General features: G+C 53.4%; 65 protein-coding genes and 1 tRNA gene (1 of these 66 cut by a window edge). 26 read left to right on the forward strand and 40 right to left on the reverse strand.

The features are described 5' to 3' along the window. Positions 1–249: 249 nt before the first annotated feature. Positions 250–1602 (forward strand): chromosomal replication initiator protein DnaA, encoded by a 1353-nt coding sequence (gene dnaA / locus HX448_RS00005; RefSeq protein WP_226846776.1) that lies wholly within the window; start codon positions 250–252, stop codon positions 1600–1602. Position 1603: 1 nt separating this feature from the next. On the opposite strand, the gene HX448_RS00010 is transcribed toward dnaA, so the two are convergent. From HX448_RS00010 to HX448_RS00030, 5 genes are read right to left on the reverse strand one after another with little or no spacing between them, the layout of a single operon-like run. Continuing rightward, positions 1604–2323 (reverse strand): energy-coupling factor ABC transporter ATP-binding protein, encoded by a 720-nt coding sequence (locus tag HX448_RS00010; protein WP_102330882.1) that lies wholly within the window; start codon positions 2321–2323, stop codon positions 1604–1606. Then, positions 2320–3099 (reverse strand): cobalt ECF transporter T component CbiQ, encoded by a 780-nt coding sequence (gene cbiQ, locus HX448_RS00015; RefSeq protein WP_102330881.1) that lies wholly within the window; start codon positions 3097–3099, stop codon positions 2320–2322. Before cbiQ ends, HX448_RS00010 begins: the two co-directional genes overlap by 4 nt. A gap of 52 nt (positions 3100–3151) precedes the next feature. Continuing rightward, complete coding sequence (locus HX448_RS00020) at positions 3152–3436, reverse strand: PDGLE domain-containing protein (protein WP_102330880.1); 285 nt, start codon at positions 3434–3436, stop codon at positions 3152–3154. Further along, positions 3433–4071: an energy-coupling factor ABC transporter permease gene (locus tag HX448_RS00025; protein ID WP_102330879.1), complete on the reverse strand. Its 639-nt coding sequence runs from the start codon at positions 4069–4071 to the stop codon at positions 3433–3435. The genes HX448_RS00020 and HX448_RS00025 overlap by 4 nt, the downstream gene beginning before the upstream one ends. A 12-nt stretch (positions 4072–4083) precedes the next feature. Then, positions 4084–4509: a Fur family transcriptional regulator gene (locus HX448_RS00030; protein WP_102330878.1), complete on the reverse strand. Its 426-nt coding sequence runs from the start codon at positions 4507–4509 to the stop codon at positions 4084–4086. A gap of 183 nt (positions 4510–4692) precedes the next feature. Here HX448_RS00030 and HX448_RS00035 point away from each other — a divergent pair, with 183 nt between their 5' ends. Beyond that, positions 4693–5877, forward strand: coding sequence for a cytochrome-c peroxidase (locus tag HX448_RS00035; protein WP_102330877.1), 1185 nt, complete (start codon positions 4693–4695; stop codon positions 5875–5877). 94 nt (positions 5878–5971) lie between these two features. On the opposite strand, the gene HX448_RS00040 is transcribed toward HX448_RS00035, so the two are convergent. From HX448_RS00040 to HX448_RS10560, 7 genes are all read right to left on the reverse strand, one after another. Continuing rightward, entirely contained in the window at positions 5972–6520 is a 549-nt protein-coding gene (locus tag HX448_RS00040) for a GNAT family N-acetyltransferase (RefSeq protein WP_102330876.1), read from the reverse strand. Between the two features lie 69 nt (positions 6521–6589). Next, positions 6590–7090, reverse strand: a complete 501-nt coding sequence (locus HX448_RS00045; RefSeq protein WP_102330875.1) for a hypothetical protein — start codon at positions 7088–7090, stop codon at positions 6590–6592. 12 nt (positions 7091–7102) lie between these two features. Beyond that, positions 7103–7564 carry a D-aminoacyl-tRNA deacylase gene (gene dtd / locus HX448_RS00050; RefSeq protein ID WP_102330874.1) on the reverse strand — a complete coding sequence of 154 codons (462 nt, stop codon included), beginning with the start codon at positions 7562–7564 and terminating at the stop codon, positions 7103–7105. Positions 7565–7609: 45 nt separating this feature from the next. Then, positions 7610–7945 (reverse strand): DUF5658 family protein, encoded by a 336-nt coding sequence (locus tag HX448_RS00055; RefSeq protein ID WP_162485927.1) that lies wholly within the window; start codon positions 7943–7945, stop codon positions 7610–7612. Between the two features lie 7 nt (positions 7946–7952). Further along, positions 7953–8444: a flavodoxin family protein gene (locus HX448_RS00060; RefSeq protein WP_102330872.1), complete on the reverse strand. Its 492-nt coding sequence runs from the start codon at positions 8442–8444 to the stop codon at positions 7953–7955. A gap of 149 nt (positions 8445–8593) precedes the next feature. After that, a complete protein-coding gene (locus tag HX448_RS00065; protein ID WP_102330871.1) occupies positions 8594–8938 on the reverse strand; it encodes a cupredoxin domain-containing protein in 345 nt (114 codons plus the stop codon). A gap of 129 nt (positions 8939–9067) precedes the next feature. Then, on the reverse strand, positions 9068–10738 hold the full coding sequence (locus HX448_RS10560) for a cytochrome-c peroxidase (RefSeq protein ID WP_264294067.1): 1671 nt from the start codon (positions 10736–10738) through the stop codon (positions 9068–9070). 263 nt (positions 10739–11001) lie between these two features. Here HX448_RS10560 and HX448_RS00075 point away from each other — a divergent pair, with 263 nt between their 5' ends. Continuing rightward, positions 11002–11757 carry a zinc metalloprotease gene (locus HX448_RS00075; protein ID WP_102330870.1) on the forward strand — a complete coding sequence of 252 codons (756 nt, stop codon included), beginning with the start codon at positions 11002–11004 and terminating at the stop codon, positions 11755–11757. A 140-nt stretch (positions 11758–11897) separates the two neighbouring features. Here HX448_RS00075 and HX448_RS00080 read toward each other — a convergent pair whose 3' ends face one another. The 8 genes from HX448_RS00080 to HX448_RS00115 all read right to left on the reverse strand — a co-directional run bounded on the left by HX448_RS00080 (position 11898) and on the right by HX448_RS00115 (position 16210). Next, a complete protein-coding gene (locus HX448_RS00080; protein ID WP_102330869.1) occupies positions 11898–12206 on the reverse strand; it encodes a c-type cytochrome in 309 nt (102 codons plus the stop codon). 130 nt (positions 12207–12336) lie between these two features. Beyond that, the gene (locus HX448_RS00085) at positions 12337–12681 is read right to left on the reverse strand and encodes a cupredoxin domain-containing protein (protein ID WP_226846778.1); all 345 of its coding nucleotides are present in this window, start codon (positions 12679–12681) and stop codon (positions 12337–12339) included. Positions 12682–12834: 153 nt separating this feature from the next. Further along, a complete protein-coding gene (locus HX448_RS00090) occupies positions 12835–12978 on the reverse strand; it encodes a hypothetical protein (RefSeq protein WP_190259878.1) in 144 nt (47 codons plus the stop codon). A 334-nt stretch (positions 12979–13312) separates the two neighbouring features. Continuing rightward, the gene (locus tag HX448_RS00095) at positions 13313–13537 is read right to left on the reverse strand and encodes a hypothetical protein (RefSeq protein ID WP_102330868.1); all 225 of its coding nucleotides are present in this window, start codon (positions 13535–13537) and stop codon (positions 13313–13315) included. Between the two features lie 49 nt (positions 13538–13586). Further along, a complete protein-coding gene (locus tag HX448_RS00100; RefSeq protein ID WP_102330867.1) occupies positions 13587–14210 on the reverse strand; it encodes a dCTP deaminase in 624 nt (207 codons plus the stop codon). A 15-nt stretch (positions 14211–14225) separates the two neighbouring features. Beyond that, positions 14226–14561: a hypothetical protein gene (locus HX448_RS00105; RefSeq protein ID WP_102330866.1), complete on the reverse strand. Its 336-nt coding sequence runs from the start codon at positions 14559–14561 to the stop codon at positions 14226–14228. After that, positions 14551–15057, reverse strand: a complete 507-nt coding sequence (locus HX448_RS00110; RefSeq protein WP_162485926.1) for a uracil-DNA glycosylase family protein — start codon at positions 15055–15057, stop codon at positions 14551–14553. Before HX448_RS00110 ends, HX448_RS00105 begins: the two co-directional genes overlap by 11 nt. Positions 15058–15142: 85 nt before the next feature. Continuing rightward, positions 15143–16210, reverse strand: a complete 1068-nt coding sequence (locus tag HX448_RS00115; protein WP_102330864.1) for a radical SAM/SPASM domain-containing protein — start codon at positions 16208–16210, stop codon at positions 15143–15145. 149 nt (positions 16211–16359) lie between these two features. On the opposite strand from HX448_RS00115, the gene HX448_RS00120 reads away from it, so the two are divergent. Further along, entirely contained in the window at positions 16360–16782 is a 423-nt protein-coding gene (locus HX448_RS00120) for a helix-turn-helix domain-containing protein (RefSeq protein WP_102330863.1), read from the forward strand. A 6-nt stretch (positions 16783–16788) separates the two neighbouring features. Here HX448_RS00120 and HX448_RS00125 read toward each other — a convergent pair whose 3' ends face one another. Continuing rightward, positions 16789–17694, reverse strand: coding sequence for a restriction endonuclease (locus HX448_RS00125; RefSeq protein ID WP_102330862.1), 906 nt, complete (start codon positions 17692–17694; stop codon positions 16789–16791). A 215-nt stretch (positions 17695–17909) separates the two neighbouring features. Here HX448_RS00125 and HX448_RS00130 point away from each other — a divergent pair, with 215 nt between their 5' ends. After that, on the forward strand, positions 17910–18890 hold the full coding sequence (locus HX448_RS00130; RefSeq protein WP_102330861.1) for an alpha/beta hydrolase family protein: 981 nt from the start codon (positions 17910–17912) through the stop codon (positions 18888–18890). A gap of 342 nt (positions 18891–19232) precedes the next feature. After that, positions 19233–19445 (forward strand): GIY-YIG nuclease family protein, encoded by a 213-nt coding sequence (locus tag HX448_RS00135; RefSeq protein WP_394573346.1) that lies wholly within the window; start codon positions 19233–19235, stop codon positions 19443–19445. Between the two features lie 320 nt (positions 19446–19765). Here the strand turns inward: HX448_RS00135 and HX448_RS00140 are convergent, their stop codons facing one another. Beyond that, positions 19766–20116 (reverse strand): VOC family protein, encoded by a 351-nt coding sequence (locus HX448_RS00140; protein WP_102330860.1) that lies wholly within the window; start codon positions 20114–20116, stop codon positions 19766–19768. 1072 nt (positions 20117–21188) lie between these two features. Here HX448_RS00140 and HX448_RS00145 point away from each other — a divergent pair. Beyond that, positions 21189–22100, forward strand: a complete 912-nt coding sequence (locus tag HX448_RS00145) for a branched-chain amino acid transaminase (protein ID WP_102330858.1) — start codon at positions 21189–21191, stop codon at positions 22098–22100. A gap of 49 nt (positions 22101–22149) precedes the next feature. Then, positions 22150–22767, forward strand: coding sequence for a glycerol-3-phosphate acyltransferase (locus HX448_RS00150; RefSeq protein WP_102330857.1), 618 nt, complete (start codon positions 22150–22152; stop codon positions 22765–22767). Here HX448_RS00150 and HX448_RS00155 read toward each other — a convergent pair whose 3' ends face one another. The 6 genes from HX448_RS00155 to HX448_RS00180 all read right to left on the reverse strand — a co-directional run bounded on the left by HX448_RS00155 (position 22768) and on the right by HX448_RS00180 (position 31762). Then, positions 22768–23328 (reverse strand): aldolase, encoded by a 561-nt coding sequence (locus HX448_RS00155; protein WP_102330856.1) that lies wholly within the window; start codon positions 23326–23328, stop codon positions 22768–22770. A 65-nt stretch (positions 23329–23393) separates the two neighbouring features. Next, complete coding sequence (gene lexA / locus HX448_RS00160) at positions 23394–24041, reverse strand: transcriptional repressor LexA (protein WP_102331100.1); 648 nt, start codon at positions 24039–24041, stop codon at positions 23394–23396. A 114-nt stretch (positions 24042–24155) separates the two neighbouring features. Then, a complete protein-coding gene (gyrA, locus tag HX448_RS00165; protein ID WP_102330855.1) occupies positions 24156–26597 on the reverse strand; it encodes a DNA gyrase subunit A in 2442 nt (813 codons plus the stop codon). Then, positions 26597–27400: a tetratricopeptide repeat protein gene (locus HX448_RS00170; RefSeq protein ID WP_102330854.1), complete on the reverse strand. Its 804-nt coding sequence runs from the start codon at positions 27398–27400 to the stop codon at positions 26597–26599. Before HX448_RS00170 ends, gyrA begins: the two co-directional genes overlap by 1 nt. Before the next feature lie 1186 nt (positions 27401–28586). Then, on the reverse strand, positions 28587–29843 hold the full coding sequence (gene hisS, locus HX448_RS00175; RefSeq protein WP_102330852.1) for a histidine--tRNA ligase: 1257 nt from the start codon (positions 29841–29843) through the stop codon (positions 28587–28589). A 401-nt stretch (positions 29844–30244) separates the two neighbouring features. Then, entirely contained in the window at positions 30245–31762 is a 1518-nt protein-coding gene (locus HX448_RS00180) for a reductive dehalogenase (protein ID WP_226846780.1), read from the reverse strand. A 236-nt stretch (positions 31763–31998) separates the two neighbouring features. Here HX448_RS00180 and HX448_RS00185 point away from each other — a divergent pair, with 236 nt between their 5' ends. From HX448_RS00185 to HX448_RS00200, 4 genes are all read left to right on the forward strand, one after another. Next, positions 31999–32967, forward strand: coding sequence for an ATP-binding cassette domain-containing protein (locus tag HX448_RS00185; RefSeq protein WP_394573347.1), 969 nt, complete (start codon positions 31999–32001; stop codon positions 32965–32967). After that, positions 32964–33791 carry an ABC transporter permease gene (locus HX448_RS00190; RefSeq protein WP_102330850.1) on the forward strand — a complete coding sequence of 276 codons (828 nt, stop codon included), beginning with the start codon at positions 32964–32966 and terminating at the stop codon, positions 33789–33791. The genes HX448_RS00185 and HX448_RS00190 overlap by 4 nt, the downstream gene beginning before the upstream one ends. A 185-nt stretch (positions 33792–33976) precedes the next feature. Continuing rightward, positions 33977–34414: a universal stress protein gene (locus HX448_RS00195; RefSeq protein ID WP_102330849.1), complete on the forward strand. Its 438-nt coding sequence runs from the start codon at positions 33977–33979 to the stop codon at positions 34412–34414. 310 nt (positions 34415–34724) lie between these two features. Continuing rightward, positions 34725–35423, forward strand: coding sequence for a sulfite exporter TauE/SafE family protein (locus tag HX448_RS00200; RefSeq protein WP_162485925.1), 699 nt, complete (start codon positions 34725–34727; stop codon positions 35421–35423). Positions 35424–35483: 60 nt separating this feature from the next. On the opposite strand, the gene HX448_RS00205 is transcribed toward HX448_RS00200, so the two are convergent. Continuing rightward, positions 35484–36998: a reductive dehalogenase gene (locus HX448_RS00205; RefSeq protein WP_102331098.1), complete on the reverse strand. Its 1515-nt coding sequence runs from the start codon at positions 36996–36998 to the stop codon at positions 35484–35486. A 257-nt stretch (positions 36999–37255) separates the two neighbouring features. On the opposite strand from HX448_RS00205, the gene HX448_RS00210 reads away from it, so the two are divergent. The 3 genes from HX448_RS00210 to mazG are packed head-to-tail and all read left to right on the forward strand — an operon-like array spanning position 37256 to position 39631. Next, positions 37256–37564 carry a hypothetical protein gene (locus HX448_RS00210; RefSeq protein WP_102330847.1) on the forward strand — a complete coding sequence of 103 codons (309 nt, stop codon included), beginning with the start codon at positions 37256–37258 and terminating at the stop codon, positions 37562–37564. A 10-nt stretch (positions 37565–37574) separates the two neighbouring features. After that, entirely contained in the window at positions 37575–38786 is a 1212-nt protein-coding gene (locus tag HX448_RS00215) for an MFS transporter (protein WP_102330846.1), read from the forward strand. Between the two features lie 53 nt (positions 38787–38839). Beyond that, the gene (mazG, locus tag HX448_RS00220) at positions 38840–39631 is read left to right on the forward strand and encodes a nucleoside triphosphate pyrophosphohydrolase (RefSeq protein ID WP_102330845.1); all 792 of its coding nucleotides are present in this window, start codon (positions 38840–38842) and stop codon (positions 39629–39631) included. 76 nt (positions 39632–39707) lie between these two features. On the opposite strand, the gene HX448_RS00225 is transcribed toward mazG, so the two are convergent. Then, a tRNA-Pro gene (locus HX448_RS00225) sits at positions 39708–39785 on the reverse strand. 54 nt (positions 39786–39839) lie between these two features. Between HX448_RS00225 and HX448_RS00230 the strand changes: the two genes are divergently transcribed. The 4 genes from HX448_RS00230 to HX448_RS00245 all read left to right on the forward strand — a co-directional run bounded on the left by HX448_RS00230 (position 39840) and on the right by HX448_RS00245 (position 43567). Beyond that, complete coding sequence (locus tag HX448_RS00230) at positions 39840–41027, forward strand: cofactor-independent phosphoglycerate mutase (protein WP_190259879.1); 1188 nt, start codon at positions 39840–39842, stop codon at positions 41025–41027. Between the two features lie 92 nt (positions 41028–41119). Next, positions 41120–41329: a hypothetical protein gene (locus HX448_RS00235; protein ID WP_162485821.1), complete on the forward strand. Its 210-nt coding sequence runs from the start codon at positions 41120–41122 to the stop codon at positions 41327–41329. A 53-nt stretch (positions 41330–41382) separates the two neighbouring features. Next, a complete protein-coding gene (locus HX448_RS00240; RefSeq protein ID WP_190259880.1) occupies positions 41383–42177 on the forward strand; it encodes a hypothetical protein in 795 nt (264 codons plus the stop codon). Between the two features lie 172 nt (positions 42178–42349). Next, positions 42350–43567, forward strand: a complete 1218-nt coding sequence (locus HX448_RS00245) for an aspartate kinase (RefSeq protein WP_104201585.1) — start codon at positions 42350–42352, stop codon at positions 43565–43567. Between the two features lie 69 nt (positions 43568–43636). On the opposite strand, the gene HX448_RS00250 is transcribed toward HX448_RS00245, so the two are convergent. Both HX448_RS00250 and HX448_RS00255 read right to left on the reverse strand, forming a co-directional pair. Further along, the gene (locus HX448_RS00250) at positions 43637–43855 is read right to left on the reverse strand and encodes a NifU family protein (RefSeq protein ID WP_104201584.1); all 219 of its coding nucleotides are present in this window, start codon (positions 43853–43855) and stop codon (positions 43637–43639) included. Positions 43856–43988: 133 nt separating this feature from the next. After that, positions 43989–44198, reverse strand: a complete 210-nt coding sequence (locus HX448_RS00255; protein WP_190259881.1) for a hypothetical protein — start codon at positions 44196–44198, stop codon at positions 43989–43991. A 200-nt stretch (positions 44199–44398) separates the two neighbouring features. On the opposite strand from HX448_RS00255, the gene HX448_RS00260 reads away from it, so the two are divergent. Together HX448_RS00260 and HX448_RS00265 are read left to right on the forward strand one after the other, a co-directional pair. Continuing rightward, a complete protein-coding gene (locus HX448_RS00260) occupies positions 44399–44986 on the forward strand; it encodes a class I SAM-dependent methyltransferase (RefSeq protein ID WP_162485901.1) in 588 nt (195 codons plus the stop codon). Positions 44987–44997: 11 nt separating this feature from the next. After that, the gene (locus HX448_RS00265) at positions 44998–45204 is read left to right on the forward strand and encodes a 4Fe-4S dicluster domain-containing protein (protein WP_102331121.1); all 207 of its coding nucleotides are present in this window, start codon (positions 44998–45000) and stop codon (positions 45202–45204) included. Between the two features lie 93 nt (positions 45205–45297). On the opposite strand, the gene HX448_RS00270 is transcribed toward HX448_RS00265, so the two are convergent. Beyond that, on the reverse strand, positions 45298–46608 hold the full coding sequence (locus HX448_RS00270; protein ID WP_102331122.1) for a homocitrate synthase/isopropylmalate synthase family protein: 1311 nt from the start codon (positions 46606–46608) through the stop codon (positions 45298–45300). A gap of 40 nt (positions 46609–46648) precedes the next feature. Between HX448_RS00270 and HX448_RS00275 the strand changes: the two genes are divergently transcribed. After that, positions 46649–47368, forward strand: a complete 720-nt coding sequence (locus HX448_RS00275; protein WP_226846782.1) for an endonuclease III domain-containing protein — start codon at positions 46649–46651, stop codon at positions 47366–47368. Here the strand turns inward: HX448_RS00275 and HX448_RS00280 are convergent. Next, a complete protein-coding gene (locus HX448_RS00280; RefSeq protein ID WP_162485902.1) occupies positions 47337–47705 on the reverse strand; it encodes a PAS domain-containing protein in 369 nt (122 codons plus the stop codon). The genes HX448_RS00275 and HX448_RS00280 overlap by 32 nt on opposite strands. A gap of 150 nt (positions 47706–47855) precedes the next feature. On the opposite strand from HX448_RS00280, the gene HX448_RS00285 reads away from it, so the two are divergent. The 3 genes from HX448_RS00285 to HX448_RS00295 all read left to right on the forward strand — a co-directional run bounded on the left by HX448_RS00285 (position 47856) and on the right by HX448_RS00295 (position 50934). Then, positions 47856–48500, forward strand: a complete 645-nt coding sequence (locus HX448_RS00285) for a head GIN domain-containing protein (RefSeq protein WP_102331125.1) — start codon at positions 47856–47858, stop codon at positions 48498–48500. 177 nt (positions 48501–48677) lie between these two features. Next, positions 48678–49451 carry a head GIN domain-containing protein gene (locus tag HX448_RS00290; protein WP_162485903.1) on the forward strand — a complete coding sequence of 258 codons (774 nt, stop codon included), beginning with the start codon at positions 48678–48680 and terminating at the stop codon, positions 49449–49451. A 43-nt stretch (positions 49452–49494) separates the two neighbouring features. Then, positions 49495–50934, forward strand: a complete 1440-nt coding sequence (locus HX448_RS00295; RefSeq protein WP_102331127.1) for a bifunctional folylpolyglutamate synthase/dihydrofolate synthase — start codon at positions 49495–49497, stop codon at positions 50932–50934. On the opposite strand, the gene HX448_RS00300 is transcribed toward HX448_RS00295, so the two are convergent. From HX448_RS00300 to HX448_RS00320, 5 genes are all read right to left on the reverse strand, one after another. After that, entirely contained in the window at positions 50931–51188 is a 258-nt protein-coding gene (locus HX448_RS00300) for a hypothetical protein (RefSeq protein ID WP_102331128.1), read from the reverse strand. The genes HX448_RS00295 and HX448_RS00300 overlap by 4 nt on opposite strands. Before the next feature lie 241 nt (positions 51189–51429). Then, a complete protein-coding gene (locus HX448_RS00305; protein WP_102331129.1) occupies positions 51430–51678 on the reverse strand; it encodes a hypothetical protein in 249 nt (82 codons plus the stop codon). Beyond that, positions 51675–51881 carry a 2-oxoisovalerate dehydrogenase gene (locus HX448_RS00310; RefSeq protein WP_102331130.1) on the reverse strand — a complete coding sequence of 69 codons (207 nt, stop codon included), beginning with the start codon at positions 51879–51881 and terminating at the stop codon, positions 51675–51677. The genes HX448_RS00305 and HX448_RS00310 overlap by 4 nt, the downstream gene beginning before the upstream one ends. A gap of 64 nt (positions 51882–51945) precedes the next feature. Further along, positions 51946–54312, reverse strand: a complete 2367-nt coding sequence (locus HX448_RS00315) for a DNA internalization-related competence protein ComEC/Rec2 (RefSeq protein ID WP_102331131.1) — start codon at positions 54310–54312, stop codon at positions 51946–51948. 4 nt (positions 54313–54316) lie between these two features. Then, positions 54317–54790 (reverse strand): ComEA family DNA-binding protein, encoded by a 474-nt coding sequence (locus HX448_RS00320; protein WP_162485904.1) that lies wholly within the window; start codon positions 54788–54790, stop codon positions 54317–54319. Positions 54791–54919: 129 nt separating this feature from the next. On the opposite strand from HX448_RS00320, the gene HX448_RS00325 reads away from it, so the two are divergent. Beyond that, entirely contained in the window at positions 54920–55747 is an 828-nt protein-coding gene (locus HX448_RS00325; RefSeq protein ID WP_102331133.1) for a PrsW family intramembrane metalloprotease, read from the forward strand. 5 nt (positions 55748–55752) lie between these two features. Here HX448_RS00325 and HX448_RS00330 read toward each other — a convergent pair whose 3' ends face one another. Continuing rightward, on the reverse strand, positions 55753–55807 hold the 3' end of the coding sequence (locus HX448_RS00330) for a PH domain-containing protein (protein ID WP_102331134.1). 422 nt of this gene lie beyond the right edge of the window; the window shows 55 of its 477 coding nt (coding positions 423–477); its start codon lies off the right edge, out of view — the gene reads right to left on this strand; it ends in the stop codon at positions 55753–55755.

Below are 55807 nucleotides of genomic sequence, written 5' to 3' on the forward strand. Positions count from 1 at the left end.
ACCAAATATTTATTTTTTCACAATAGGAGGTTGTTACGATTGGAGTGGCTAAAAACACGAGATACAGCGAGTAACAGATACTTGCTTTCAATTCTAACGTGTCCCAGAACCCTTGGTATTGGCGTTTGCTGTGCCGCTGTACCGGCTGGTAACATAGATATAACTTTCAAACCGGCTATCCGCCGGGACAAAATCGATTCCTGGGGGCTTTAGTCCTAGGGTCGTTTTGTCTCTGAACGGAGATATATTTTGGTCACAGACTCTGCGGCGATCCTTAACAACGCCGCCAAAATATGGGAGACAGCTCTAGGGGCTCTGGAATGCCAGTTATCCCGGCCGAATTTCCGGACCTGGTACGCCAGGACTACCGGCGTGGCTTACGAAGGCGGGTGTTTCACCGTCGGCGTGCCCAACAGTTTCGTCGCCGAATACCTGGAGCAGAACCAACGCTCCTTGATCGAAAACACGCTGATGCGGCTGCTTCCGGGCAACGGCCTGCGCATCGCCTTCCAGGTAGCCGGAGGCGGCAAGGCTTTGGCGGCGGCTCCCAGGGCTGAAAACGCCTCGACCAGAGCCGAGGGGGGCTGCCGGTTCAATCCCCGCTATGATTTCGATACTTTTATCGTGGGTAACGCCAACCGGTTGGCCCACGCCGCCGCCCTATCTGCTGCCCAAAAACCGGGTGAAGGTTATAACCCTCTGTTTATCCACGGTGGATCAGGACTCGGGAAGACTCACTTGCTGCAAGCCATCGGCCAGGCTGCCGAGCGCGCCGGCAAAACCGTCCGGTACGTCTCCGGCGAGCAGTTCACCTCGGAATTTGTCGCCGCCTTGAAGGACCGTCGGGCTGACGAGTTCCGCGAAAAGTACCGCTCCGTTGATGTCCTCCTGGTCGACGATGTTCAGTTCATTGCCGGCAAAGCTCAGACCGAGGAGACTTTCTTCCATACCTTTAACGAATTGCACAATTCGGGGCGTCAGATCGTTCTTTCCGCCGACTCCCCGCCACGCGCGATTCTCCAGATGGAAGACCGCCTGCGCTCCCGTTTCGAGTGGGGATTGACCGCCGAGATCGCGCCGCCCGACGAGAAAATGCGCCTTTCCATCCTCAGAGCCAGGGCGGAAGAAGCCGGCGCCGAACTTGCGCCTGATGTCCTTGACTACATGGCTTCCGAGGTCATCCGTAATATCCGCGAACTTGAGGGGAATCTCAACCGCGTCCTGGCTTATTCAAAATTGCTCCGTTCCGCGATTACGCCTGACATGGCCCGCCGTGCCCTCAAGAACCTGGCGCTGGCCGAAGAAATTAAATCCAATGAGCCGCGGCTGCTTTTGGCGACAGTTGCCGAGTGCTTCGAATTGACCGTCGAAGACCTGTTAGGCCGCAAGCGTGACAAGGAAACCGCCGCCGCACGGCAGGTGGCGATGTTCGTGATGAAGAACCAGAAGATGTGGTCGTTGGGTGAGATCGGCAAGCTGGTTGGCGACCGCACCGCCGCCACTGTGTCTCACGCCTGCGACAAGATCGAACAAGAAGCCGAATACAATCCGCTGTTGAAGCGAAAGCTTAAAGATATCGAACAACGCCTGAACGGGAAGTGACTTAACCCGGCGCCGCTAATCCACCCGCCACCAACAGTTCCCTGTTTTTCATAATCCCACAGGTCTCGCCGTCGGCGAGGATTTTGCCCTTGCTCATGATGACCAGGCGAGGACACAAGGCTTCTATCAGTTCCAGGTCGTGAGACACGACTATCTTGGTCACATCGAGGGATTTCAGGAGTTGGATCAAGCCCCACTTGGCGGCGGGGTCCAGGTTGGAAGACGGCTCATCTAAGGCCAGGACCTCGGGTTGCATCGAGAGCACCGACGCCAACGCGATGCGTTTCTTCTCCCCGAGGCTGAGATGATGGGAACTCCGCTTCTCATAACCGGACAATCCGACGGCCGCGAGTGATTCGCCAACGCGCTTCTTGATCTCACCCTCCGGCAAGCCCATGTTGATCGGTCCGAAGGCTACGTCGTCGAAAACCTCGGGGCAGAATAATTGGTCGTCGGGATTTTGGAACACCACTCCGACCCTGGCGCGGATGGTTTTCAGATTAGCGGCGACAACCGGGATGCCGCAGACCTTCACCGCGCCATTTGTGCCGTGGATGATGCCGTTCAAATGCATCAATAGCGTCGACTTACCTGCGCCGTTAGCCCCGGCAATAGCGACACTCTCACCTTTCGCAATAGAAAGATTGATGCTTTCGAGGGCTCTGCGGCCGTCGGGGTAGGTATAGGTTAAGTCGTCTAGGCGGATGACAGGATCGTTCATCGCAGCAGGCTCAGAGCAAGGGGTAAGAGCAACAAGAGTGAAAGGGCGACGCCGGTGATCATATCGATGCGGTCCATCGCCAGTTTGTCGAGAGTGCGCGATTGCCCGTCGAAACCCCGCGCCGCCATCGCTGCGTAAACGCGCTCGCCCCGCTCGTAAGATCGGACAAATAGGCTGCCGATCATGGAGCCTACGGTTTTAGCCTGGAACCCAGTCGATGGATTACCCACCGACCGGGAGTCGCGGGCGTTCTTCATCCGCAGCACCTCATCGATCAGTAAAAACAGATACCGGTACATGAAAGATAGGATCATCACGATGACCTTGGGCGCGCCCAATCTCCCGATGCCTTTTAACAGCGCTGGCAGCGAGGTTGTGGAAGTCAATAGAATCAGAGCCAGCACTGAGAGCCAGCTCCGAGCCAGCAGTGTCCCGATGAAAATTAGCCCGCCGTCGGTTATTCCAAGGTGCCAACCGATAATGTTCAGGCTGGACAATTCTGTTCCAGGCCGGGTGAAAATGTTTACCGCGCCGAGCAACAGCACGAATGGTAGGATGATCAATGACCGCTTGATGACGTATCCTAACGGCACTTTCGAAATGGTAAAAACGGCTACAAGAATGCCGAAATAAGCCGCAAACGCTAACCAGCTTCCCGCGGGTGCTACCACGACGGCGATGATAAATAGAAGAGACAACAGAAATTTTACCCGCGGATCGCGCTGGTGGACCGGGCTCATGAGATGGCTGTATTTGTCTAAAAAGCTGTGTCTCATATCATTCCATTTTCCTCGCCCTTGATGGGAGAGGAATTAAGGGAGAGGGTGATCAGGTTCGCTTCCTGGCGATTAAACGCCCGATACCAAAGACCGCTCCGAACACCACTAGCACCCCCAGCCATCCCGCCACTATCGTGGCCACTGTCTCGTTATGAATGCCAGGGAAGAGGTAGCCCGCGGCGATCTGGAACGGCGATTGGATCGCATCCCCAATGAATCCTTGTTGATCCGCCACTTTCTCGAGCCCGTCGGGTGAACCAGATGCCAGCGGTGAGACGGTAGCAAGAAGGAGGGCGACACCCAGGCCTATCAGCCACCATTTTTTAAAACTCATATCCGCTCCATTTGGAGAACGTCGGCGCGGGACGCCATGACCGCCGAGATTACCAGGGCAGTTATCAGTCCTTCGCCGATACCGATCAGTGCGTGGATGCCCAGCATTGCGGGTCCGACCACCTCGAAAGGAGAGGCGCCCGAAGAAGCCAGTTCAAAAGCCGCCGCTAGCGCTGCCAGCATGACCGAGAACCATCCCGCGACACCGGCTCCGGCCAATTTACTTCGTCTGATGTTGGGCAGGATTTTTGTTAACACATGATAGATAAAATATGATCCGAAAACGGCGATGACGCCCATATTTAGTATGTTGGCGCCTAAGGCCGCCAGGCCGCCGTCCTGAAAAATAAGCGCCTGGGCGATGAGCACCGCCGACATGATAAGGATCCCCGCCCACGGTCCGATGAGGATGGCGCACAAAGCTGCGCCGATGAGGTGTCCTGATGTTCCCCCCGCCACCGGGAAATTGAGCATCTGGGCGGCAAAGATGAACGCCGCCAGCATGCCCATCAGCGGCACTTGCTTCTCGCCGATCTTTTTGGAAGCTACTTTAACAGCCACGCCGATCGTACCGGCCGATATGGCGCCGGTAGCGGCGAGGGTAGGGACGTTCAAAAAACCGTCTGGGATGTGCATAGACGTTTAATCCTAGTGCTTGGTGCTTTCTGCTTGGCTGCAAATGGGGCAAAGGCCGGTTATGACGTGATGGTGCATGTCGGCGATGAAACCGTATTGGTCGCGCAGAGTTTTACTTAGAACCTCTAGCGACTCTTCCGGTAATTCAGCGACCTTGCCGCAAACGCGGCATTTGAGATGATGGTGGTGGCCTTCCTCGGAGTGGTGGTAAACGTGAGCTCCATGGATTTCGGCCTTGACCACCAGCCCCAGGCTCTCCAGCAGTTCGAGGGTGCGGTAAACCGTCGATCGGTCAACTCCAGCCACCTTGTCCTTGACCTGCTCGTAGAGAGCGTCGGCGGTCAGGTGAGCCCCCTCATGGTGAAGGATATCGAGGATCACCCTCCGTTGGGGAGTGAGGCGGTAGCCCTTAGCTTTGAGGATGTTATTGCAACTCATTGTTATTGCGACTCTTTGCAATAAATTATATAAGGGGTTAGTAGTGGTTGTCAAAATGTGCTGCAACCAAAAATACGTAAGGAACTGGGTGTTTTTACGTGGAATTACTAATTGCTACTGTTTGGTTTATGGAGCAATCATACATAAGGTTAGGAAGAATGTAGTTATTTAGAAGGAGAAGTCATGAAAAAGAAACGGTTGTTGCTTTTAATCCTGGCTGGCGTATTTACCTTGACGCTGGCGCCATTGCATTCTATTGCCGCTCAATCCGGCGAGGGATTGACACCTATCCAACAACTAGGCAAATACATCTTTTTTGATACCACACTCTCGAAACCCGTTGGACAGTCTTGTGCAACCTGTCATGATCCAGGTTCGGCTTTCGCCGACCCGGAAGGAGGCGCCGTATCCCAGGGAGCGTTACAAAGTAGGGTAGGAGAGCGGAACTCACCTAGTGTCTCTTATGCGGCTTTCAGCCCGCAGATGTATTTTGATCCAAAGACTTCACCAGCCATTCCCGATGGGCAATACAAAGGTGGACTATTCTGGGATGGCCGTGCCGATACTCTGGAGGAACAGGCATTGCAGCCTTTCGTGAACCCACTCGAAATGCATAATTCAGACCTGAAGCAGGTATTCTTGGCAGTGCGCCAGTCGGATTATGCCAATTTGTTCCGTCAAGTCTTCGGCCAGAATTCGTTCGAAGATCTGGATTACGCTTCGGCATGCATCGGACAGGCTATCGCCGCTTACGAACGATCGGCTGAAGTAAACCCGTTCACTTCGAAATTTGATTATTGGAAAAAGGGCCAGGCCACTTTAACTGATACCGAATTGCGCGGTTATATGCTCTTCACCAATACGACAATGATGGGAGCCAAGTGTGCCAACTGCCATTCGGTATCTGCTAATGAAACGGTTGCTCCTTCATTGTTCACCAATTTCGGACATCAGAACCTGGGTGTTCCCGGTAATCCGGAACTGCCATTCTATTTTCTCCAAAAACCTCTCAACCCCGCAGGAACGAATTACATTGATCGCGGTTTAGGAGATTTCCTACGTAGTATCGGAGTCCCCGAAGAATTGGCCGCAAAAGAAGACGGCAGGTTTAAGATTCCGTCTCTCCGCAACTGTGCAATCACAGCTCCATACGAACATAATGGTGTCTTCACCACCCTCAGGGAGGTAGTGATGTTCAATAACACCCGGGACGTTCCTGGAGCCGGTTGGCCTGCTCCTGAAGTGGCAGAAAACGTTCATCGCCATCCTTCGATGGATAGGACCTTTGGAAAACTGGGGCTTACCGACCAGCAAGTAGATGATATTGTGGCTTTCCTGGGTACGTTGACCGACGGCTATCAGCCGTAACAATCAATATACAAAACAAGGAACATAGGGAGGGCTTTTGCCCTCCCTCTTTCTTGGCTTTGACAATTACCCAAAGGCTGTTAAATAACAGATTCTAAGCGATATCAGCCGGAATTATTGAAAACAGGAATGAATCGTGTACCTTGTCTGGCAGTAAAAGGCGGTGGCGCATGATCGCCTCGCGGACGGCTCCGGCTTTTTCGGCGGTCCTCCGGCTGGCTGTATTTTCTACCGCTGCCAGGATCTCGATGCGGTTAAACTTCAATTCGTCTATCCCGAATTTGATGAGTAGTTTTGCCGCCCGGCTCGCAGCCCCATGCCTCTGCCGACTGCTCCGGACCCAGTACCCCAGATTGGCGACCTTATCGATCGTGTTGATGTGGTTGAGCCCGCAGCCGCCGATGAATGCCCCATCTCTCGCGTCGGTGATGGCGAACTCGTAGGCTGTGCCCTCGGGCCGGGACTTCAGGGCGTTTTTGATCCAGCCTTCACTTTCGGCTATCGAATAAGCGGGGTGTGCCCACGGCATCCATAACCTCAGCGAATCCATCGTTTCCTGGACTGCGAGCATGACCTCCAGGGCGTCGGACATCCGTAGCGGGCGGAGGGTGATTAGACCATCTGTGAGTTCAGTATCTTCCATAACATTATCCTATTTGAAATATTGCAATGGCTACCTATCACTTGAACCTAATGTGAAATAATTCAATGATCATTCTAATATTTTAGTCTTCGTTATTTCACTTCTCGTTAAAGTTCGATCTTCTAATCGTTTTTCAAGGGACAAATATTGCCAATATTGAAGTATGATGCCAATAAGCAATCCTTCAGCCAGATATATCGCATAAAATTGTCTTGTCCTCTCAGGAACGATGAAATTTAATATCCCCGCCCCTATCAGTATCAGAATTACTAACGCAGCTTGGGGCCATTTACGTTTTCGCAATCTAGGAGAACCTACAGCGAGGCAAAAAGCTAGGGAAAATCCAATCCAAAAAGTTATCGAATAAATCGTAACCAGAAATAATTCTGGGCCGCGGTACATTTCATATTTAATAGTCAAATAAAAACTAAAAATAAGTGCAACGACGACGCCACTAGCTGACCATTTCAATGTCGAGCGCCCTCGAGTCCCATACAAACGACGTCTCATCCCAAAATATAAAACGGATTCAATAATGGGATCCGATATTTTTCGGAATATTTGTGCCATGGATGACAAAGTTTATCCTCTCGGCCGGAGCCTGTCGCTTGAGTCCAGCATGATAGTCACCGGGCCGTCGTTGACCAGCTCGACAAACATATGCGCCTGGAACCTACCGGTTTCCACCTTGACACCAGTCTTCCTCGCCTCCGCCACGAACTCGTCGAACATAAACTCGGCGGCCTCGGGCGGCGCCGCATCGGTGAAAGACGGCCGGCGTCCCTTACGCGTGTCGGCGATAAGTGTGAACTGGCTTATTAAAAGTAGTTCGCCCTTGACGTCGAGCAGCGACAGGTTGAACTTGGATTCGGCGTCGGCGAAGATCCTGAGGTTGACGATCTTGTTCACCAGGTAACCGATGTCGGCTTTCTCGTCCCCGACCGCCACCCCCACCAGCACCACCAGCCCGCCGCCAATGCTGCCGATGACGTCGCCATCAACAGTGACCTGAGCATGGGAGACTCTTTGGATGAGCGCTTTCATGGCCGTATTCTAGGCTATCACGGCAGCGTCTGCCACCCGATACGTTCAGACCGCCCTTGAAGCCACCAGGATATTCCAAAACACGATGATGATGTAGAAAGCCACGATTACAGCGGTGATCACCAGTGTTGGTCTTGGCGCACGGCGTGATAGATCCCAGAGGAGAATGGCCGCGAGTGCACTTGCCCCGGCCTTGATCAAGACGAATTCTCTCCTGGTTATCCAATAGGACAAGAGCAAATTGCCTTCGGTGCCGACTCCGCTTTGGACAATGAACTGGGAGATGACGGCATCTGCCACATTGAGCAATACCAGCGCCACGAGCAGAATTCTCGTTTGGCGCCGGGCTTGTTGGTCCGCAGGCGAAGCAACAGGTGTCACCCGCCATTCACCACCGGCTGAGTTCGGCGCCCCATTGCCGCGCCCGTTCGATCTCCCCGTCCTTCAGCGGTCCCTGCGTGCCCTCTACGATGAACTTTTGAGCTTCGCTGGCCTTCCGGTAGCCGAGCTTCTTCATGCTATCTTCGATGACCGGCGTCGCCTTGCCCCACGGCCCCTTCACCCGGGTTTCGAACGCGGCGAACGGCTTTTGTCCCGGTGCAAGGGCATCAAGCCAGGTCCGCATCGGGGTCTGGGACAGGTCGGGTGGAACCGAGGCGCTGCCCGGTTTCACCTGTATGCCCGCTATCATCTTTTCATTGGGCACTGAAAATCCCATTACTGGCGATCCGACCACTAGAAAATCGGCGTCTTTAATGACCTCGGGCGTTGCCTCTGAAGTCGACATCACCCGGGTCCCGGATCCCAGCCCATCCCCGATGGCGTGGGCGATAGCCTCCGTATTGCCCCACAAGGATTCATAGACCACGATCGCTTTCATCGGGCTTCTCCTTCTTTTATCAGCATCCAAAGAACATTCTATGAGCCGAGCTTAGGGATGGCAAGAGATTTTTTAGTCTTGCGACTGGAAGTTCACAAAAAAGGGGAGGAGTGCACGCTCCTCCCCTTCGACCGATCGATCGAACCGATTTATTGGACGATGATCGTACCGGTCATGCCGGGGTGAATAATGCAGTAATACGGATAGGTTCCGGCTGTGGTGAAAGTGTGGGTATAGCTGCCGCCCGGGCTGAACAGTCCGCTGTCGAACAATCCGGTGGTGCTGGTGACCGAATGTTGGACGTTGTCCGTGTTCCGCCACGTAACCGTCGTACCGACGCTGACCGTCAGTGTTGCCGGGGCGTATTTGAGGTTGTGCATATCGACGGTGTTTGGCGGTGTAGAGGACCCGCCGCAGCCCAACGGGAGCAACGTCGCCGCGATCGCGAGAGTGACGGCAAAAATCCCGAAAATCGCTTTAAAATCTTTTTTCATCGGATGCTCCATTACAATTTGATATTTTGATTATAACTTTGATTTTAATGAGCTCAAAAGTCTGCTTCCCCCAAAACGGAAGCAGCCGGCGGTCCACCGCCGGCTGCTTATCCTCAATTCAACGATTGTCTAATTCACGAATCCATCGGACAGCGTTTTCATAAAGGCCAGGATGTTGGCCTGGTCGGCCATGACCGTCATCATGCCGCCACCACCCATACCACCGCCGCCCATCCCGCCTCCACCGCCCATCATGGGCATTGTGAAGTTGAGTGTCTCCAGGTTCAGACTGACCTCGGGCGCCGGGAACAGGTTCGGGTCGGGCATCATGCCGCCGCCCATGCCTCCTCCTCCCATACCTCCGCCGCCACCCATGCCGCCGCCCATCATCGCCTCCATATGGGCACGCCAGGTATAGAATAGGACGACTTCTTCAAGGTTCTTGAAGTAGCCGTTGTGCATGTACGCTTTGAGGAAATCGGCGCTAGGCCTCAGGTCGACGTTACGCAGCGTCGGCACCTTGAACTTACCCAGGTTGGCTTCCCAGGTCGGGTCATTGATGCTCTTCAGGAAGGCGCCCAGACCGTAGTCGAGCCACGCTGCCCCTTCCGGATTGTACCTGCTGTCAGCCGTGTAAAAGGGGTTGGCCGGGTTCTTGGGTACGCCGATGTTATGGTAGCTGTAGTCGGTGAATACCGGCTTGGCGTCCATGGAAGAACCCATCGAATGGCAGCGAACGCAGTCGCCGCGAGAAGGATCGTTGAAAGCCGCCAAACCCTGCAGTTCTTCGTCTGAAAATCCGAGGTTGCGGAAGTTCTGCCAGAAGTAGGGCGAAGCCGCCGGTGTTATCCTGACACCGGAGGAACCGAAGCCGGGCCTATAGTTCGTTCCCCCATTAGTAACCGTGATCGAGACGACAACACCGTCAACTACGGTAGCATAAGCTGTGGCGCCTGAGCCCATCATGCCATTCCCGAAACTGATGGCAGGTGCCGCCACGTAGCCGGAGCCGCCATTAGTAACGGTGACGGCGGTGATTACCCCACCGACCACTGTGGATGTAGCCGTCGCCCCGCTGCCCATCCCGGCACTGGAGAAGCCGATCTTGGTGACGTCGAGGCCTGCCGTTTTAGCGTTGGCCCAGAATACATCGAACTTGGAACTGAAAGGGCTGACTTCTGGGCTTTCTTCGAACGCCGCGATGGCCTCAGCCACCCGGGCGTAAGTCAGGTCGAGGTGGCTGTTGATAAAGCTTTCCTTGATTGAGTTTTTGCCGAACACTTCCTCAAACAGACCTGCGTACTCGGAATGCGCCACCCCCAGGCACACCACCCGAGCGGACGGCATTGCCTGCTCCAGGGGGTTCAGGAATGGCCCCTGGGCCTGCTCGGCCAGCGGATCATCGAGAGTCCAGCCCGTAGCCCGGCCGTCGTAGAACATGCCGCCGATCCAATTGCCGTTCGCATCTTGATGCAGTAATGGGCTGTCTCCGGCATAAGCCGCTGACGGCGGTTTTCTGTTGCCCGCCCGCCCCTCGATCGCGCCGGGGTAAATCGCCTGGGTGTCATTGATCGCGGAATCCGGACCGGTATAGCCGGTGGACGGATCGTGGCAGGTAGCGCACGACATGTTGTTGCCGCTGGAAAGATTGGTGTCAAAGAACAGGTACTTGCCCAGCAAGACCTTCTGCTGGGTCGGGGTGAGCCCGCTCCAGTCCTCGACCGCCGAGGCTTCGACTGGCGCCAGCGCCAGCATCAGACCGACGACCGCCGCCGCCATGATCAGCTTCCTTCGCTTCATACTTCCTCCCTTGAAACCACTGTAACTCTGGTGGTCTTTCACTGATATCATTTTATGGAAGGTTGTATGTCGATAACAATCCGTAAAGGTACTAGTTTTTTTACCCCATTCGCTACGTACTTAGACCTAATACTATATCCGAATATGTCCGAGCCTTCGGGCTTTTTTCAGTCTGTTATTATGGTCCCGAGTCAAGCATCGAACCCTCTTGACTTACCGATCAAACGGAAATATGATGAATTACCAATGGCGTGAGGTGGATCATGAAAAAGAGAATTACGCTGGCCCTTATTTCTCTCGTCCTCGCCCTAATCCTCGTTGCCCCCGTAGTTGTCTCCGCAGCGGATCAGGGTAAAGGTCCCCCGGATTTGGAACGCATCGTATTTATCCATTCCAAGTTCCAGGATGTTAAACCCGGCGGTAATACTTCCAAGAACCCTGCGCTTTATTCTTACAGCCGCTACCACTGGTCATCGCCGACGATTCCCTACTATTACAATCCCTCCGGCAGCCCCGTCACCAATGCGGAACAGGGTGTCACAACGTCTTTTGCCACCTGGAACGACACTGCCTCAAGCGTCTACTTCGATTATAAAGGGATAACAACTGCGTATGTACCGGGGGTTGATGTCGCCTTGCCGGATTATAAAAACGTGGTAGGGTGGGCGAAATTGAACGATCCGGACACAATCGGTCTCACAATAATATGGTCGAATTCCAAGACCAAACTTGTTGTTGACGTCGATACCGTTTTTAATCTTGATTCATGGTTGACCTGGTCCCAGACATCCGTGTCCGGCGATCCAGATACCGCCCCACTCCTCACCAACACCTCCGCTTACGATTGCGACGTCCAAGGTATCATGACCCATGAAGCGGGCCATTGGCTGGTGCTGAATGACCTGTATACCAATGCTGCCGCCGCGCAGACGATGTACGGCTACGCCTCGGACAGGGAAGTGAAAAAGCGCAGCCTTGAAAGCGGCGATATCGCCGGTGTGTTGAAAATCTATCCGTAAGGTAAACCGAAAACCGGTTGAAAAAGTGAGGGAGCCTGGAAAGGCTCCCTCACTTTTTAACTTTCGATATGCCAATTAAATAGTTAGCATTTCTGCAAACTGTAAACTGTCTACCGTCCACTGACCAACAAGTGCCCCGCTTAGTTGGTCTTCAACCACTCCGCCAGGATCGAATGCTGTTCTGTGGTTAGATTCTTGGCCGTTTTATGATCGACCAAAAACGCCACCAGGCTGGTCTGGGTGAAATCTTTGAGTTCCGGCGCCGTGATGTTCGGACCGTGGCCGCCCGTCCGGTCGGATTCATGGCAGGACGCGCAGTCGTTGGAGAAGATCTGGGTCGCGTCGGCTAAATCGATCGGAGATACCGTCTTAGGCACACACGCCGTAACCAGACCGCCGAAAATCAGGATGACCACCGGGACGATAATATAAAGCGCTTTCTTTCGCATTGAATCCTCTGTCGGTTTATAGATGAATGAGAGACTATTATAACTTGCCGAAGGCGCCAGAACCAAACATCGTTTTAAAACTAAAGGGCACGCCCCGCGTGCCCCTCCCCAAGTGTCCGAATGGGTGACTTTATTTCACGAATATCGTGCCGGTCATTCCCCCCTGGATTTTGCAGTGGTAGTAGTAAGTCCCCGTTGAGAGGAACGTGTAGGTATAACTGTCGCCGGGGCTGAACAACCCGCTGTCGAAAAGTCCGGTATCGCTGGTGACCGAATGCACATTACTTTCGGTATTCTTCCAGGTTACGGCTGTCCCGACTTTTACCGTCAGCGCCGCCGGCAAATATTGAAGGCGGTACATTTCCACCGTCTGGGCCGAAACCTGGGAGCTGCAGGCCTCCGGGATCAGCATGGCGGCAAGCACCATAATGGTCGCTGCCAGCAGAGAAAATGTCGCCTTGAGGTTCTTCCCCACAACCGGCTCCTTAATCGCCGGATAATTATAGCACTGCCGTATATCCCCTGTTTCCAAACATTAGCCCATCCGCAACGACCCAGGTATCCATTGTCATTGCGGGGCTTACCCTTCCGCTTTGCTCTGGCCCTCGACCGAGGGCTTTGCAGACTCTCAGCAGCCCGGCTCGCCAGGGTGGCCGCAGCAATCCTGGTGCTTGGTGATCTTGATCTTGGTATTTCTCATCGCCAGGTAAACCTTTCGGCGGAACGGCATGTCGACAGCCCAGTTATTGAAGAATGCTTTCAGACTTGGCATACAAGCCCTCTCTTTTTGTAGCCATTGTACCCCACCGCCAATCCCTCCCCAAATCTGTCTTTGCGAGACCTGCTTATTAATTCATCCCTCGCCCCCAGAGTGGGAGAGGTTCGAGGGTGTCGGCAAATGGCATTACCCTATTCTGAGCCTGTCGAGGGGGTAACAATCGTCCCCGAATAGTACACCGATCCCAAATATAAGGGGCTCGCCACGCGAGCCCCTTACGAACCGTTATTCCTTTTTCCGTGTCCTATTCGCCTGAACCACCCACGTTGTCATCCTCACACCCGGACATATGCTTTTCAAAGAAGGAAAGGAAAATATTTGCCGTACTTCAACGTTGTACGGGCTTATTTCCGTATGCAAGTGTCATCGCAAAGCTCCAACCCGGTGCCTCAGAATCTCCGGCTAAAGCGTGAGCGAATGATATTTTATATATAACTACATCTTGGTTTTGAGATCTCAACCAATCATTAACCTTTTTGTCGAGTTTCTCTTCCTCTGGGGCTTGGAAGGATACAACGCGAAAATCACTAGCTCGTAACGGTTCTGAAAACATGTTTCTCTCCTTATAGCTTAATTCACAAATTCCGGAGCCTTATTAATAATTATTGAATGAATAGCGCAATAATCGCGCTTATCAATGCGATTAATATGGCCCAAAAGACCTTCCCCCACGTCTCGAGTTGCGCAACCCGTTTATCAACATCGGAGAGTGATGCGCTTGTTCCTCTTAACGATGTCACAATTTCGACAGGAAGTGCTTTGTAACCTGGTTTATTATAGGGCTTTTCTGCGTCCTTCGATAGTTCATAGAAGAAAATCATGAATGTCTTTTCTCGGTATTTAAGAACCACGTCTGTTGGGCCAGCGTTGTAAACAGAAAAAACGATTTTTCCTTCATAACCTGGATCGACATGAAAACCCGAAACATTGATCAAGCCTCGCGCTTTCTTCCGAAATTTGACCGAGATCAATCCCAAATAGTTTTTAGGGAGTTTGATAGTTTCATAAGTGTGAAGCAGCGCAAATTGACCTCTTGGAATACTTACAAAAGGTTTCTCTTGCGTTAGCTTCTGGGGGTATTCTTCTCGGCTAATGTATACTTCATCTCCAAGGCTGAGATCATAAGAGGCCCTTTCCGCCGCATTATCATCAAATTCACTCAAATGGTTTGGAAATAACTCAGATCGTTTTTCGATAATATCGCGATCAGTCAAAAACCCTGGCATTTGGTCACCTACCCTTTAGTCAACTATTTGGGACAATAGCACTAATACGACCACTGCCACTGCCCCAACTCCCAAAGACAAAGCTAGCCGCAGCATGAACTGGACAACGCGATAGTCGCGACGCTCTCCTAATAAAGGGCTATTCGCTAAAGCGATAATTAAATAAATTGCGCCACCAAGCAATATGACAAAATACAGACTTCCAAGATATAGAGTATAGTCAATATCCAATCCGGTTAATTGGGGGGCTAATAGCCCTAACAAAACGAGTCCTAGTACAATAACTACCTCCCACCACCTGGGGCGAATAATATTATTCTGTTCTGATTCGCTAGGTTCGTTATTTGCCATTGTCTATCTCCGTTGTAGCATTCCGGGTTATCTTGCCAAGGACTTGATAATCAACGCATTGCTGGCATTTTGATCTTTGAGAAAACACTCGTGGGCTTGGATGAAATAATGGCAACAGAATGCAATTACGCCAATTTATGGGTTCCGCTACGCTTGAACTCAATGTTACAGTATGGGGTTCGATGACCGCCAATGCCTTTAAAGCTATCCTACCAAGAGGAACAATAAATGCAGGGGACAAAATATCAATTGTTTCTCTCAGAAAATCAGAACAATTGAATATCTCAGCTTTGGTCGGTGTGTCATTAACCCCAATCTGATTAATGGGATTACAGAGGATTGCGTTTGTGATAAAGACTTTAGTACGGTCAATTTCCGCAGATTCTAAAAAAGAAGCGAAATTCCTGCCAGTTTGATCTCCAAAAAGAGGAATCCCATACTTTTCTGCGCCCAAGCGCCCTGGGGCCTCGGCGATAAACATAACCTGGGCGTCCAATGGTCCATTAGATGGTCCAAGAACACGACGGCGCCCATTCATCCGGGGGCATTTGCTACAAATCTGCGCCCGCTTTACAAGGCTATCAAATCGCGACTGCTTTGTCATCGCTCCTAACCGCCGTTTTTTGGGAAATAAGGCAGTCAGGATCTTTGCCACCGCATATAGTGCCCGCCTTAATGGCTTTCTGGGCTAGACAGCCAGATTTACACTTCGAATATTGGTGACAGGTAATACATGTAAAATTGATCTCATCATGTGCTTGCCTAACAGTTTGAAGCAAGATTGACTTGTTCCAAATCTCCTCAAGAGAATGGTCTCTAACATTTCTAAACGGATCCACGAATTCAAATCGCTTAAAGGCATCACAGGGGGCAACAGTCCCATCAGGATTTATTGTAAGCACGTTCAAACCCGCTTCACATGATGAAGGATTTTCTGGGCATATAATGTTAAATGGGGCTCCTGCGCGTACCATCAAATTAGGAAACTCCGCAGCAATCCTATTTTTTTTATCACACAAGGTTCTGAAGTTTTTCGCTGAAAGCTGGAGCATGTCCCGGTTAAACGCTCCGCGGCCTTGGGGTACGAATCGCAGCCAGCTCATTTTTCTCACACCCATGGAATCCACTAACTGGCCTATATCAAATAACTCGCCGATGTTTCCGGCGTGTGGCACCACATGAACCTCGGAGTTAACCCCGTGGCGTTTGGCAGTATTAAGGGCAGAAATAGTTAGGTTAAAGCTGCCATTGACCCGAGTAATCCATTCATGGCTGTCGGCGTTTGCCCCATGGAGACTAAAAATCGTTCGAATTCGCTTTCCTGCAAGAAAAGCAGCCATATCTTCAGATAGGGCTTGAAGCACTCCCCTTTTCTCCATGATTCCTGTCGTATACAGAGAGACGTCGAGATCTTTATCCGTTGCTTTTGTCAAAACTAACTTTATATCGGCATAAGTCAGCGGTTCACCACCGGATATGCAAATCTTCCGCCCACCCATTTCCGCAAACTCAGTGACAAGACTTTCAACGCGGTGTGCGTCTAGGAAAAGCATTGAAGAGGATTCGCCACTTGACGAACAGTGAAGGCAAGCCAACGGGCAATGACGGTTGACTTCTATCTTGAGTTCGCGGAGTTTGTAATTATTCATGTGACTCCCTGTTTCAAGACAAGGATGTTTAGTCTATTACGAAATCGGGGATTCGTCAATTGCTAGTTTAACACCGTGTAAAATATAGGTCAACAAAAATTATTCTAAGGACTATTGACTTCAACTTATCATGATGTTAATAATAACCTGTGTCAAAAAGAAGATATGGACGTCGCGGTTCAGCGGAGTTTGGCGCATTACTCAAACAGTGGCGAAAAGCCGTCCGGCTGACCCAAGCTCAGGCGGCCGAACGCCTGGGGATTAAGAGTGCGAGCCCTGGGGCTTACCTAAGCCTTATTGAGAAGGGGGAGCGCCCAATTCCTGACGCTGTATTAGCTAATGTTCCAAACGTCTATTCAAAGCGAGCTGAAGAGGTGATCAAAGCTGCATACCATCCCCAGATTCCTATGCCCCTGCTGGCATTAACTCTTGATCCTTCTTCTCTTCCGAAAAGTATTGAAGATTATCTCACTGAACTTGGCGACGAGGAAAAAAGGGACCTGATAAAATACGCAGCCTTTTTGGTGTTGCGCCATAAAACCGAACAAAACGATATTAAGGTCTCAACTTAGCAGGCTTTATTCGCTAAAATAATCCGAATCGAGCCTTTTCAGATTGTAACTAACCACGGGGCTTACCCCAATATTATGTTCAATCATCAGTTCGGTTAGTTTTGCCCCGTCAATAAGCACTATTTTGCTTTCAATCTGCTGAGCATATCTCTCGGCTTCATCTGAAAAGCCCGATGTTGTGATAAAAATCCCTTTTTTTGCCCGCTGACCTTGAAGAGCCCCGGCGAATTTCTGCACCTCCGGTCTACTAACAGTGCCTTCCCATCGCTTGGCTTGAATATATATAACATCAAGACCGAGTTTGTCCTCTTTGATTGTGCCGTCAATCCCCTCATCACCGCTTTTACCAACAACTTGACCCGCGTCCTTGATACTACCGCCGTAACCCATTTGAACCAACAACTCGATTACAGTGTTTTCAAAGAACCCGGGATCACTGTCCTTAATTTTTTGAAGGAGTTCATCAGCAAGCGCACTATTAAGCTCGTTATAAGCATTTTCCAATGCTTCTTGAGGGGTGACAGCAGTAGTTTTATCAGGTGGCTTGGGAGTCTTTGGTTTCTCGTGACCAAGTTTCTTGAAATCTTGAAACTCCTTAAACTGTTCCAAATATTTTGCGTTAATACTATTCGGTTTAGCTTTTAGGACTTCTTTACCCCTATTGGTTATCTTAAAGCTTCCCCTTTTGGTTGACTCGATCAATCCAGCTTTTTTCATATAAGTACGTGCCCAACCAACTCGATTATGGAAAACCGCCTGCCTGCCGCTTGGCAGTACCTTTCTTAGATCCTCAGGCATAAGATGAAATTGGTTTCCCAGCGAGGCTATGCTGTCTTGCAGGGTATGTTCTTTCCCATCAGAAATAAGTGTGAGCAGGGGTAGCATAATCGTCTGATAATCTGGAATTGGCATTCTTTCCCCCAAGCTAAATTCCGTTTTTCAGCTTTGTCTTAATTTACGCTGTGCCAATTGAAAAGGCAACAATATTTTTTGTTGATGGTTGATCCACCCACCACACTGCAAAACTCACAAAGACATGACGACTGAAAACTAACCCTTTCCCCCTTTGACCTCCCCTCCCAGCCTTGTATACTAAATATCGGTAACCCCCCACTAAGGAGCCCACGATGAAATCAGAAGATATCTTCTGGAAGATCGGCGAGACTACTATCGGCGCTACGTTGACCTTGCCGGATGAACCGGGGAAATCGGTCGGCATTGTTTTCGTCGCCGGGTCGGGGCCCACAGACCGTAACTGGGAATCTCCCCTCCTACCCGGCAACAATGGTTCCGCTAGGCTGTTGGCCGAGAGGCTGACCGCCGAGGGCTACGTCACCCTGAGGTATGACAAGCGCGTCACCGGCTCCTACGCCAAAGACAACATGGCGCACTTGGCCGGCAAGATCAGCATGGAGAGCCACTTCGAGGAGCTCAAGAGCGCCGTTTCACAGCTCATCGATCGGCCTGAACTGGCCCCCGAGAGCATCTACGTCCTCACCAACTCCGAGGGCGCCCTCCACGCCCTGTACTACCAGACCCACGCCAACGTGCTGCCCTTCTCCGGCATGATTCTGACCGGCGCGCCGGGCCGGCCGCTGTCCCACGTCGCCAACCACCAGGTCTTCACCCAGGCGAAGGCTCTGCCCAATGCCGACGATGTCATTGCCCGCTACAAGAAGCTCATCGCCAGTTTCGAGGCCGGCAAGCCTTTCGTTGCCGATCCCAACCTGCCCGAGGGCTTCAACAACATGGTGGCGGCTTTAAGCGCCCCGTTCAACCAGCCGTTTACCAGGGAGTTCTGGGCTTTCAAACCGGCACCCTATTTCAGGAACCTCGACGTGCCCGTCCTGGTGGTCATCGGCAAGAAGGATCTCCAGTGCGATTGGAAGCTCGACGGCGAAGCTCTCGAAAAAGAGGCCGAGGTCAACGAAAACGTCGAGTTCTTCTATCCCGACAACGCCAACCATGTCCTGAAATTCGAGCCCACCCCCCGCGAGCAACTGACCATGGCCGACGCCGTCAAGAACTACAACCTGCCCGAAGCCAAACTCGACCCTGAAACCGTCTCCACCATCATCAGCTGGCTGAACCTGCAAGTAGCCCGTTAACAAACCTGAGACGACTGCCGCCTTTTGACTGTCTTTGCGAGGATTGCCTTGAATGGCAATCCGTGGCAATCGTCCCCGAATAGTACACCGATGCAATCGTGCGAGGCTTTAGCCTCGCATTACCCCTCAATCCCACCCCCAGCTGTCTTTGCGAGGACTGCCTTGAATGGCAGTCCGTGGCAATCGTCCCCGAATGGTATACCGATGTAGTCGTGCGAGGCAGCGCCTCGCAGTCCAGACTATTACTCGTGCTAAAATACCCCGTGCCCGAAAAACTGTACTGCGGCCTATATCCTGGCATCGAGGGACAACACAACCGTCTATATTGGCGTCACCAGCGATCTGAAACAACGGGTTTTCCAGCATAAATCTCACCTGGTCGCCGGTTTTACCAAACGCTATAACGTCGATAAACTCGTCTACTATGAAACTTGCGGCGATGTAATCTCAGCCATTTCCCGCGAGAAACAACTGAAATCATGGCACCGTGAGAGGAAAAACAAACTTATCGAGAGATCCAACCCTGAATGGTGCGACCTCTACGATAATATCTAATTAAACTGTCTTTGCGAGAATTGCCTTGAATGGCAATCCGTGGCAATCGTCCCCGAATAGTACACCTATGAAATGGTGCGAGGCATACCTCGCAGTACTTGTGCCCTTCGCCCGTGGTCGAATCTAATAAAAGATTCTCTTCGCCCGGAAAAACTTGTACCCCCGCAGCCGGAACACCAGCGACCTCATCCTCTCCCTCTGCGACAATGAACTCGATGGGCATTTATTCGTATCCATAGCGGCCGCTCCTTTTTGGAGTGTTTTTCGGATTTCGATATTCGAATTTCGGATTTATTAGCTGAAAGCCTCGGGCTTTCAGCCTATTTCCAGGGTGAATTCACCTGGAAATAATTCCCGTCCGGGTCCGCGAAAGTGCTGATCCACGCCCCGTCCAACTCATAGAGTTCCTTGACGACCTTCGCGCCCAGCGCCTTTATCCTCTCGTATTCTTTCTTGTAATACCTCGTCTCGAAGTTCAGCAGGATCCTCTGCGGTTCCTTGGCGATACCCTTGACCTCGGAGTGCTCCCCGATGTGCAGCCAGCAGTCTCCGACCTTCCACCCCCACCAACCCTCTTCCGTCCAATCCGGCTTGCCGAGGACTTTGGTGTAGAATTCCGCCAGCACCGCCGGTTTCTCCGACCCGATCATGATCGACGTCATGGTCAACATTGTTGTTCCCTCCCGTATATTTTCGATTCCTTGCCGACCCTAGTTTAGAACCTGCCCGATAGCTTATATATCCGTAATTTCCCCTATTTTTCGATGCCAATACTCCTACTTTTCCCATGCGTCGTTGTGAGGAGCATGGCGACGCGGCATCTGACTGGGATCGTCCCAGGCCTTATCTCCTCTCCCCCACGGGGAGAGGGTAGGGAGAGGGGTACCTTTGCATTAATGGCAATCCATGGCAATCTGCGGTTGGTCATTCTCTTCCACCCCTATACCAAACCCTCCCCAAACTGTCTTTGCGAGACCTGCCTGACGGCAGGTCGTGGCAATCGTCCGCGAATAGTACACCGATCTTATCGTGCGAGCTGTTCCTCGCAGTTATATACACCGCAACCCCCTTGGCCTTTCGTAAAAATATTGCCCCAAAAACGACACGAAACGCTTGACACCCTCGAGAACACCGGTGCTATAATATCACCCGATGATTATTAGAACACCTGTACAATCTCTATTTGTCGCCCCGAATCCTTTTACGCCCGAAATATTCGTTTCATTCGTTTTCACCACGCCCTGGACTGAAAACTAAACATGATTACCTGCGATATGTGTGCGATTGAGCTATTTAGGATGGATGCTAATCCACCGCAAACGGTAGTATTGATCAAGGCTGGGTATTTGGAATTTCATGACATTTGTTTTTCTTGCCGGCAAAATAATGAATATTTGTTTCCTCACGATTGGCCAATCGCGAAATTTTGGGGTTTGTTTCAGAAAAAAGGTTTTTCCCCGAAAAAACAAAAAACAAATCGGTCTTTGGGATTTTTATGTCGTTCTTGAATTTGAATTTCGGTTTTGTATTTTGAGTTTTGATATTTGAATTTGTTTCGGATTTCGATATTCGGATTTCGGATTTACGACCAGGTATAGGTTCCTTTTAACTCCCAATGCCCCACCGAGTCGTTCCAGTCGTTTTTGCACGGACAGAAAGCCGAGAACTAATGGCTGACAGCTTGCCCGCCAACCGCCGAAAGTCTATAATCCATAGCTACACTGCTCAAAAAGGAGGCCCCCGATGCCCAGTTACTGCTACTTCCAGGGTGAGATAATCCCTTTAGAGAACGCCAAAATCGGCGTCATGACCCACGCCTTGCACTACGGCACCGGCCTCTTTGAGGGCATCCGCGGCAATTGGAACGCCGACCACGGCCAGCTCTACATCTTTCGCCTTCAGGACCACATGCGGCGCATGAAGGAAGGCTGCAAGGTCCTCAAGCTCGACATTCCCTTCACTGCCGACGACCTCTCCCGCATCACTGTCGACGTCGCCAAAAAGTGCGGCTTCAAAGAGGATATTTACCTCCGCCCTCTCGCCTATAAGTCCAGCGAGGCCTTGGGGGTGCGCCTCCATGATCTGAAAAGTGACTTCCTGTGCTTTGCCATCCCCTGGGGTCGCTACATCGACACCGACTCCTGCCGCTGCGCCGTATCAACTTGGCGACGCCCCGACGACAACGTCTTCCCGCCCAGTGTGAAGGCGACGGGCCTCTACATCAACAACGCCCTGACCAAGACCGAGGTCATCGAGAACGGCTTCGACGAAGGCATCATGCTCGCCCCCGACGGCCACGTCGCCGAGGGTTCTGGCGAGAACCTCTTCCTGGTCGAAAAAGGCAAGCTGATCACTCCGGCGACCTATTCGAGCATCCTTAACGGCATCACCCGCGATACCGTCATCCAGCTGGCGAAGAAGGAACTCGGCATCGAGGTCGAGGAGAGGCTGGTCGACCGCTACGAACTCTACACCGCCGACGAGTGCTTCCTGACGGGTACGGCTGCTCACCTTACTCCAGTCTGCGAGATTGATCGTCGCAAGCTCGGCGATGGCGGCCTTGGTCCGATCACTTCCAAGCTGAAAGACCTCTACTTCGACGCCATCAAGGGTAATCTGCCCAAGTACACCGGCTGGTGCACGCCGGTCTATTAGACTCCTCGCCCGCAGTCTTGTGGGAGAGGGTTAGGGTGAGGGCAAGACAATGCCAATATTAGCCCTCATGTTAGGTTATCTCTGGGGCAGCATCCCCACCGCGAACTTAATCGCCCGCCTCTCCGGCGGCGACCTGGGCGGTGGTAATGTCGGTACCCTGAATACCATTCGGCGAGTAGGGCTTGGTCCCGGTCTCGCCGTGGCTACCCTGGACATTGCCAAGGGTGCCGCGGCGGTGCTCACCGCCCGTTACCTCCTGGACGTGCCGACTGTCTGGGTCCTCTTTGCCGGAGTCATGGCTGTGGTGGGGCACAACTGGATGGTCTGGTTAGCGTTCAAGGGCGGCAAGGGCATGGCGGCGGCAACGGGTTCCGTCGCCGCCGCCTCTATCATCTACCACGAGGCTTGGGGCATCGCCGCCTTCGTAGGCATAATCCTGGTGGTTTGGAGGTTGAGACGTAATCTGGTACTGGGCAACGCGGTGGGCTTATTAAGCCTGCCTCTGTTAGCCTGGCTGGCTTCTCATTCGATAGAGGCTACGCTGACAGCCTTTGCCCTCGATGCCGTCATTGGAGCGAAGTACGCGCCAGATGCCATCGCCGACTTCAAACGGAGGGGGCTGGCTGCTTTGGGCAGGGATGACATTAAACCAAAAGAGAGTGGCTAACTATCTCGCCTTCCGGAGGCTCTTGACCAGCCATAATACTTGGCAGACCTCTTCCAGGGCGGCAGTGTACTTGTATGCCTCCTCGAGGATCTGGCCGGTGGCAAAGCTGCCGTGGCCGTGCACCAGGACGATCTTGTGGGTCTTTAGCGCCTCGGCGACCTCCTCGCTCAGGCAGCCTGGGCGGGTGTCCTGGTTCCAACCAAGGACAGGTATCTTACCAAGTTCATAGTGCTCCGCCTGCTCCGAGACGATCTCGGTTTCAGTCATGGAAAGTGCAATGGCGTGCGGAGGATGCGCATGAACGATGGCGCCGGCGTTGGTATGCTGCAAGATGGCTCGGTGCACCGGCAATTCCACCGATGCTAGGGGTGTCTGAAGATCGTTCTTGACAATGCCCGTCTCGATCAGGTCCTGGTCGGAGAGAACGCCCAGTTGGCTTCCCCGGCGGGTGATGAGCATCTTTTCATCGTTTAAGCGAACCGACAGGTTGCCTGAATGCGAGGACACGAGCCCCCGGGTGAAAAGAGCTTTGCCGACTTCTTTGAATTGGATACCGAGCATAGTACAGCAGCCTTGATAAAGATGATTGGGAAGCTGCTATATGGTAGCCGACCAGGTTTTAAAAATCAAACGAGCTTACGAATGACGCCTACTACCCGGCCCTGGACCTCGACATTGGAGGCTTCGGAGAAGATGGGCGCCATCTGGGAGTTTGCAGGCTGCAAGCGGACCTTGTTGCCCCTCTTCTCTTTGTAAAAACGCTTCAGAGTGGCTTCTTTCTCGGTCTTGAGCCATACAGCGGCCATCTCGCCGTTGTCCACCGATTGGACTGCCTGCATGATGACAACATCGCCATCATTGATAAGGGCATCGATCATGGACGTGCCTTTGACTTTCAGAGCGTAGACGTCCTTGCGGTCATCCACGAAGGCCTGTGGCACCTCGACGGTTTCGGCAGAACCGGAAGCGTTCCAAGTTTCCGTGTCCGGCACCGGGATCGGTCGACCGGCGGCGATCTGGCCCATCAGAGGCACTGTGGTCGGGCATGCCCGGTTCACTTTATCGACGAGTTCGATGCCGCGGGAGATCTCGTGGTGACGGCGGATATAACCCAGACGCTCAAGGTGTTTCAGGTTGTAATCGGCAACAGACGTTGAACTGATGCCACACCCGGCAACGATATCCCGGATGCTTGGGGGAATACCGAATTTCTTGACGTAGTTCTGGATGAACTCCAGTATCTTTTCTTGCCTGGCCGAAAGGGTATCCAGCATTTTAGCCATCTTTACACCGCCTGAACATGTGTTCTTGAGAACACTTTATCTCATTTCCGACTGCGTGTCAAGACCTTTAACACAAATTTCCGAAAAAGTTCTTGTCTTGAGTCTTTAGACGACCATCGTGCCAAAGGTGACGACGCGGTCGTTCTCGTCGGGCCGGATGACAATGACGCCCTGGGTGCTACGGCCCATGACGACGATGCCTTTTTCGGAATCTTCGGTGCCAACAGGGGTGCGTATCACGACGCCTTCAGCGGTCGCGATCATCACCTGATGTTCTTTATCAACTACTTTGCCCGCTACCACCGGTCCAGTCTTCTCAACCACCTTGAAAGTCAATACGCCGGAACCGCCTCGGTGCTGCAGCGGATATTCCTCCACTGGGGTAAGTTTACCCATGCCACCTGATGTGATAACCAGAACGAAGTGTCCGGGGTGAGTGACGTCCATACCGACCATGCGGTCATCGCCCCGCAGGGTGATGCCGCGCACGCCTCCGGACGCTCTCTGCGAAACCCGAAGATCTGATACGGGGAAGTGGATGGACTGACCATCCCGGGTAATCAGGATGATATTTTCGTCTTCCTTAGCGACAAGAGCGCCGATGAGTTCATCGCCTTTGGGTAGATCCATGGCCAACAAGCCGCTAGACCGCACCGAAGCGAAATCCGAAGCCGGGGTGCGCTTGATCTCGCCGCCGGCGGTGCCCATGATTAGCGAATTCTCTTCCTTGAACTCCGTCAGCGAAAGCATGGCGGTTATCTTCTCGTTTTCCGACAACGGAACGAGGTTTATGATCGCGAGGCCCTTGGCGGTACGAGACAAATCACAGGGAATCTCGTGACACTTGATCGAGAAAATCCGCCCACGGTTGGTGAACAAAAGAACGCTATCGTGCGTGTCAGCCACCATGATGAAGCGGACGGCATCTTCCTCGCGGGTGGTGATGATGCTCTTGCCCCGGCCGGCGCGATTCTGTAACCGGTAGACCTCGGTGGGCACCCGCTTGATGAAATTACGCTCGGTCAGGGTAACCACCATGCTCTGGTGAGGGATGAGGTCCTCTTCACGGAACTCGATAACGCCCTGAGCCTGAATCTCGGTACGACGGGCGTCGCCGTACTTGGCCTTGATGTCGGCAACATCGGACTTGATCAAAGCCAGGATCTTTCTCGGGTTGGCCAGAAGATCTTCTAGGTAGGATATCTGTTTCAAGACCTCGGCGTATTCATCGAGGATCTTCTGACGTTCGAGACCGGCCAGGCGGCGCAGTTGAAGATCGAGGATGGCCTGGGCCTGGATCTGGGAAAGGCCGAACCTGCTCTGGAGTTCTCGCCGGGCGACTTCAGAATTCTCAGCTTTACGGATAAGGTTGATTATGGCGTCGAGATTATCGAGGGCTATTTTAAGCCCCTCGAGGATGTGGGCTCTATCTTTGGCGGCTTTGAGCTCGAACTTGGAACGCCGGATGATGACCACCTGGCGGAACTCGACGTAAAGCTTCAGGGCTTCCTTCAGGTTGATGATCTGCGGTTTACCGTCGACCAGGGCGAGCATGTTGATAAAGAAGCTATCCTGGAGGTTGGTGTGCTTGTGGAGATTGTTCAGTATCTGTTGTGGCTGACCGTCGCGCTTGAGGTCGATGACGACTCGAAGTCCCTGTCGATCCGACTCGTCGCGGACTTCGGCGATGCCGGTGACCTTCTTCTCCCTGACCAGACCGGCGACGCGGGAAACCAGTTCTGCTTTGTTAACCTGGTAGGGGAGTTCGGTGATGATGATCTGCCGTTTACCGGTCTCAGAGGCGTCGGTGATGTGAGCCCGGGCGCGGATAACGACTTTTCCGTGACCTGAAGCGTAGGCGCTACGGATGCCATCGGTACCAAGGATAATGCCGCCGGTGGGGAAATCCGGTCCCTTGACGAAGTGCATCAGGTCATCCATGGTGCACTCGGGGTTATCGATCAGATAGGCGATGCCATCGCAAAGCTCGGACAGGTTATGAGGCGGGATGTTGGTGGCCATACCGACGGCGATGCCGGCCGAGCCGTTCATCAGCAGGTTGGGCAGTCTTGAAGGAAGAACCGTCGGCTCATTCAACGACGCATCGAAGTTGGGCATAAAATCGACAGTGTCTTTATCGATGTCGACCAGCATTTCCTCGGCGAGTCGGGTGAGCCGGGCTTCGGTGTAGCGCATGGCAGCCGGCGGATCGGCGTCAACCGAACCGAAGTTACCCTGGCCGTCGACCATGGTGTAGCGCATCGAGAACGGCTGGGCCATGCGCACCATTGCGTCATAAACCGAGGTATCGCCATGTGGATGGTATTTGCCGAGGACTTCGCCGACGATGCGGGCGCTTTTCTTGTAGGCGGTATTGTAGTGCATCCCCATGTCGCTCATGGCATAGAGGATGCGGCGGTGGACCGGTTTCAAACCGTCGCGGACGTCGGGAAGGGCGCGGGAGACGATGACGCTCATGGCATAGTCGAGGTAGGAGTTTTTCATCTCCTCCTCTATGTTGATCGGGCGGGTTTTTCCGATTACCATTAGACCTCCAACTCCTCTTCGTCCTCTTCCTCGGGATAGGTTTCCTCTTCAAGGTTCTCTTCGACCGCAACCTCGGCTTCTTCGCCCTCAGGCGCCGGTTCGGTTTCTTCGGCAACTGATTCGAGTTCAGGTTTGCGCGCCGCTGCGGGCAAGCGGGTGGGGAAGGATATTTGCCCTACTTGCGACGGATCCTGATAGGTTTCGCGGATCATGATCGACAGCTTGTCTTCCGTAGAACTGACGACGGTGCCAGAATACCTGTTACCGCCGCGCATGAGTTTTAAAAGCCTCAGGGCGTGGCGCGGCTCAACCGAACCGACGTACTCACCCGCCACCGTCTCGATCCTGATGACGGCACCGGCCGGAAGCAGGTTAACCTTGTCGCCAGCCACCGCATGAGCCAGCACCTCCCGAGGCGCCAGGGAACTCAGGTTGACGACGCCGGCTTTGCCGGTTTCCTCGAGGAAAACCTGCGGTTCCACGCGCTGCCCGTTGCCTTCCACATTGGTCTTGGACCCGGAGACGACCAGGACTTCGAGCCGTCGCAGGTTACGGTCGGCGATGGAGTTATAAGGGTCGGCTTCTTTTGACTTTTTATAAGCAGCCTGGGCCATGGTGTACTCGCCGAGTTCCATGTGAGCCCGTCCCAACCGGTTTAAGGCCTCAACGTCCTGGGGAAAGAGTTCGAGGATGGCCTGATTGGCGGCAATGGCATCGCGCCAGCGGCCTGAAAGGGCAAGCTCTATAGCGCTCTGGCTGTGCTGCTTTTTGAGTTTAGCCTGTTCGTCGTCGTTGTAGGCCATCGCCGGCTCCTAATCTTGATTTTGGTGACAGATTTTACTCGATTACGGAGGGGCGAGCAAACATTCTTATCTCTCGTGTGTCTAGAACAGGCGTATTATACAACCTCGAGGGGAATAGTACCAACATTAACAATATCAAATAATACCAACAATCCACTCCTGATCACCCCTTAGAGCATTGTGAAAATAACTAAAACGACTCGGTGAGGCATTGGGGATTGAGACGCCCGCAGAGCTGTTCTCCTCGTGCAGGTGGTTGGTTGCAGGTCTTGGGCGACACTTGCGTGCGAAAACGAATGAAACGATTCCTGCCCTCGGTGGTTTTTTCAAAAAGGAATCTATCCCCTGGTCGTAAATCCGAAATCCGAATATCGAAATCCGAAACAAATTCAAATATCAAAACTCAAAATACAAAACCGAAATTCAAATTCAAGAACGATATAAAAATCCCAAAGACCGATTTGTTTTTTGTTTTTTCGGGGAAAAACCTTTTTTCTGAAACAAATCCCAAAATTTCGCGATTGGCCAATCGTGGGGAAACAAATATTCATTATTTTGCCGGCAAGAAAAACAAATGGTCATCAAATTCCAAATCCTACGGCGCCTGATCGATAATACCGTTGTGGTGGATTAGCATCCATCCTAAATGGCTCAATCGCATACATATCGCAGGTCATCAGTGTTTAGTTTTCAGTCCAGGGCGTGGTGAAAACGAATGAAACGAATATTTCGGGCGTAAAAGGATTCGGGGCGACAAATATAGATTGTACAGGTGTTCTAATAATCATCGGGTGATATTATAGCACCGGTGTTCTCGAAGGTGTCAAGCGTTTCGTGTCGTTTTTTGGGGATTATTTTGTTATGTAGGGTGTGGGGAAAATGGTGGGTTCCGCTGCGCTGCACCCACCTTACTCGACTCAAAATCCCCATATTGAATCGGAACCTATCCCCTGCCCCTTCCCTTCGGCTCGGGCGCTCGCCGTGGGAAGGAGCGAAGTTTTATAAGAGGTTCCGGCTCGCAGACCCCGCTCGCCGGAATCTCTAACCGAGGGGCCCCGCCCCAGATACAAGCGGCGGGTGGACTGTTCGGGGACCGATTGCCATCCTTCGACTCTTCTCAGGACGGCTAGTGGTGTCAGGCAGGTCTCGCAAAGACAGTTTTAGGAGGTGAGATATCTCCAGGAACTTATAGCGCTTTGAGCGCCGAGACTAGGCCGTCAAGGGGGAGGGCGCGCTGTTCAGAGGAGGTCATATCGCGGAGGAGGATTTCACCTTTCTCCAATTCCGCATCGCCGAGGATAAGGGTGTATCGAGCGCCGAGGCCGGAGGCTTGGCGTAGTTGAGCCTTAAGGGAACGGGATGCAAGGGACTCAAACATTGGAATTCCATCGCGACGCAAGTCAGCGGCTAGTTTGAAGGCAGCTATGAAAGCGGCTTCGCCGAGTGCGGCCAGGAAGAAGCGCGGCGATTCGAGGGCAGGCACCACGATGTTCTGGCGCTTTAGATTCAGGATGATCCGCTCGATACCCGTCGCAAAGCCGATGGCCGGGGTGGGTTCGCCTCCAAGTTGGGGGATCAGGTTGTCGTAGCGGCCGCCGCCGCCGATGGTGCTCTGGGCGCCTTCCTCTCGAGGCTGAATCTCGAAGACGGTACGGCTATAGTAGTCCAAGCCGCGAACCAGGCAATGATTGATTTCAAAAGGAATCGCAATCGCGCCCATGAAGGCGGTCAACTTGTCGAAATGGGCTTTACAGTCAGGGCAAAGAAAATCGACCGAATGCGGTGCCTTCGAGGCGGCAACGCTACAGTCCGGTTTCTTGCAATCGAGCAGCCGCAGAGGGTTCTTGCCGTATCGAATCTTGCAGTCGCCACAGAGGGTGTCGATGCAGGTCGAATAATAATCTTTCAACGCGGCGAGGTAAGCGGCGCGGCATTCCGGGCAGCCGATGGAATTGAGCTGGACGGGCAGGGTGGTGATGCCGAGCTCTCGATATAACGACCAGGCCATGTCGATGACCTCGGCATCGGCGGCGGCGTCAGATTCGCCAAAAACCTCGAAACCGAACTGGTGGTGCTCGCGGTAGCGCCCGGCCTGGGGGCGGTCGTAGCGGAAAATGGAAGCCAGGTAATAGAGCTTGACAGGCTTGGGCTGAGAAGCCATGCCGTGCTCGATGTAGGCGCGGCACACCGGCGCGGTGCCTTCGGGCCGGAGGGTCAGGTCCGCCCCGCCGCGGTCCTGAAAGGTGTACATCTCCTTGGTGACGATATCGGTCTCCTCGCCGACGGTGCGGGTGAAAAGCCGGGCATCCTCGAAAGTCGGCGTGTCGATCCGGGAATAGCCGTAGCGGGCGGCAATGGCGGCGGCTTTAGATTCGACATAACGCCAATATGATTGCTCTTCCGGCAAGATGTCCTGGGTACCGCGGGGAGCCTGGTAATCCATGGTTTTAATCGATCTCCTTATGGGATGATTGATGATACTATTGCTGGCTTGCTCTGGCAAGCCAGCAAATCCGAAAAGACTAAGCCAAATTTAAAGCCTCTCTTAAAAAGGAGCCTATCCCCTGCCCCTTCTCCTTCGACAGGCTCAGGACAGGCCCTTGGGCTCAACTGTTCGCCGTGGGAAGGGGTGTCTTTTTTAAGAGGTTCCGGCTCGCATGCCACGCTCACCGGAACCTCTGACCGAGCAGCCCCGCCAAAGAGGCGGTTTACAGAGGGATCGTCCTCCTCACAAAGAGGGCAGAGGGAATGGTGGGTTAGCACCCGTCGTAAATCTGACAAGAGCGAGGGGCCCTCCGTTGATGGAGAGCCCCTCGCGATAATGACTTCCCGTTGAAAAAGAAATTACTTCCTGTAGCCACCATCTTCGGCGGTTAGCGTACTGTTTATGCCGAATTGAGGCAGGGAAGAATCCCACCACTCTTCCGGATCTTTAAAGGCCCCATAACCGAAGGTTCGGCCCATATTAGCAAGAAAGCCATTGAATACTGGAACGTAAGAGATAGTCGACTTCAGCACAGAGTGGATGATAGCCCCGCTTCCAGTCGAGAAGGTGCAATAGGCGGCGCATGCGCTGCAACCGGAACCAGGAATGGCTTCATTTACATAGTTCCTGCAACCCGATCCATCGTAATAGAACCTCTTAATTCCCGCTACATGCTGAGTATCAGGTTTGCCATTAATGGGAGGCATTTCATAGCTTGCTTCCCCGGCATCTAATCCTTGTATAGATTTGGAGGGGCAAGAATCGGCGCAGATGCCACAAGTCTGGCAGAAACGCCACACCCCGGCGTCGATTGGATGGGTCTCGGCAAGCGGCATATCCGTAATTTGGCATAGGTCGGTGCTTCGCGGACCCCAGGCGGGAGAGATTACCCAGTTGGCCATGCGAGCGGCCTCAGCCTTGCCGGTGAAAACAGCGACACCAGGCGTGTTAAAGCAGTCGGTGCCATGTCCGGTGCCTCCAAACATGTTGTAACCAAGAGCCCTAAAGAACTGATAGGTACTATAGTAAGCGATATTGCGGATTCCGGAGTTGGCTACAAGATTCGATTTAGACATCCTTGATGGGTAGGTCCTGTCGGTCTCTCTGGGTTCCGGTCCGCCCAGATACATTACGTTCAGGTCTTTGGTCGGGACCACCCACTTCTCCTTGGTGTAATAGGGCTCAGCTACATCCTCGTACACGATGGGTCTTGCGGCCGAGGCTGGAACATCAGCCGGATCGGTATCGATATATTTCGCGCCCGTAGCACTGCCCTTTTCATTCTTAGCCACTAACTTGGTGCGCCAGGTGCTATCCAGATTGTTGAAGCCGGCTTCTGCCATACCAAACAGTCTAATGGCGGCGACCACCATCTTCGAGTTCTCTTCAGGAGTGCCCTGCCATTTGGGTACTCCAAGACCCTCCGGAGTCGTCACGTTTATCTTCCCATCAACCTCTGGGCCAAGAAATGACACCGACCATCGGTTGGACTGGCTCAAGGCAGACCTTAGAGCTTCCCATTTGTGACCGAAACCAGGCACATTGTCCTTCATCCTTTTCGCTTGAAGAGCGCCCGATTCAGCATCTATTTTTTCGACGTAGGCTTTCCCATAGTATTTGGCACGGATATTGGAACACTGTCCCATATAGCGCCGGTCATAGCGGTGTATAACATTCCAATCTATTTCAGGCGTGGGATCGAGGCGCTCGCGTTCCTTGATATACCAGGGATGTTTTTGGAGTTCGCCGCTTGATGCCAATTCATCCAGGTCATGAAAGGTCGGAGCTATCATGGCGGCTCCGCCGATCCCGGCACCTGCCACTCCAAGAGCTTTCATGAATTGCCTTCGAGAAACCGTGCTGTGAAATCCTGTCACTTGACTTCCTCCCTTAAAATATTGTTACTCTTTTATAATAAAGAATCCATAATTTAACATCGTACTAAAGGACTAATGGGTATGCCTATAGTATTAATCCATTACACTGATTTATTTTCATTAATGTCAATGGAGGTATAAAGATAAATAAAAATTAATCATGACTGCCCCTAATTATTGACTCGAAGATAATTCACAGGATAAACTCTCCGAAAACGGAGTGTTCTTTGAATACCATTTCGCCGCTGGCAATTGAAACATATGGCTTAACTAAATATTTCGGCACTACCCGCGCCGTGGACGGAGTCGACCTGGCGGTAGCCGCCGGTTCGGTTTACGGTTTCCTGGGGCCGAATGGGGCGGGGAAAACGACAACTATCCGCATCCTGGCGACCCTGATGCAGCCTGATGCCGGGACAGCCCGGGTATTCGGCTACGATGTGGTCGGCCAGGCTGACGAGGTGCGGCGGAGGGTCGGCCTGACCGGCCAGTTTGCTTCGGTGGATGATGACCTCACCGGGCAGGAGAACCTGGTGCTCCTGGCGCGCCTCCAGGGATTCGGCTGGCCGCTAGCTAAGAGGAGGGCAGCCGACCTGCTGGAAGCCTTCGGGCTGAGCGAGGCGGCGGGGCGGATGGTCAAAACCTATTCCGGAGGCATGCGCCGGCGCATCGATATCGCTGCCAGCATCGTCGTCACGCCTGAACTGTTATTTCTCGACGAGCCGACAACCGGCCTCGATCCGCGCAACCGCAACCAGGTCTGGGACATCATCAAAGCCCTGACCGGCTACGGCTGTACCATCTTCCTGACAACCCAGTATCTATACGAAGCCGACGAGCTGGCCGACCGCATCGCCGTAATCGATAACGGCCGGATTGTCGCCGAGGGCACCAGCGGGCAACTCAAGGCGGCGGTGGGGAGCGGGGCGGTGCACATCCGCCTCATCAACGCCGAATCGCGAACCATTTCCGAACAATTACTGACGACCAAATTGGGATTAGCGGTGAAACCCGAGTCCGACCCAGCCGAGTTTTCCATAATCTTGTCCGATCCGGACATGGCAACCCGGGCACTCTGGGAGCTTAGCCAGGCGGGTATTGGCGTAGCCACGTTTTCCTATGGCCAACCCAGCCTCGACGAGGTCTTCCTGATGCTGACAGGGCATCCGGCAGACTCAATCCATAACCGGGAGCCTCTCAAATGAAGGACGAAACGACTTTTCAACCGGAAATGATCCGCACCGTTCTCTCCATCAAGGAACGACCGCCGGGACTATCGCCGCTGGCAACGACGCTGGCCTTCGGCTGGCGGGCGATGTTAAAGATCCGGCATGTCCCGGAGCAGCTTTTCGATGTCACCGCTTCGCCTATCATCTTCCTCCTGATGTTCACCTATCTCTTCGGCGGCGCCCTGGCCGGGTCCACCGGAGCCTATCTGCAGTTTGTGCTGCCCGGCATCCTGGTCATGACCATCATCATGATCACGATCTATACCGGCCTGGGCATCAACCAGGACATTAAGAAGGGCGTTTTCGACCGTTTCAGGTCACTGCCCATCTGGAGGCCTTCGGTGATCGCCGGCATGCTGCTGGCAGACGGCGCCCGATACACGATGGCCTCGGCGGTCATGATCCTGCTGGGACTGGCCCTGGGCTACCACCCGGAAGCCGGATTTTCCGGGATTCTCCTATCGGTCCTTTTGCTGCTGGCTTTTTCTTCCTGCCTGTCGTGGATATGGATCGCCCTGGGGCTGGTGATGCGAACGCCAGAGTCGCTGATGGCGGTGAGCATGATGATCTTGTTCCCGCTGACCTTCGTCAGCAACGTCTTCGTGGCGCCGCAGACGATGCCGGGCTGGCTGGAGTCTTTCGTAAATGTAAATCCCGTCACCCACCTGGTGACGGCGGTGCGGGGGCTGATCACGGGGGCCCCCGACGCCGGGGAAATCGCCATCGTCCTGGCAGTGAGCGCCGCGCTGCTGCTGGTGTTTTGCCCGCTTGCGATAAGGCTGTATCAGAAGCGCCAATAATTGGTTCCGAGGGACTACCTGCAAGGTGATGATGATTTTGGCCGCTGCCAAGGCGGACTATTGCCACAGCCTCGATTTTTATCAAGATCTTTCGCCTAGAAGCGCATATCAGCTCTTGAAAAAAGCCTCATCCCCAGAGTATTGTGAGTATGGACGTCTCGATAACCTGGTGACGGAGGTGGGATATGTTCAAAACAATCGTTGTTCCTCTGGACGGCTCTCCCGTTTCAGAACAGGTCCTGCCCATGGCGGCTGAACTGGCTAAATGTACCCCTGATTCCAAGATAATCCTGCTTGAGGTGATCAAGCCGGTGGGTCCAAGCGTGATAGACGCACTGGTACTCTCAAACGCCAGCGAGGTTGAGACGCTGACGCCGGCAGAGGCGAAAGATTATCTCAGGCAGATAGCCGCGAAATATCTGGCAGGAATCCATGTACAGATTTTGGCGGAGGAAGGCGGGGCGGCGGAGATCATCCTGCAGACGGCCAAAGATAACAAGGCGGATGTGATCGCCATGGCAAGCCACGGCAGAAGCGGGATCGCAAGGCTCACTCTTGGGAGCGTGACTTCACAGGTCATCAACCATGCGGAGATTCCGGTGCTAGTAGTCAAGGCAAAATAGGAGAGCCCCGCGCGGTTCTCGCCGATGCAAACCTAGCGCCCCCAGAAATAGTTTCAGGTTGAGGAGCTCTTCGATACCACCTTTCGCACTTTGCCGCCCGAAAAACAGAATTACGAGAGCAAGCGCCATTTCATCCTCAGCCCGGTCCTTGAATTAGTTTACCATGTAAAAAAGTTAAGAAGTGAGGTCGATGCCCCTCGGATCGCTGCCGCCATCAGCTAAATCCGACAAACAAGACTGATGAATCGAGTTTTGACCAGAGTAATTCGTGTGTGAATATTAGAAGGTGATATTTACAACGAGCCTGGCTTTGATCGCGCTTGTCGCAGGGGCGGTGGCTTCGTTAGCCGGTTTCGGCATCGGTAGCCTGCTGACGCCGCTGCTGGCGCTTAAAACGGGAATCGGGGTAGCAGTAGCCGCCATAGCGATCGCCCATTTCATCGGAACCTCACTTCGATTCTTTATTTTGAGGGCATCAGTAAACAAAAGAGTCCTGCTGAGCTTTGGCCTGGCCAGCGCGGCCGGAGGATTAACCGGGGCTTTGCTTCATAACACCTTCAACAACAGCCTCCTCGGCGTAATCTTCGGGTGCCTACTCATAATCGCGGGAGTCTCGGAAATCACCGGATTAGCCGGCAAAATCCAGATCAAAGGACCACTCTCCTGGTTCAGCGGGGCGCTTTCCGGACTGTTCGGGGGACTGGTGGGCAACCAGGGAGGCATCAGGTCCGCGGCGTTGACCGGGTTCAACCTGGGAAAAGACGAATTCGTGGCAACGGCGACGGGGATCGCGCTCATGGTCGATTTCGCAAGGATCCCGGTTTATTTGGCGGTACAAGGGCGCGAATTGATTCCGATCTGGTATTTGATCACGATCGTTACGATCGGGGTCATCGTTGGAACACTATTCGGCAAAAGGATCTTGCAGCGACTTTCTCAGGAAGCTTTCACGAAAACGGTGGGAGTGGTTCTTTTCGGGATAGGTTTACTAATCCTAATCCGGATTTAGCAGTAAAAACGAGAGGAGCTGAATAAGCTCCTCTCGTTTACCGAGTTGGGACACTAAGGTTTATTTCCGATAGCCGCCGTGAAGAGCGGTCGTGGTGGTGTCGATGCCGAGCATCGGCAGTGACTGATCCCACCATTCTTCCGGATCCTTGTAGTTGCCGTAGCCGAAAGTCCGGCCCATGTTGGCCAAGAATCCATTGAACACGCCGACATTGGCGATAGTACCTTTTAAAACGGAGTGAACAACAGCTGCGCTTCCCGTAGAGAAGGTACAATTGGCAGCGCAGAGGCTGCAGCCGGTACCGGGATAGGTCTCAGTGACCCACAGGCGGCAAGAAGCGCCGTTGAACCAAATCAACTTAGCGCCGGTGGAGTGTTGGGTATCTGGTTTGCCTTCGATATTCGGTTTGTCGAAGGAAGGTTCGGTGCCTTTCTTCGGAATAGAGTTGGAAGGGCAGACATCGGCGCAGATACCGCAGGTCTGGCAGAAGCGCCAGATACCAGCATCGATCGGTTTGCTTGGGGCGACGGGCAGGTCGATTGTCTGTGTCATGTCGAAAGCCCGAGGACCGTAAGCTATAGAGATCGGCCAGTTGCTGTGCCTACCGCATTCGGCTTTACCGGTCAGCACAGCGATGGTGCCGGTGTTGAACATGTCCGACTGGTGACCCGTCAGACCGATGCCACTGTAACCTAACCCATTGAGGAACTTGTGGGTACTGAAATATGCCATATTCCGGATGCCCGAATTGGAAACCAGGTTGGACTTGGACATGCGGGAGACGGCCGTGCGGTCGGTTTCGCGTGGTTCCGGTCCAGACAGGAAGATTACCCAACGTTCGGCGGTGGGGATGACGCCCTTATTTTTTGTATAGTAAGCCTTGCTGACATCTTCATAGACATACTTGAAACGTTCGGTGTCAGGGGGAGGATAGGGGACGGTCAGGTCGTTGTATTTGGAGGCGCTCACGCCATCGGTGGTATAGGAGACTACCAGCTTGTTGCGAAGGGTATCGTCAAGCTGGGCAAAACCGATTTCGCCAACGCCAAATAGCCTGGTGGCAGCCATGAGCAGCTTGGAGTTCTCTTCAGGACTTCCCTGCCACTTGGGAACCCCCATTGTATCAGGAGTAGCGCCCAGACTGGCACCTTCCGGCCCGGTGAATCCGGCGCTCCAGGTATTCGATTGGCCAAGGGCATTCCGGAGCACTTCCCACTTGTGGCCGAAGCCGGGGGTGTTACCCTTGAGCAGCTGGGCGCTCAATGCCCCGGAGTTGGCGCTCGCTTTGTTAACGCGATCGGTGCCGTAATAAACCGACTGAACATGGCCCATCTGGCCTTGCCATGCGCGGTCGTACCGCTTCATGATGTTCCAATCGACGTCGATGGTGGGATCTAGAAGTTCGCGTTCTTTGACATACCAAGGGTGTTTTTCGAGAGACCCTGCTGACGATGTCAACTCGTCTACGTCGTGAAACACTGGAGCGGTTAAAGCCGCCGCACCCAGGCCAGCCCCTGCTAATCCCAATCCTTTCATGAATTGCCTGCGAGATACGGTGCTGTGGAATAGGGACATTTTACCCTCCTTTTTTATTTTGACTTAAGGTTATAATCAGTCACGCTCGAAGTAAATACGTATTTATGCCGATTTATATTTATTAATCTTCCGCCGAACGTGATAATTAATATATATTCATACTGATAATGAAATAATAATTTTCAATGAACGGGAATAAATAATGATATTATATAAAATATTTAAAATTACTAATCATAACCCCATCACTATCTAGAACCACTTGACATGAAACCTTCCAAGAATACAATTGTTCCATGGATTTTTGGGTAGCTTTTTGGACCGCTGGTTTGACTGGGCTGGTGATCTGGATCCTAAAAAAGATCGGGAAAAGAAAACTCAGCAAGCGGTTGGGGCAGGCGGCAGTGATTCTCGGGGTTATCCCGGTATTGGTTATTTTCTTTCTCGGCGTTTACCGTATGGCCGCTGCGAGCGATCAGACGTCCATCGACACAATCGGCACACAAACCGCCCGCGACCTGGGAGAATGGCTGAGGATAAATTTCATTTCGATAATCGCCGGTGAAATCGGCGGATTCGTGCTGGCGAAAGTGCTGCCTAAATAGCGCTCATATTATGAAATTCAGACTCACACCATTCTGGATACTCTGCTTAACAGGCGGTGTGGCCATTTTCAGCTCGACGATGGCCAAAAATCCGGCGCTACCGTTGTACGTCAAATCGTTGGGAATATCGGACCCCGCGCTGGGTTTCATCGCCGCTTCATCCACTATCGTCGGTATCCTGGCCAGCTTGCCTGCGGGGGCGATATCGGACGCCATCGGGCGCAGGAGGGTGGTGTTGTTTGCGGCGGTGATCTTCGCGACCGCGCCTTTTTTGTATCTCTTCGTCCACAACGCGGGAACGCTGGTGCTGGTGCGCGTTTACCATGGACTAGCCACGGCGATCCTAGGACCAGTTGCTCTGGCAATCGTGGCCGACACTTATGCAAAGGGGCGGGGGGAGCGGATGGGGTGGTACTCATCGGCAACGCTGGTGGGGCGGTTCCTGGCGCCGTTCGTCGGCGGGCTGCTGATTTTCGGCAACGATTTCCACCTGGTCTATCTGGCTGACGGTGTCGCCGGAGTCATAACTCTGTTGCTGGCGATCCGATTACCGAAAGATTCAACCGGAAATGCGAGGGTCGCCGATACACTGAGAAAGAACTGGCGCAAATACGTTAAAGAGGTCTCTTTCGTCTTCCGGCATAAGGGAATACTGGCGACCAGCGGCGTCGAAGCGGCACAGTATTTCGGCTACGGCTGCCTGGAAACTTTCCTGCCGGTTTACCTAAACGAGAAGCTGGGGTTTGCCGCATGGCAGATCGGGCTCCTGTTCACCGCCCAAATCGTGGTTACCGCTTTCACCAAACCGATCATGGGCAGGTTATCCGACAAGTACGGGCGGATCCGAACGATCATGGCCGGACTGATCCTCGGGGGAGCGATAATCATGCTCATCCTGACTACCTCCAGCTACCTCCTGATGCTGATTCTTATCGCTACATCAGGATTGGGGCTTGCTATTGTCACCTCATCAACCTCGGCGCTGGTAGCAGACTTGGCGCGGGAGGAGGGGAGGGGGAGCGCACTCGGGATTATGTCCGGCATCATGGACATCGGGCAATCTAGCGGTCCGATCCTGACTGGTATCCTGATCGGGGCGTTCTCATTTACCTTGGCCTTCACCACAGCCGGGCTTGTCCTTATAGTCATGAGCATTATTTTCTGGTTGGTGATGCGGTCGTCCAGGCAACAAACCGAGACGACCGGCGTTCAAGACAAATGACACCCCTCTGAAACGGGCGTATAATTGCCATAATCCCGTTTGCGAGGTCCCCATTGCCAGATCCCTCATCAGTCCCGGAACAGGATGCTTCCGATTTCCAAACCCTGGTCAACATCATAGACCGACTGCGGGCTCCGGACGGATGCCCGTGGGACCGGGAACAAACACACCTGTCTGTCCGCGACAGCTTGCTCGAGGAATGCTACGAGGTGCTAGAAGCGATAGACTCCGGCGACAAGATTGAGCTTAAGACCGAGCTGGGCGACCTATTGATGCAGGTCGTATTTCATTCGAAAATCGCCGCGGAAAACGGCGATTTCACCATCGGCAATGTCATCGAGGGCATCGTCACCAAACTTATCAGACGCCATCCCCACGTTTTCGGCGACAGGGAAGCCAAAGATGCGGGCGAGGTGCTCCGGCGTTGGGAGGATATTAAAAAAGCCGAAAAACCTACCAGGGAATCAATGCTGGACGGAGTCCCGATAGCTATGCCCGCTCTTGCCTATAGCGAGGAAGTCCAAGGCAGGGTGGCCAGGGTGGGTTTCGATTGGAAAGACGACCAGGGGGTTATCGACAAATTGGTTGAGGAGATTGCCGAACTAAAGGAAGCCGCAACAGGCGCAGAAAGAGAAGCGGAGTTTGGCGACGTCCTGTTCACCCTGGTCAACTATGCCCGGAGACAGGGCATCGACGCCGAAAGCGCGTTAAGAGGCGCAAACCATAAGTTTGCAGAACGCTTCAAGGCGATGGAGGGCTACTGCACTGAAAAGGGAATATCCTTCAAGGACTTGACCTTCGACCAGCAGAACGAAATTTGGGAAAAGGTGAAGGAGCAGACTTAATCGTGGTATTATGTAATAAAATATTCGAATGCAGCATGGAGATTCTTCGCTGCTCTCAGAATGACAATAGGGGAGATGGTCGGGGCGAGAAGATTTGAACTTCCGACCTCAGCGTCCCGAACGCTGCGCGCTAACCAGGCTGCGCTACGCCCCGCCAGAATGATTATTATACGGTCAGCCCTCCGGCAATAGCAAATAGGATGGCAGTATGAAATACGTAGTGCTCATCATTGACGGGGCCTCCGGATGGCCGGTGGAATCGCTAGGAAACAAAACGAGCCTGGAAGCGGCAGAGACGCCGAACCTCGACCAAATGGCGAGGCGCGCCACGGTAGGCATGACCGGCACGGTGCCCGAAGGGATGGAACCGTCATCCGCCTGCGCCTGCATGTCGGTGCTGGGCTATAATCCCAAGGTCTATTACAAAGGGCGCGCCGCAATCGAAGCCAAGAGCCTGGACATCCCCATCGCCGCCGAAGAAACGGTCTTCCGAGCCAACTTGGTGACAGTCGAGGACGGGATCATGCGGGATTATTCCGCCGGGCATATTGACTCCAACGAATCCGCCGCCCTGATCAAGTTCCTGAACGAAAAACTGGAGACACCAGACCTTAAACTGTTCCCTGGGGTGGGGTACCGCCATATTTTAAAACTCAAAGGACGTCCGGAAACGCTTCGCGCCGCATGCAAACCGCCCCACGACATCCCCGACCAACCTGTCGAGGGATATTTGCCGAAGGGTGAAGGCAGCGACATCCTGCGAAGCATAATGGATTCTTCTGCAGAACTACTGAAAGACCACCCGATCAATGTCGCCAGAATTGCCCGGGGCGAACCGCCAGCAACTCAACTATGGCTGTTCTGGGGCAGCGGTCCCCTCCCCAAAATGCCGTCGTTCAAGGAACGCTACGGGATAGGAGCGGCGATCACCTCTGGCGTCGATCTCCTACGGGGTCTGGGGCAGATGCAGGGGATGGACGTGATGTGCATCGATGGCGTCACCGATAACATCGACAACGACTACGCGCTTCAGATGGAAGAAGCCCTGAAGGCATTAGACATTTACGACATGGTGGTGGTTCACGTGGAGGCACCAGACGAGGCGGGGCACTCCGGCAACGCTGAGGAAAAGGTCAAAGCGATCGAAATGATCGACCGCGACATGGTAGGGCGGTTGCGGGATTTCAAGGGAGATAAGCTCAGAGTGCTGATCATGCCCGATCACCCGACGCCGCTTAAGATCCGTACCCACGCCGCCGAAATGGTGCCATTTTTGATCTGGGGTTCCGGCGTCAGGACGAGCGGCGCAAGACGCTTCACTGAGGCCGAGGCAAAAGGCACTAAGCTGATGGTGGCCGAGGCGCACAACATTATGAGTATGGTGGTAAGAGGATAAATCCGAAATTCGAATATCGAATTCCGAAATAACACGAACGACTAGACCAGAAAATTCCAACGAAAAGGGTTTTAAAAGCAGGATCTGACACAATGAGTCCCAGAGAAGATGAGGTTTATCGGCAAGTGAGGTATGGAGGGCATCCGCCGGCCTGCACCTGCGTCGAGTGTTGCGAAAAACGGAGAAGGGGAGAATCTACCGGGTACCGGGGGGACAGGGTAGGTGGCGGAACTCCGGCGTGGTTCTGGGCGATCATCGGCATCGTTATTATTGCGCTGATTTTGACGCTTGTTTTGAAGTAAATCCAAAAATCGAAACTCGAATACGACACAAATTCAAACAACCGAAATACCAAATGACCAAAATGGAACGAAGAACGGCAAAATGGGCATCGATGCCGTTGGCAATATTTATCACGGCGGCAGTGTTGTCCGGGTGTTCGTTCTCATTGGAGATTCCCGGCGCAGGCTACCCTCCGGCGATAACGCTTACCGCTCCTGATGACGTCGCCGGCATCAACTCCATCGCCGGTGCTCTTTCTTATGACGGACGTCAACCGCCTTACAAGTTGTACCCTGGCGGAGCGTCAGTGAAGCTGGTAAACAATCCAGCCGCCGGCGATGTAACCTGGGCCAGGCTAATAGCTTTTATCGAAAGCGACGCCACGGATCACAACGCCTACATACCCGACAGGTACATGTGCGGCAGCTTTGCGATGGACCTGCACAACGACGCCGAAGAAGCCGATATCAAGGCAGCCTGGGTAGCTATAGATTTTTACGGCGAGGATGTAGGACACGCGGCCACCGCGTTTATGACTACCGACCGGGGACTGGTTATTATCGACGACACATCTTCTTACGATGTTGCTCGACAGGACATCAGCAGCAATGCCGTAGGGAGTTTCGACAAAGTGGCATATATCGCCATCGGGCAGGACTACGGAGTAGTCCCGCTTGAGGTCGCAAGCTCTCCCCTTTATAATTACTACCTGTCTTATCTGGACAATTTCCGGCTGTTCGAACAGAAACGAGACACCTACGAAGCTGACGCCACTGCTTACGAACAGGCGCTCGGCGGCAGGATCAGGCTCAAGGAACCGGAATACACATATTTCGCTAACTGGCACGATAGACTCCAGGCGGAGTAACGGGAACTCAGCATCCTGGGCGATTCACTCGGGGACTACTACTGGGAGAGCCTGGGGGTGGTGTCGTCCGTGAAGATTTACTGGTGAGTTTCGAGAATCGAAAATTGAAAATAAAGGCGTCGGATTCCCGCTTGCGCGGGAATGACAATTTTGAGGGCATTAGCGAGGCAGAATGGCAATCATCGTTCAAAAGTACGGCGGCACCTCGGTAGCTAATGCCGAGCGCATACGCTCCGTTGCCCGCAGGATCATCGCCACAAAAGAGAAAGGCAACCAGGTGGTGGTCGTCGTTTCGGCCATGGGCGATTCCACCGATGACCTCATTGAATTGGCAGAATCTCTAACCGACCGGCCAGACCCACGGGAACTCGACCTGCTCATGTCCACCGGCGAGATCGTCTCATCGACTCTCCTGGCGATGACCCTAAAGCACATGGGACACGAGGCGATTTCCCTTTCGGGCGCACAGGCGGGCATCAAAACCGACGCCTCCCACAGCCGAGCCCGCATCACCGGCATCGAGCCCGAACGTATCCATCGGGAGTTGCATAAAGGGCGTATAGTCATCGTCGCCGGCTTCCAGGGCATCACCGAGAGCATGGAGGTGACCACCCTCGGGCGGGGAGGTTCCGACACCTCGGCGGTGGCTCTTGCCGCTATCCTGGGGGCGAAGATCTGCGAACGATTCACCGACGTCGACGGCGTCTACACGGCCGATCCCAGGGTCGTTCCCGAAGCCCGGCGATTGAAAGAGATAAGCTACGAGGAGATGCTGGAGCTTGCGACCTACGGCGCTAAGATCATGCATCCCCGGGCCGTCGAATTGGGCGAGCTCTATAATATCCCGATTTTGGTTGCTTCCAGTTTCAATGATAATCCCGGCACGTTGATTCACGGAGGACAAATGGAGATTCGGAATAAGGTGAGCGGCATCGCTCACGACCTCGACGTGGCAAAGATCACGATCGTCGGCATACCTGACAAACCCGGCATTGCGGCATCGCTGTTCGAGCCGCTGGCCAAAGCAGGCGTATCGGTCGATACCATAGTCCAGAACGCAAGCGTTAAGCACATCACGGACATGACCTTTACCCTGGCGGAGTCGGACCTGAAAAAAGCAATGGAAGTGGTCAAGCCGATAGCCGATCACCTGGGAGCAACCAGCATCGAGGCCGATCCGAATATTGGCAAGATTTCAATCGTAGGAACGGGCATCCAGAACACGCCGGGTTATGCCGCTAAGATGTTCAGGGCTTTGTACGATGCCGGCATCAACATCGACCTCATTTCCACCTCGGAAATCCGGATAACGGTCATTATCGAGGAAGGCAAGGTTAAAGAAGCGGTTCGGGCGCTGCACAAAGCGTTTGAATTGGAAACCGAAGAATAGTTGAGTGAGCGATGAAAAAAGCCCGCTCAATTGAACGGGCTTTTCAATTTCCAAGGATTCATTTAGCGTTTAGGCTGAAACGACCTCTTTGACCTCCGGGATCTCCCGTTTGAGGAAATTCTCGATACCTTTTTTTAGGGTCATCTGAGACATGGGGCAACCGGCGCAGGCGCCGGTGAGTTTAACTTTAACGACACCGTCTTTGACTTCAACGAACTGAACATCGCCGCCGTCGGCCTGGAGATTGGGGCGGACTTTGTCCAAGGCTGCCTTGACCTTATCCTGCATGATAGCTCCTTCTTTTACCGAAATTCATTCGGACGTATCTTAAAAAGCTATCACGAAAGAGCAACGGTGTCAATTTGCGAAGCTGTAATGGTCGCATTCAGCCTCAACCTTGCTTCCTGACCGTGTCGTCGTGCTAAAAGCAGTATTGCTCGCCTGGCATGGAGATAGCTTCGCCGGTGCACCGGCCTCGCAACGACGAATAGGAAAGAGTGGCGGGAGGTCCAAGACCTCCCGCCATATCGAAACGGGCGAGTTTTCGAGGCTCACCCAGCTTATTGACGGTTACGACGGACACGTACAACTGCGTATCGGGGCATGGGTTGCCGGAATTTCCAGATCTCATAAAGTACCCGATCCCAGGCATCATAGACGCGGCGCATATTTTACCTCCTCTTGGCACACTCACCGTTTATAACGACGAAACTTGCGTGGATGTTAGCCCCCTGGCGCCATTCAATCGTAAAAATTGGAAAGATGAGTATTTGATGATACAATTACTAAGTATATGATTCGCCTTGCAGAGCGAGAACGCCGGCTTTGATCGTGAGTTTTTACAGCCTGGTTATCGACCGGGCGTTAAGGCGATTACGTCAAAGAACCCCCGAATTTGCAGGGATGAAACCCGGCGACAAAGTGCTGGATGTCTGCTGCGGGACTGGGGACCAGGCAGCTTATCTAGCCTGGCTAGGAATTGACGCGTGGGGGATCGATCTTGACCCCAAGATGATCGCCGTCGCAGAGAGAAAACGGCAGAAATCCGGAAAAGAAAACCTGCATTTTCAGTTGGCCGACGCCACGGCGTTGCCTTTCGGAGATGGATTTTTCGATTACTCAACGATTTCGTTAGCTCTGCACGAAAAGTCACTCGAAACCCAGCAAAAAGTGATTGCTGAGATGCAGCGTGTGACGAAAAAAGGGGGCGGCCGGTTGATCCTGGCCGATTATCCAGTTCCGGCACGGCGGTTCTACCGGTTCGCGGAGATGGTGGTTGGCGGAGAACATTATCTTTGCTTTAAGGCCACCCAGGCTCTAGGCGGGATGGAAGCACTCGCAAAGACACTTGATCTAGGAATTGAAGAGGCAAGCTCCGCGGTTGGCGGCAGCTTTAACCTATTGAAAATTAAGAACTGAGGTGAGGATGTATGGAAGATAGAGTCAAAATCGATCCGGAACTGTGTACCGGCTGCGGGGTCTGCGCGATGATGTGCCCGCGGCAAATCCTCGAGGTAGATGCTGACACTGGCCTCTGCAAGGTTACCGACCAGAGCAAATGTGACCTACTGGGCGGCTGCGAGTTCCAATGCCCAACCGGAGCAATAAGTGTCCGGCGGCCCGCTGTCTCCAGATAGTGAAGTTCCCAAAACCGGAAATGTTAAGAGGCAGGCCGTTCGGCCTGCCTCTTTGTTATTTGCGAAAACGCTGAACAAATGGGTGGGGTTGGTCTACAGTGTTTCCTTGATTTTATTCTTATCCTCGGGCCAGGGCGTAAACAGTTCATCGATAACGTCCGATCCCTCCAGTGGAGTCACCGTGAGCAGGCGTTTGGCGGTGTGGGGGTAGCGGGCGATAAACAGCAATTCGTCTTCGACCAGCGGTTTATGGGAAAGGACATTGGCGTAGCGCACCAGCTCAAGTATCTCCTGGGCTTCTTCCTTGTTCTTGAAGTGCCAGGACATTCGGTCGCTCATGATATGAGAGAAGCCGGAGATACCGGAATATTCTCCGGCGCAGATCTCGCGTCCGGTCTCCACCATTTCGGGATCGCCGCGGCCGAGCTCTTCGAAGCCGTAAAGCTCATAATTGTGAGGGTCTTTGAGGACACCGTCGGCGTGGATGCCGGATTCGTGGGCGAAGGCGTTGGCGCCGACACCGGGCTGGTTGATAGGTATGGGGACGCCGAAAGCGTATGAAGCGAACTTGGCGATCTTCCAGCTCTTGGTTAAGTCGATAGGATTGCCCAGCTCGTATTTGCCCGCAAAGCTCTTGCTTTTGGTCAAGGCCAGCACTGTGGCAACGAGGTCGGCGTTGCCGGCTCGCTCGCCGATGCCGTTGAGGGTGGTGTTGATATAGGCGTCCTGACCGCCATCGATAACGCCGCGAGCCCCGGCTATCGAGTTGGCTACGGCCATTCCAAGGTCACCGTGACAGTGCAATTCTATGGGCATACCGACGGCCTCGGCCAGCGCGCGACAGGTATCGTAGATGGAGAAGGGGTCGTCATAACCAAGGGTGTCGCAGTAACGCAACCGGGTGGCGCCGTGTTCCTTGGCCGCGAGACCATATTCCGTCAGATACTCGAGATCGGTGCGCGAACCATCCTCGGCGTTGACGCCCACAGTTGTGGCGCCGAGGCGGTAAGCGGTGTCAACCGCGGAAGTCATTTCCTTGATGACGTCCTTCCGTGTCTTCTTGCCTTTGAATTTACCATCGATCATCTGATTGGAGGTTGAAATCGAAAGGTTGACATGCTTCAACCCCGGCACCATCTGGAAGCCCAATTCAACGTCCGATGAAATAGCGCGCATCCATCCTTCCAAGCGCAATGGAGCGATGACCCCGAGTTCAGCCAGGCGCAGATTGGCGCGCAGATAGTTCGTTTCGTGTTTGGTGGTGGGGAAACCAAATTCCGATTGGAAAACACCCATCTCGGAAAGGTATAGGTTGACCATGGTCTTTTCCAGTTTGGACAAGCCGAGTTTGGCCGTCTGTACGCCGTCGCGGTTGGTGACATCGATTAAATAAATCTTAGGCACATTTCACCTCAATCGTGGCGGTTAGCGGTGGTAAAGTGTTATGGTAACATATTGGACTATGACCGGCAAACCTGAATTACGAAGAGAGTTGATCGGTATACACAACAAACTTCTAGCCTGCTACGGTGTACAACACTGGTGGCCGGGCGAAACGCCGTTTGAAATCATGGTTGGTGCTATTCTCACCCAGTCAGCGGCCTGGGGTAACGTTGAAAAAGCGATCACAAACCTCAAATCCGCGGGGAAGCTTTCACCATCGGCCATCAGGGACATGCCAATGGTTGACCTCGCCAAAATGGTTTACCCTTCCGGGTATTACAACGCCAAGGCAAGGAAGCTCAAAGCTCTGGCCGAGTGGCTCGGCAAGTATAAGGACGACCTGTCAAGGCTCGACAGATCTCCGACTGTTGATCTGCGGCAGGAACTCCTCGAGATCTACGGAGTAGGGCCGGAGACATCTGACGCGATTTTGCTTTACGTGTTCAAACGGCCGGTATTCGTCATTGATGCCTATACCCGAAGACTATTCAGGCGCCTGGGGGTTGAGCCTCCGGTTGACAATTACGACGGTTGGCAGGCTCTTTTCATGGACAACCTGCCCCACGAATTCGAGTTATTCGCCGAATATCATGCCCTGATCGTTAAACACGGCAAAGACATCTGCCGGAAGTCGCCGCAATGCACCGAATGTTGCCTCAGCAACGAATGTTCAGGAAAGCCCTCCGCCACTAAACCGGTTCACTTGGGCGGACCGACGTGATGTCATCCGCCATTTCGACCATTCCAAGGTAGTCACCCAACGCATCGCGGACGGCCATATACCTGATCCGGATTTTCCGCCCGTCGCTTTTGTCGGTGAAATGCTCTACCAGATCGCTCGCGCCCGATTTGAAATCGGCGATCATTTTGTCGATAGCCGGCCGCGATGACTCCTTGTGGCACAGCCGGACATCACGGCCAATTATCTCCGCCGGGCGGTTGAAGATGCGGTGGCCGGAAAACCAAACGATCCGGTCTTTTTCATCCATGAACGTCAGGTCGACCGGCAATGTGTCCAGCATGGCGGCGATGGTTGAAAGAGGCAGGCTTTCGAGCATGAATATCTCCCTGAAATTGTTGCCGAGATAATACCAGTCAAATTGCCGAAGGGGCAAATGATGTTCCGGCTCATTGCCGACGATGTTATAATTTCTTGAAAATGAAATAAAGCCACCGGGCGCGAGACCTGGGGCAAACGAGGTGATAACATGGCCCGTAAGGAATTCGATTTCAGCGGTTTCACCGGCGTTGAAGTCCGCAACGCCATGAAACTTGAGGTCAAGCGCGGCGATCAGTTCTCGGTAGCGGTCGAAGCAGACGATCAGGCATTGAACGACGTCAAAGTCAGCGTTTTCGGCGGGACGCTCACCGCTAAGCTGGAAGCTCGGTGGGGCCATATCGGCCTGGTTTTTAAGGGGGTTTCAGCTCCAAAGCTAATCGTCACTATGCCGGAACTACGCTCAATCGAACTGGCTGCCGCCAGCAAAGGGGAAATTTCCGGGTTCAGCGGGCTCGATACCTTTCAGGCAACGCTCTCCGGTGCAAGCACCCTGAGCGGCGACGTCGCCTGTAAACAATTGAAACTCGAAGCGGGAGCGGCTTCCCATTTCGAACTCAGCGGTAGCGCCGAGACGGCGAATATCGAACTTACAGCAGCTTCCAACGCCAACCTTGAAAAAATGACTGTTGGAGATGCCCGGATAAAGCTCGGCGGGGCCGCCAGCATGACCATCGACGTCAAAGGCAAACTCGACGCAATCGTTTCAGGCGCCAGCAACCTCCGGTGGTTAGGCACGCCAACACTCGGCGACGTCAAAATAACCGGTGCTTCGAGTTTTACCAAGAAGACATAAAACGCCCGTATCGAGATTGGTCTACACTGTCCGAGTAGGAGGTGCCTTCGGGGCTTTTGTGAGCGCCCGTAAAGAGGCGACTTTCGAAAACTATCCTTAAGGCGAGCCAAAAACTCCTCGTTCGCGGGGTGTTCTTATGTGTGGACATGCCCATAATGAATGGGGAGGACAATAATTATGAAGAAACTTTTTGTGTTGATCGGACTTGCTACGCTTCCACTACTTGGATTAGCCTGTATCCCGTTCGGCAGTATCGTCGGACGCGGACCAACCGAAACTCGATCCCTCGATTTCTCGGAGTTCACCAAGGTAGAGGTCTCCTCGACTTTCGATGTAGAGATTATCCGGGATGCCTCTTATTCGGTGAGCGTCACCACCAACCAAAATATATTTGACTACCTGGACTTCGAGAGAAACGGGGATACGCTGAAGATAAAGCTCAAGAACGGCAACTATACCGTCGCTTCTCTGAAAGCCAGGGTCGCCATGCCGCAGATCGCAAGCTTGCAGGTCACCGTCGCCTCTTCGGCCGCACTCAGCGGTTTTACCTCCAACGAAGGCTTGAAGCTCGCTGCCAGCGGCGCCAGCAGTATAGAACTAGATGGTATCAAATGTGGCGACGTCAACAGCACCATCTCGGGCGCTTCCAAGATCCGCGGCAGCCTGGAAAGCGGCAATACCGTGTTTAACGTCAGCGGGGCATCAAATATCAGCTTCTCAGGCCGAGGCCAAGATCTGAACATGGCGGTTTCCGGCGCCTCACGGGCGACACTCAAAGAATTCGTTACGGCAAGCGCAAAAGTCAATTTTTCCGGCGCCTCGAACGGCGACGTAAACACCTCGGGCAGGCTGGATGTGACCTTGTCGGGGGCTTCATCTTTGAAGTATTACGGAAATCCTACAATGGGCGACGTCAATGTCACAGGAGCGTCAACTTTGAATAAAGGCTAATCGCCAGTCCTTCATCCAAAGCTGCTTCTTTAAACAATCCAGTATGAAGGAGATCAAAGCCAGGTCCTTCATATTGGATTATGTTTTTCTTGCCACCGGGCAATGCTGCTATTATTTAGCTATGAAAGCTCAATACCACGCGGCACTGGATTGGCTCTATGGGTTCGTCGATTATGAGGCGGGACAGCGCCCCCGCGATGCATCCCGATACGACCTTCGGCGGGTACGCCTTTTCCTCGAACGGCTGGGCAACCCTCACCTGATGTCCAAAACTGTCCACATTGCCGGCAGCAAAGGCAAAGGCTCGACGGCAGCAATCATATTTTCAGTGCTGAAAGAGGCAGGTTATAAAACCGGCCTCTATACCTCACCTCACCTTATGGAGACCTACGAACGGTTCAAGATAGGCGACCACTTTATCGACGAAGATGAATTCGTCGAGGAGGTCGAAAGGTTGAAGCCGATCGTTGCCGAGATAAATGCTCAAGCACTTTACGGAGAACTCACCACGTTCGAAATAATGACCGTCCTTGCCTTCGATTATTTTGCTAATAACCAGGTTGACTGGCAGGTCATTGAGGTGGGGCTGGGCGGGAGGCTGGATGCCACTAACATTGTTGAACCTCAGCTCTCGGTCATCACTACGATCAATTTGGAGCATACCGAAGTGCTTGGCGACACCATCCGGGAGATCGCAGCCGAAAAGGCCGGCATTATCAAGCGGGGGGTGCAGGTGGTTTCCGCGCCACAACACGAAGACGCAAAGGAAGTCATCGATTCGACCTGTCGAAAACTAACCGCCCCTTTAACGATAGCCAATCTAGATACCGTGACCCGCTCCAATTTTGAAGACGAATTCCAGACATTCAATATATTGGGCAGGCATGACATCTATGATGTGAAATTGCCGCTGCTAGGTACTTATCAGCGGACCAACTGCGCGACGGCAGTGGCGGCGCTGGAGGCTCTCATCGGTCAAGGTGTAGCCGGCATCGACAAGAAAACAATCGAGGAAGGGCTGTCGAAGACCGATTGGCCAGGGAGGTTTCAGATAATTGATCGATGCCCGCTGGTGATACTCGACGGCGCGCACAACCCAGCCTCTGCCAAGGAGTTGGTGGCTTCCCTCGAGGCCTATCTCGGCCAGGACCTCGGGCCACATCCGGCATCCCTGGTCATAGCGGCATCGGCTGACAAAGATGTAACCGGAATGGCGGAGGTCCTGGCTCTGGCTTTTGATGAATTCATCGTTACCCGCACGCGGCATCCGAGGGCGATGGACGTTGAAACCCTGGGCCGAGCTTTTGAAAAACTCGGCAAGAGGGTTAATTACACGTCAACCACGGCTGAGGCGGTGATTGTGGCCACAAACCTGGCCGGTCTAGATGGGATGGTGTGCGTCACCGGCTCGCTTTTTGCCGTCGGCGAAACCCTAGAAATCTGGAGGAACAGAGCAGCCGGAGAAAATCCCCGGATTATTTAAACCGGGAATTCGGTGACCCGGGCTTCTTCAGACAGCATCGGGCCGAGGACTTTTTCGAGCGCCATGGTATGGCAGCAGCGCCCCCAGGTCACAAAGAAATCACAAGAACAATGCCATTGACCATGTTTCAGTTCGGTGGTATGGATATCGTTTTCGCCGCGGAATTTGACGCTCATGTCGGTAAAGGTGATTCGGTCTTTCTCCTGGGCGTAGCGGTTGGCTTTTTCGATTTTACCGATCAGGCTTGAATACATTTTCTCCTCCTGACTCGTTTATTGGTAAATTAAAAAGCACCGCCGCGCAATGCGCGACAGTGCTTCAGCACACATTTCTACGGGGATCAACTACTCGCATGGCGGGAAGTACCTCTGGATGTTCACGTCCCTATTTTACCCCCGTCGACTGCACTGCGTCTAGGGGTTTTTCGAAATTATTTTTGGGCATTCTCTAAAATCGAAAGACATTCCAAATTCGAATAGACAGTTGACCGGTGGATTAAGCGAAGAACAGTGCGGTGATGAGCGCGTCCTTCTCAATGGAAAGATAACTGGCGATCTCAGTCAAGATGTTGTTCAGGGTAGCCATACGCAATAGTCGCCCTGTGGTGATGGTTATCTGGTGCTCCCGACCGGCCTGGGCCGACATGATTTTCACATGGCAGCCGGTCTGGCGGGTGATCGAGTAACCATAGAGCGCGAGCTGTCTGACAAGGTATTGACCGCCAATGTCTCGAGGGAGTCTCACGACAGGATGACCTCATCTTTCTGAAGACTGAGGCGGACGACTGGTGGGGCGGCTCCATAACCGAAGTGGCAGGCCAGGGCATCGCGGACCTGGGATTTTAATTCATCGAGGGTATCCGCCTCGGTGAAAATGGGTTGTCCAAGAGCCCGGGCGGTGAAGCCGCCTTCGGGGTCTTCCTGAACCAAAAAGATGATCTCATTCATTTTGCGCCCAGATTAGAGAATTGAAGGGATGATTGTCAAGGATTCAGGATGCTTGAGGTTTTAGCTACGGTTTGAGCCACAACGAACATCCATCAGTGATGAAGGTGACTGAGCCAGAAGTATCCATGCGGAAAACGCCATTCTCGATGCACAACGTGTCCAGAGAAGCCACAACCGCCGATGCCGGGTGACCATAACTGTTTTGGCCGACCGGTATAGCGGCTAACTCCGGCTGGGTAACGGCAAGAAATGCAGCCCCGGTCGAGCCGCTCGATCCATGGTGAGCGACTTTTAAAACGGTCGCATCGGGTAGCAACCGGCGGTAAATCAATTCCTGCTCCGCTGCCTGAGGTAAGTCACCAGCAAAGAGCAGCGAAACGTCGCCGAAAGACAAATTTAAGACCAGGCATGAAGAATTGGAATCGGTAATCGTCTTATCGTATGGATTCAAGACTTCAAATTCAAGGCTTCCAGCAAGCCGGATGCGCTGTCCTGCGACTACGGCTGTATCCGCCACTCCTTTTTCATCAATCAACCGGCGCCACTCGCGGTACAGGTCGGTATCGGCGGCAATGCCCGGATCGATTACCTGGTTAACTTTGTAGCGTTTCAAGACCTCAATCAGACCGGTGAGGTGATCGGCATCGACGTGAGTCGAAACGACCAATTCGATGGACCGGTCCCAGAAAGGCATCTTTTTTGAAAGTTCCTGGGCGAGGCGTTGGGGAGAAGGGCCGCCGTCAATGAGAATATCCTGGCCAGCGGGAGTGCGAATGTAGACGGCATCACCCTGGCCGACATCGAGGAAGGTTATCTGTAACCGGTGGTCGCCGGGAAACATCAAGACGCTCGATGTTAAAAAGGTCAGGAGGATGATTGCCGGCACACCGATCGACGCAAAGCGGCCTAGTCTCATAGGTCTTGTGGTGACCTCAGACGCCTGCAACCGTTGCCAGCGCCACAGCCACCAGGCGCAAGCGGCAAGTAAGGCATAGAAGAACCAAATCATTAGCGGATTGAATGCGCCGACGTGCAACGGGGGGATCCGGGCAAAGAGTTCCACTATAACCAGAAGGTAGCTAATGAACAGCCAGGTAATCGCTCCGAAAAGAATCGCCAAAACCGGGTGGACAACGGCAGCTGCACCGGTAAGCAGGCCGCCGAAGATGATGAGGGGCAACGCGGGGGCGGCAGCGAGAGTCGCGACACCGCCTATCAGAGAGACACTCCCGAAGTAATAGGCGACGAGGGGCAAGACGCCAGCAACCGCGGCGGCACTTACCGCCAGACCCTCCGCCAGCCAGCGAAAAATTCCATAGAAGCGTGAATCTTGCCCTGTAAATTTTAGTGCCATACGACGTACAAATTCGTTGATCGGTGGCAGAAGGAAGATGAGACCGGCCATGGCGGCGAAACTCATTTGGAAAGAAGCCGACCATAGCAATTGGGGATTTGCCGCAACCATCAGGGCCGCCGCAAAACAGAGAGCGGCGGCGGCTGCCTTCTGCCTTCCAAGGAACTCAGCCAAAAGGAAGATCGAGGCCATTATGGCGCCACGGACGACCGGCGGAGCCAGACCGGAAAGCACGGTGAAACCCCAGACAGCCGTCATAGCCAGCCAGACATACCAGTAGCCGCGGCGGCCGATCAAACCACGGATGGCGAACAAAAGAACCCCAGCAATGATCGCCAGGTTCTGCCCGGAGACGGCCAGCAGATGCGACGTGCCGGAGGCGGAAAAAGCCTGGTTAACATCGTCGGGGATGCTGGAACGGATGCCGAGAGCAAGACCCTGCGCCAAGGAGGCCTGGGGCTCGGGGAGGGCGGTAGCGATGCCGTCGGCCAGCTTTTGCCTAAGATGGTAAATCCCGGCAAGCACCGGGTTACCGTGTTCAGGGCTGACAGCGGTGACCGGTGGATATAGAACGGTGGCAAAAACCTCGTCATGGGCGAGGTAGGTGCGCCAGTCGAAGGTGTCGAACACCGGGGGCTCAAGCAACTTTCCGGTCAGGGTAATCCGGTCGCCGTATTGATGTTTGGGGAAGGGGGGAACGTAGACCAGGACGGCGCCGGTCAGATTACGTTTGCTGCTGCCGGTGTCGATCGTAACATCAGAAAGACGCAGCGCAACGGACTTCTCCTTTTCTTCCGGCGGACGGCTGACAGTTCCTTCAAAAGTGTATACCGTCGACCCAACATAGAAGGCCACGTGGTTCTCGTCTACCTTAGTCACGGTAGAATGGAAGAATCCAGCCCCACCAACCAGTAAAAGAACAACTAGACAACCGCTAACGGCTTTCAGCCGCCAGCGCCGTACAAACAAAAAGGCGGCGGGAACAATCGCCGCCAAAAGCCACAGCGGCGATGGAGCCACCTGTGAACCGAGCCATATGCCGATAATCCACGCTAGGGACATGACTATAAGGACCAATTTTTTACCCCGACACCGTAATCAAGTCTTTGAGGGCATCAAACGTCGACTGTCCGAAGCCGGGAACCTTGACCAGTTCCATGATATTTACAAAAAGCCCGTGAGACTGGCGATAATCGATAATCGCAGCGGCTTTGACGGCACCGATGCCGGGAAGGGCTTCCAGCAGCCAAGCCTCGGCGGTGTTGATGTTGATCTTCTGAGGAGCGTTGGAGATGCCGCCAATGACCAGTTTTACATTTGAACTGGAGTCAGTTTGACCGCCGGCTGCCTGGAGTAAATCCTCGAGGGTGTCCCCGGCTTTAACAGGGTAAATGCCCGGAAGAGTTACGGCTCCTTCTATGGCAACTGAGGCAAAGGGGGAAGGTTGGGTGGTGGGTGTGTAGATCTCGACCAGGGAGGAATCGCTGCAACCCGAGAGTAGGACCGGCAGAACTAGTGGTATGGTAAGTACAATCGATCGCAAACGTCCTGCCATGGCGCCCCCAAAAAACAAAAATTGATTTAGGCTATACCCTATCTGGAAGGGCGTCAAGGGTTTTTGACCGGGTTTTGACATGCTGAACCGAGGGAATATGATTAACTTGGCAGTCGGAGGAGGCTTAATATGAAGCTGAACTGGCTTTGGACCTTGGGTGTTGGCGTCGCATTGTTTTTTATGACCAACGTAACGATGCAGAGCACCGGCAATCCCAACTTTTTCCCGACGGTAATAATGCTCGGGTCCTTCGTGGTGCCGGTGGCGTTCGTAAGTTTTTTCTATGAACACATTCGCGACAGGGATATTCCTCTGTCTGTATTGGGCGGTTCCTTCCTGCTGGGTGGTGCGATCGGCACCATTGCCGCGGGTCTGCTGGAATACTCCACCCTGACCAGTTCATCGGTTTCAAGTCTGTTCGGGGTGGGCTTGATCGAGGAATCGGCAAAAATCATCGTACCGGTATTCCTATTCTTGGGCTGGAAGTACCGCCATCAAGCTGACGGTCTGCTCTTCGGGGTCACGGTGGGGATGGGTTTTGCCGCACTAGAGACAATGGGTTACGCGCTGGTGACACTGATCCAAAGCCAGGGCGACGTAACCGCCATGAACCAGGTACTCCTGGTCAGGGGTCTTCTGGCGCCGGCTGGCCACGGTGCTTGGACGGGCATCGTTTGCGCCGTATTGTGGAGAGAACGAGCTAAGGCAGGCAAAATCAATATAAACGGCTGGGTAATCGGCGCATTCATCCTTGCAGTGGTCCTTCACGCGTTGTGGGATATCGTAAACAGCCAGAACTCAAACGCCATCGCTTACGGGGGCATGCTCGCGCTGGCAATTGTCAGCCTGGAGTTGCTGTTTGCGCTCTATGCGAGCGCCCGCAAGGAAGCCGGACTAACGCCGATGACAGAACCCACGGATGACGAGAAGTTCGATAAGCGAGGAAAACCCGGCTAAATAGGTTAACTCCTGGATAGATCTTTCCGGCGGTTTGCCGAGCGCATCGCCAGTTCCAGC

The sequence above is a fragment of the Dehalogenimonas etheniformans genome (genome assembly GCF_014672715.2).
GTDB classification, from domain to species: domain Bacteria; phylum Chloroflexota; class Dehalococcoidia; order Dehalococcoidales; family Dehalococcoidaceae; genus Dehalogenimonas; species Dehalogenimonas etheniformans.

Bases quoted from the DNA above. Each gene is read 5' to 3' on its own strand.
- HX448_RS00010 (WP_102330882.1), bottom strand. From the start codon at position 2,323: ATGAACGATCCTGTCATCCGCCTAGACGACTTAACCTATACCTACCCC.
- cbiQ (WP_102330881.1), bottom strand. From the start codon at position 3,099: ATGAGACACAGCTTTTTAGACAAATACAGCCATCTCATGAGCCCGGTC.
- HX448_RS00020 (WP_102330880.1), bottom strand. From the start codon at position 3,436: ATGAGTTTTAAAAAATGGTGGCTGATAGGCCTGGGTGTCGCCCTCCTT.
- HX448_RS00025 (WP_102330879.1), bottom strand. From the start codon at position 4,071: ATGCACATCCCAGACGGTTTTTTGAACGTCCCTACCCTCGCCGCTACC.
- HX448_RS00030 (WP_102330878.1), bottom strand. From the start codon at position 4,509: ATGAGTTGCAATAACATCCTCAAAGCTAAGGGCTACCGCCTCACTCCC.
- HX448_RS00035 (WP_102330877.1), top strand. From the start codon at position 4,693: ATGAAAAAGAAACGGTTGTTGCTTTTAATCCTGGCTGGCGTATTTACC.
- HX448_RS00040 (WP_102330876.1), bottom strand. From the start codon at position 6,520: ATGGAAGATACTGAACTCACAGATGGTCTAATCACCCTCCGCCCGCTA.
- HX448_RS00045 (WP_102330875.1), bottom strand. From the start codon at position 7,090: ATGGCACAAATATTCCGAAAAATATCGGATCCCATTATTGAATCCGTT.
- dtd (WP_102330874.1), bottom strand. From the start codon at position 7,564: ATGAAAGCGCTCATCCAAAGAGTCTCCCATGCTCAGGTCACTGTTGAT.
- HX448_RS00060 (WP_102330872.1), bottom strand. From the start codon at position 8,444: ATGAAAGCGATCGTGGTCTATGAATCCTTGTGGGGCAATACGGAGGCT.
- HX448_RS00065 (WP_102330871.1), bottom strand. From the start codon at position 8,938: ATGAAAAAAGATTTTAAAGCGATTTTCGGGATTTTTGCCGTCACTCTC.
- HX448_RS10560 (WP_264294067.1), bottom strand. From the start codon at position 10,738: ATGAAGCGAAGGAAGCTGATCATGGCGGCGGCGGTCGTCGGTCTGATG.
- HX448_RS00075 (WP_102330870.1), top strand. From the start codon at position 11,002: ATGAAAAAGAGAATTACGCTGGCCCTTATTTCTCTCGTCCTCGCCCTA.
- HX448_RS00080 (WP_102330869.1), bottom strand. From the start codon at position 12,206: ATGCGAAAGAAAGCGCTTTATATTATCGTCCCGGTGGTCATCCTGATT.
- HX448_RS00090 (WP_190259878.1), bottom strand. From the start codon at position 12,978: ATGCCAAGTCTGAAAGCATTCTTCAATAACTGGGCTGTCGACATGCCG.
- HX448_RS00095 (WP_102330868.1), bottom strand. From the start codon at position 13,537: ATGTTTTCAGAACCGTTACGAGCTAGTGATTTTCGCGTTGTATCCTTC.
- HX448_RS00100 (WP_102330867.1), bottom strand. From the start codon at position 14,210: ATGCCAGGGTTTTTGACTGATCGCGATATTATCGAAAAACGATCTGAG.
- HX448_RS00105 (WP_102330866.1), bottom strand. From the start codon at position 14,561: ATGGCAAATAACGAACCTAGCGAATCAGAACAGAATAATATTATTCGC.
- HX448_RS00115 (WP_102330864.1), bottom strand. From the start codon at position 16,210: ATGAATAATTACAAACTCCGCGAACTCAAGATAGAAGTCAACCGTCAT.
- HX448_RS00125 (WP_102330862.1), bottom strand. From the start codon at position 17,694: ATGCCAATTCCAGATTATCAGACGATTATGCTACCCCTGCTCACACTT.
- HX448_RS00130 (WP_102330861.1), top strand. From the start codon at position 17,910: ATGAAATCAGAAGATATCTTCTGGAAGATCGGCGAGACTACTATCGGC.
- HX448_RS00140 (WP_102330860.1), bottom strand. From the start codon at position 20,116: ATGTTGACCATGACGTCGATCATGATCGGGTCGGAGAAACCGGCGGTG.
- HX448_RS00145 (WP_102330858.1), top strand. From the start codon at position 21,189: ATGCCCAGTTACTGCTACTTCCAGGGTGAGATAATCCCTTTAGAGAAC.
- HX448_RS00150 (WP_102330857.1), top strand. From the start codon at position 22,150: ATGCCAATATTAGCCCTCATGTTAGGTTATCTCTGGGGCAGCATCCCC.
- HX448_RS00155 (WP_102330856.1), bottom strand. From the start codon at position 23,328: ATGCTCGGTATCCAATTCAAAGAAGTCGGCAAAGCTCTTTTCACCCGG.
- lexA (WP_102331100.1), bottom strand. From the start codon at position 24,041: ATGCTGGATACCCTTTCGGCCAGGCAAGAAAAGATACTGGAGTTCATC.
- gyrA (WP_102330855.1), bottom strand. From the start codon at position 26,597: ATGGTAATCGGAAAAACCCGCCCGATCAACATAGAGGAGGAGATGAAA.
- HX448_RS00170 (WP_102330854.1), bottom strand. From the start codon at position 27,400: ATGGCCTACAACGACGACGAACAGGCTAAACTCAAAAAGCAGCACAGC.
- hisS (WP_102330852.1), bottom strand. From the start codon at position 29,843: ATGGATTACCAGGCTCCCCGCGGTACCCAGGACATCTTGCCGGAAGAG.
- HX448_RS00190 (WP_102330850.1), top strand. From the start codon at position 32,964: ATGAAGGACGAAACGACTTTTCAACCGGAAATGATCCGCACCGTTCTC.
- HX448_RS00195 (WP_102330849.1), top strand. From the start codon at position 33,977: ATGTTCAAAACAATCGTTGTTCCTCTGGACGGCTCTCCCGTTTCAGAA.
- HX448_RS00205 (WP_102331098.1), bottom strand. From the start codon at position 36,998: ATGTCCCTATTCCACAGCACCGTATCTCGCAGGCAATTCATGAAAGGA.
- HX448_RS00210 (WP_102330847.1), top strand. From the start codon at position 37,256: ATGGATTTTTGGGTAGCTTTTTGGACCGCTGGTTTGACTGGGCTGGTG.
- HX448_RS00215 (WP_102330846.1), top strand. From the start codon at position 37,575: ATGAAATTCAGACTCACACCATTCTGGATACTCTGCTTAACAGGCGGT.
- HX448_RS00230 (WP_190259879.1), top strand. From the start codon at position 39,840: ATGAAATACGTAGTGCTCATCATTGACGGGGCCTCCGGATGGCCGGTG.
- HX448_RS00235 (WP_162485821.1), top strand. From the start codon at position 41,120: ATGAGTCCCAGAGAAGATGAGGTTTATCGGCAAGTGAGGTATGGAGGG.
- HX448_RS00240 (WP_190259880.1), top strand. From the start codon at position 41,383: ATGACCAAAATGGAACGAAGAACGGCAAAATGGGCATCGATGCCGTTG.
- HX448_RS00245 (WP_104201585.1), top strand. From the start codon at position 42,350: ATGGCAATCATCGTTCAAAAGTACGGCGGCACCTCGGTAGCTAATGCC.
- HX448_RS00250 (WP_104201584.1), bottom strand. From the start codon at position 43,855: ATGCAGGATAAGGTCAAGGCAGCCTTGGACAAAGTCCGCCCCAATCTC.
- HX448_RS00255 (WP_190259881.1), bottom strand. From the start codon at position 44,198: ATGAGATCTGGAAATTCCGGCAACCCATGCCCCGATACGCAGTTGTAC.
- HX448_RS00265 (WP_102331121.1), top strand. From the start codon at position 44,998: ATGGAAGATAGAGTCAAAATCGATCCGGAACTGTGTACCGGCTGCGGG.
- HX448_RS00275 (WP_226846782.1), top strand. From the start codon at position 46,649: ATGGTAACATATTGGACTATGACCGGCAAACCTGAATTACGAAGAGAG.
- HX448_RS00280 (WP_162485902.1), bottom strand. From the start codon at position 47,705: ATGCTCGAAAGCCTGCCTCTTTCAACCATCGCCGCCATGCTGGACACA.
- HX448_RS00285 (WP_102331125.1), top strand. From the start codon at position 47,856: ATGGCCCGTAAGGAATTCGATTTCAGCGGTTTCACCGGCGTTGAAGTC.
- HX448_RS00290 (WP_162485903.1), top strand. From the start codon at position 48,678: ATGAAGAAACTTTTTGTGTTGATCGGACTTGCTACGCTTCCACTACTT.
- HX448_RS00295 (WP_102331127.1), top strand. From the start codon at position 49,495: ATGAAGGAGATCAAAGCCAGGTCCTTCATATTGGATTATGTTTTTCTT.
- HX448_RS00300 (WP_102331128.1), bottom strand. From the start codon at position 51,188: ATGTATTCAAGCCTGATCGGTAAAATCGAAAAAGCCAACCGCTACGCC.
- HX448_RS00310 (WP_102331130.1), bottom strand. From the start codon at position 51,881: ATGAATGAGATCATCTTTTTGGTTCAGGAAGACCCCGAAGGCGGCTTC.
- HX448_RS00320 (WP_162485904.1), bottom strand. From the start codon at position 54,790: ATGGCAGGACGTTTGCGATCGATTGTACTTACCATACCACTAGTTCTG.
- HX448_RS00325 (WP_102331133.1), top strand. From the start codon at position 54,920: ATGAAGCTGAACTGGCTTTGGACCTTGGGTGTTGGCGTCGCATTGTTT.